The sequence below is a fragment of the Photobacterium sp. DNB22_13_2 genome, assembly GCF_052873915.1.
In genome coordinates this window covers 1-57,671 of record NZ_JBNNXU010000023.1, presented here as the reverse complement: position 1 = coordinate 57,671, position 57,671 = coordinate 1, and the positions used below count along the sequence as shown (strand labels likewise).

51 protein-coding genes and 1 tRNA gene (1 of these 52 running past the window's edge) are annotated in these 57,671 nt (G+C 51.6%); 22 read left to right on the top strand and 30 right to left on the bottom strand.

All coding sequences use genetic code 11. The features are described from left to right. Positions 1-1,827, bottom strand: partial view of a translational GTPase TypA gene (typA, locus tag ACVA58_RS23745; RefSeq protein ID WP_446512765.1) — the 5' portion only. It extends 3 nt beyond the left edge of the window; 1,827 of the gene's 1,830 nt are visible here — the first part of the coding sequence; it begins with the start codon at positions 1,825-1,827; its stop codon lies beyond the left edge, outside the window. 484 nt (positions 1,828-2,311) lie between these two features. On the opposite strand from typA, the gene glnA reads away from it, so the two are divergent. The 5 genes from glnA (at position 2,312) to ACVA58_RS23720 (ending at position 7,400) form a co-directional block, all read left to right on the top strand. Next, positions 2,312-3,721 carry a glutamate--ammonia ligase gene (gene glnA / locus ACVA58_RS23740; protein ID WP_446512764.1) on the top strand — a complete coding sequence of 470 codons (1,410 nt, stop codon included), beginning with the start codon at positions 2,312-2,314 and terminating at the stop codon, positions 3,719-3,721. 122 nt (positions 3,722-3,843) lie between these two features. Further along, the gene (locus ACVA58_RS23735) at positions 3,844-4,392 is read left to right on the top strand and encodes a DUF4124 domain-containing protein (protein ID WP_446512763.1); all 549 of its coding nucleotides are present in this window, start codon (positions 3,844-3,846) and stop codon (positions 4,390-4,392) included. 120 nt (positions 4,393-4,512) lie between these two features. Beyond that, positions 4,513-5,562 carry a nitrogen regulation protein NR(II) gene (gene glnL / locus ACVA58_RS23730; RefSeq protein WP_446512762.1) on the top strand — a complete coding sequence of 350 codons (1,050 nt, stop codon included), beginning with the start codon at positions 4,513-4,515 and terminating at the stop codon, positions 5,560-5,562. Between the two features lie 10 nt (positions 5,563-5,572). Then, entirely contained in the window at positions 5,573-6,988 is a 1,416-nt protein-coding gene (gene glnG / locus ACVA58_RS23725; protein ID WP_446512761.1) for a nitrogen regulation protein NR(I), read from the top strand. A 283-nt stretch (positions 6,989-7,271) separates the two neighbouring features. Further along, positions 7,272-7,400 (top strand): hypothetical protein, encoded by a 129-nt coding sequence (locus ACVA58_RS23720; protein WP_255041626.1) that lies wholly within the window; start codon positions 7,272-7,274, stop codon positions 7,398-7,400. A gap of 90 nt (positions 7,401-7,490) precedes the next feature. On the opposite strand, the gene hemN is transcribed toward ACVA58_RS23720, so the two are convergent. The 5 genes from hemN to ACVA58_RS23695 all read right to left on the bottom strand — a co-directional run bounded on the left by hemN (position 7,491) and on the right by ACVA58_RS23695 (position 12,176). Then, positions 7,491-8,864 carry an oxygen-independent coproporphyrinogen III oxidase gene (gene hemN / locus ACVA58_RS23715; RefSeq protein WP_446512760.1) on the bottom strand — a complete coding sequence of 458 codons (1,374 nt, stop codon included), beginning with the start codon at positions 8,862-8,864 and terminating at the stop codon, positions 7,491-7,493. A 151-nt stretch (positions 8,865-9,015) separates the two neighbouring features. Beyond that, entirely contained in the window at positions 9,016-9,492 is a 477-nt protein-coding gene (locus ACVA58_RS23710; RefSeq protein ID WP_446512794.1) for a DUF2489 domain-containing protein, read from the bottom strand. A 12-nt stretch (positions 9,493-9,504) separates the two neighbouring features. Continuing rightward, positions 9,505-10,044, bottom strand: coding sequence for a Der GTPase-activating protein YihI (yihI, locus tag ACVA58_RS23705; RefSeq protein ID WP_446512759.1), 540 nt, complete (start codon positions 10,042-10,044; stop codon positions 9,505-9,507). Further along, positions 10,044-10,685 (bottom strand): class I SAM-dependent methyltransferase, encoded by a 642-nt coding sequence (locus ACVA58_RS23700; protein WP_446512758.1) that lies wholly within the window; start codon positions 10,683-10,685, stop codon positions 10,044-10,046. Before ACVA58_RS23700 ends, yihI begins: the two co-directional genes overlap by 1 nt. An 873-nt stretch (positions 10,686-11,558) precedes the next feature. Beyond that, positions 11,559-12,176, bottom strand: coding sequence for a c-type cytochrome (locus ACVA58_RS23695; protein WP_446512757.1), 618 nt, complete (start codon positions 12,174-12,176; stop codon positions 11,559-11,561). Between the two features lie 158 nt (positions 12,177-12,334). On the opposite strand from ACVA58_RS23695, the gene yihA reads away from it, so the two are divergent. Further along, positions 12,335-12,991: a ribosome biogenesis GTP-binding protein YihA/YsxC gene (gene yihA / locus ACVA58_RS23690; RefSeq protein WP_446512756.1), complete on the top strand. Its 657-nt coding sequence runs from the start codon at positions 12,335-12,337 to the stop codon at positions 12,989-12,991. A gap of 732 nt (positions 12,992-13,723) precedes the next feature. Here yihA and ACVA58_RS23685 read toward each other — a convergent pair. Continuing rightward, a complete protein-coding gene (locus ACVA58_RS23685; protein ID WP_438616993.1) occupies positions 13,724-13,771 on the bottom strand; it encodes a hypothetical protein in 48 nt (15 codons plus the stop codon). A gap of 188 nt (positions 13,772-13,959) precedes the next feature. Further along, positions 13,960-16,731: a DNA polymerase I gene (gene polA, locus ACVA58_RS23680; protein ID WP_446512755.1), complete on the bottom strand. Its 2,772-nt coding sequence runs from the start codon at positions 16,729-16,731 to the stop codon at positions 13,960-13,962. A gap of 324 nt (positions 16,732-17,055) precedes the next feature. On the opposite strand from polA, the gene elbB reads away from it, so the two are divergent. Further along, positions 17,056-17,706, top strand: coding sequence for an isoprenoid biosynthesis glyoxalase ElbB (gene elbB / locus ACVA58_RS23675; protein WP_446512754.1), 651 nt, complete (start codon positions 17,056-17,058; stop codon positions 17,704-17,706). 245 nt (positions 17,707-17,951) lie between these two features. On the opposite strand, the gene ACVA58_RS23670 is transcribed toward elbB, so the two are convergent. The 4 genes from ACVA58_RS23670 to recQ form a co-directional block, all read right to left on the bottom strand. Next, positions 17,952-18,398: an N-acetyltransferase family protein gene (locus ACVA58_RS23670; protein ID WP_446512753.1), complete on the bottom strand. Its 447-nt coding sequence runs from the start codon at positions 18,396-18,398 to the stop codon at positions 17,952-17,954. An 88-nt stretch (positions 18,399-18,486) separates the two neighbouring features. After that, complete coding sequence (locus tag ACVA58_RS23665; RefSeq protein ID WP_446512752.1) at positions 18,487-19,182, bottom strand: 7-cyano-7-deazaguanine/7-aminomethyl-7-deazaguanine transporter; 696 nt, start codon at positions 19,180-19,182, stop codon at positions 18,487-18,489. 138 nt (positions 19,183-19,320) lie between these two features. Continuing rightward, a complete protein-coding gene (locus tag ACVA58_RS23660; RefSeq protein ID WP_446512751.1) occupies positions 19,321-19,626 on the bottom strand; it encodes a DUF3630 family protein in 306 nt (101 codons plus the stop codon). 322 nt (positions 19,627-19,948) lie between these two features. Then, positions 19,949-21,793, bottom strand: a complete 1,845-nt coding sequence (gene recQ, locus ACVA58_RS23655) for an ATP-dependent DNA helicase RecQ (RefSeq protein WP_446512750.1) — start codon at positions 21,791-21,793, stop codon at positions 19,949-19,951. Positions 21,794-22,040: 247 nt separating this feature from the next. On the opposite strand from recQ, the gene rarD reads away from it, so the two are divergent. The 4 genes from rarD to ggt all read left to right on the top strand — a co-directional run bounded on the left by rarD (position 22,041) and on the right by ggt (position 26,536). Then, positions 22,041-22,952, top strand: coding sequence for an EamA family transporter RarD (gene rarD / locus ACVA58_RS23650; protein ID WP_446512749.1), 912 nt, complete (start codon positions 22,041-22,043; stop codon positions 22,950-22,952). Positions 22,953-23,078: 126 nt separating this feature from the next. Continuing rightward, positions 23,079-23,873: an AraC family ligand binding domain-containing protein gene (locus tag ACVA58_RS23645; RefSeq protein WP_446512748.1), complete on the top strand. Its 795-nt coding sequence runs from the start codon at positions 23,079-23,081 to the stop codon at positions 23,871-23,873. 113 nt (positions 23,874-23,986) lie between these two features. Further along, on the top strand, positions 23,987-24,646 hold the full coding sequence (locus ACVA58_RS23640) for a LysE family translocator (RefSeq protein WP_446512793.1): 660 nt from the start codon (positions 23,987-23,989) through the stop codon (positions 24,644-24,646). Positions 24,647-24,766: 120 nt separating this feature from the next. Continuing rightward, positions 24,767-26,536 carry a gamma-glutamyltransferase gene (gene ggt / locus ACVA58_RS23635; protein ID WP_446512747.1) on the top strand — a complete coding sequence of 590 codons (1,770 nt, stop codon included), beginning with the start codon at positions 24,767-24,769 and terminating at the stop codon, positions 26,534-26,536. Between the two features lie 120 nt (positions 26,537-26,656). On the opposite strand, the gene uvrD is transcribed toward ggt, so the two are convergent. Further along, positions 26,657-28,828, bottom strand: a complete 2,172-nt coding sequence (uvrD, locus tag ACVA58_RS23630) for a DNA helicase II (RefSeq protein WP_446512746.1) — start codon at positions 28,826-28,828, stop codon at positions 26,657-26,659. A 339-nt stretch (positions 28,829-29,167) separates the two neighbouring features. Between uvrD and ACVA58_RS23625 the strand changes: the two genes are divergently transcribed. From ACVA58_RS23625 to ACVA58_RS23605, 5 genes are read left to right on the top strand one after another with little or no spacing between them, the layout of a single operon-like run. Further along, positions 29,168-29,434 (top strand): BufA1 family periplasmic bufferin-type metallophore, encoded by a 267-nt coding sequence (locus ACVA58_RS23625; protein ID WP_446512745.1) that lies wholly within the window; start codon positions 29,168-29,170, stop codon positions 29,432-29,434. A gap of 48 nt (positions 29,435-29,482) precedes the next feature. Further along, a complete protein-coding gene (locus ACVA58_RS23620) occupies positions 29,483-29,749 on the top strand; it encodes a BufA1 family periplasmic bufferin-type metallophore (protein ID WP_446512744.1) in 267 nt (88 codons plus the stop codon). Continuing rightward, a complete protein-coding gene (gene bufB / locus ACVA58_RS23615) occupies positions 29,750-30,619 on the top strand; it encodes an MNIO family bufferin maturase (RefSeq protein ID WP_446512743.1) in 870 nt (289 codons plus the stop codon). It abuts the gene before it with no gap. After that, the gene (locus tag ACVA58_RS23610) at positions 30,600-31,385 is read left to right on the top strand and encodes an HvfC/BufC family peptide modification chaperone (protein ID WP_446512742.1); all 786 of its coding nucleotides are present in this window, start codon (positions 30,600-30,602) and stop codon (positions 31,383-31,385) included. The genes bufB and ACVA58_RS23610 overlap by 20 nt, the downstream gene beginning before the upstream one ends. Beyond that, positions 31,379-31,834, top strand: coding sequence for a DoxX family protein (locus ACVA58_RS23605; RefSeq protein ID WP_446512741.1), 456 nt, complete (start codon positions 31,379-31,381; stop codon positions 31,832-31,834). Before ACVA58_RS23610 ends, ACVA58_RS23605 begins: the two co-directional genes overlap by 7 nt. A gap of 84 nt (positions 31,835-31,918) precedes the next feature. Here ACVA58_RS23605 and yigB read toward each other — a convergent pair whose 3' ends face one another. From yigB to lptM, 6 genes are read right to left on the bottom strand one after another with little or no spacing between them, the layout of a single operon-like run. Beyond that, positions 31,919-32,641 carry a 5-amino-6-(5-phospho-D-ribitylamino)uracil phosphatase YigB gene (gene yigB, locus ACVA58_RS23600; protein WP_446512740.1) on the bottom strand — a complete coding sequence of 241 codons (723 nt, stop codon included), beginning with the start codon at positions 32,639-32,641 and terminating at the stop codon, positions 31,919-31,921. Between the two features lie 28 nt (positions 32,642-32,669). Continuing rightward, on the bottom strand, positions 32,670-33,581 hold the full coding sequence (gene xerC / locus ACVA58_RS23595; RefSeq protein ID WP_446512739.1) for a tyrosine recombinase XerC: 912 nt from the start codon (positions 33,579-33,581) through the stop codon (positions 32,670-32,672). Next, positions 33,578-34,282, bottom strand: coding sequence for a DUF484 family protein (locus ACVA58_RS23590; protein ID WP_446512738.1), 705 nt, complete (start codon positions 34,280-34,282; stop codon positions 33,578-33,580). Before ACVA58_RS23590 ends, xerC begins: the two co-directional genes overlap by 4 nt. Continuing rightward, complete coding sequence (gene dapF / locus ACVA58_RS23585) at positions 34,279-35,109, bottom strand: diaminopimelate epimerase (protein ID WP_446512737.1); 831 nt, start codon at positions 35,107-35,109, stop codon at positions 34,279-34,281. The genes ACVA58_RS23590 and dapF overlap by 4 nt, the downstream gene beginning before the upstream one ends. A 14-nt stretch (positions 35,110-35,123) precedes the next feature. Further along, a complete protein-coding gene (gene lysA / locus ACVA58_RS23580) occupies positions 35,124-36,377 on the bottom strand; it encodes a diaminopimelate decarboxylase (RefSeq protein WP_446512736.1) in 1,254 nt (417 codons plus the stop codon). A gap of 26 nt (positions 36,378-36,403) precedes the next feature. Then, entirely contained in the window at positions 36,404-36,523 is a 120-nt protein-coding gene (gene lptM / locus ACVA58_RS23575) for an LPS translocon maturation chaperone LptM (RefSeq protein WP_255041592.1), read from the bottom strand. Between the two features lie 78 nt (positions 36,524-36,601). Here lptM and cyaY point away from each other — a divergent pair, with 78 nt between their 5' ends. Further along, entirely contained in the window at positions 36,602-36,913 is a 312-nt protein-coding gene (cyaY, locus tag ACVA58_RS23570; protein WP_446512735.1) for an iron donor protein CyaY, read from the top strand. Positions 36,914-36,974: 61 nt separating this feature from the next. Here cyaY and ACVA58_RS23565 read toward each other — a convergent pair whose 3' ends face one another. Beyond that, entirely contained in the window at positions 36,975-39,533 is a 2,559-nt protein-coding gene (locus tag ACVA58_RS23565; RefSeq protein WP_446512734.1) for a class I adenylate cyclase, read from the bottom strand. Positions 39,534-39,944: 411 nt separating this feature from the next. On the opposite strand from ACVA58_RS23565, the gene hemC reads away from it, so the two are divergent. From hemC to ACVA58_RS23545, 4 genes are read left to right on the top strand one after another with little or no spacing between them, the layout of a single operon-like run. Further along, positions 39,945-40,877: a hydroxymethylbilane synthase gene (hemC, locus tag ACVA58_RS23560; protein ID WP_446512733.1), complete on the top strand. Its 933-nt coding sequence runs from the start codon at positions 39,945-39,947 to the stop codon at positions 40,875-40,877. Beyond that, the gene (locus tag ACVA58_RS23555) at positions 40,877-41,644 is read left to right on the top strand and encodes a uroporphyrinogen-III synthase (protein ID WP_446512732.1); all 768 of its coding nucleotides are present in this window, start codon (positions 40,877-40,879) and stop codon (positions 41,642-41,644) included. Before hemC ends, ACVA58_RS23555 begins: the two co-directional genes overlap by 1 nt. Then, positions 41,637-42,872: a uroporphyrinogen-III C-methyltransferase gene (gene hemX / locus ACVA58_RS23550; protein WP_446512731.1), complete on the top strand. Its 1,236-nt coding sequence runs from the start codon at positions 41,637-41,639 to the stop codon at positions 42,870-42,872. Before ACVA58_RS23555 ends, hemX begins: the two co-directional genes overlap by 8 nt. Further along, positions 42,869-44,056 carry a heme biosynthesis HemY N-terminal domain-containing protein gene (locus tag ACVA58_RS23545; protein ID WP_446512730.1) on the top strand — a complete coding sequence of 396 codons (1,188 nt, stop codon included), beginning with the start codon at positions 42,869-42,871 and terminating at the stop codon, positions 44,054-44,056. The genes hemX and ACVA58_RS23545 overlap by 4 nt, the downstream gene beginning before the upstream one ends. Before the next feature lie 364 nt (positions 44,057-44,420). On the opposite strand, the gene ACVA58_RS23540 is transcribed toward ACVA58_RS23545, so the two are convergent. The 3 genes from ACVA58_RS23540 to ACVA58_RS23530 all read right to left on the bottom strand — a co-directional run bounded on the left by ACVA58_RS23540 (position 44,421) and on the right by ACVA58_RS23530 (position 48,947). Continuing rightward, positions 44,421-44,903 carry a hypothetical protein gene (locus ACVA58_RS23540; protein ID WP_446512729.1) on the bottom strand — a complete coding sequence of 161 codons (483 nt, stop codon included), beginning with the start codon at positions 44,901-44,903 and terminating at the stop codon, positions 44,421-44,423. Positions 44,904-44,984: 81 nt separating this feature from the next. Then, complete coding sequence (locus ACVA58_RS23535; protein WP_446512728.1) at positions 44,985-45,755, bottom strand: class I SAM-dependent methyltransferase; 771 nt, start codon at positions 45,753-45,755, stop codon at positions 44,985-44,987. A gap of 60 nt (positions 45,756-45,815) precedes the next feature. Beyond that, positions 45,816-48,947: an ABC transporter substrate binding protein gene (locus ACVA58_RS23530; RefSeq protein WP_446512727.1), complete on the bottom strand. Its 3,132-nt coding sequence runs from the start codon at positions 48,945-48,947 to the stop codon at positions 45,816-45,818. A gap of 137 nt (positions 48,948-49,084) precedes the next feature. On the opposite strand from ACVA58_RS23530, the gene asnC reads away from it, so the two are divergent. Then, on the top strand, positions 49,085-49,546 hold the full coding sequence (asnC, locus tag ACVA58_RS23525) for a transcriptional regulator AsnC (RefSeq protein ID WP_446512726.1): 462 nt from the start codon (positions 49,085-49,087) through the stop codon (positions 49,544-49,546). Positions 49,547-49,647: 101 nt separating this feature from the next. Here the strand turns inward: asnC and hemB are convergent, their stop codons facing one another. The 7 genes from hemB to ACVA58_RS23490 all read right to left on the bottom strand — a co-directional run bounded on the left by hemB (position 49,648) and on the right by ACVA58_RS23490 (position 57,587). Then, positions 49,648-50,697, bottom strand: coding sequence for a porphobilinogen synthase (gene hemB, locus ACVA58_RS23520; protein ID WP_446512725.1), 1,050 nt, complete (start codon positions 50,695-50,697; stop codon positions 49,648-49,650). A gap of 48 nt (positions 50,698-50,745) precedes the next feature. Beyond that, complete coding sequence (gene tatD, locus ACVA58_RS23515; protein WP_446512724.1) at positions 50,746-51,543, bottom strand: 3'-5' ssDNA/RNA exonuclease TatD; 798 nt, start codon at positions 51,541-51,543, stop codon at positions 50,746-50,748. Between the two features lie 64 nt (positions 51,544-51,607). Further along, a complete protein-coding gene (locus ACVA58_RS23510; RefSeq protein WP_446512723.1) occupies positions 51,608-52,549 on the bottom strand; it encodes an ABC transporter permease in 942 nt (313 codons plus the stop codon). Positions 52,550-52,552: 3 nt separating this feature from the next. Next, positions 52,553-53,530 (bottom strand): ABC transporter permease, encoded by a 978-nt coding sequence (locus ACVA58_RS23505; protein ID WP_446512722.1) that lies wholly within the window; start codon positions 53,528-53,530, stop codon positions 52,553-52,555. Between the two features lie 89 nt (positions 53,531-53,619). After that, positions 53,620-55,176, bottom strand: a complete 1,557-nt coding sequence (locus tag ACVA58_RS23500) for an ABC transporter substrate-binding protein (RefSeq protein WP_446512721.1) — start codon at positions 55,174-55,176, stop codon at positions 53,620-53,622. A gap of 89 nt (positions 55,177-55,265) precedes the next feature. Then, positions 55,266-56,984 carry an ABC transporter ATP-binding protein gene (locus ACVA58_RS23495; RefSeq protein WP_446512720.1) on the bottom strand — a complete coding sequence of 573 codons (1,719 nt, stop codon included), beginning with the start codon at positions 56,982-56,984 and terminating at the stop codon, positions 55,266-55,268. Between the two features lie 527 nt (positions 56,985-57,511). After that, positions 57,512-57,587 (bottom strand) — tRNA-His (locus ACVA58_RS23490). Positions 57,588-57,671 lie beyond the last annotated feature (84 nt).

Genomic DNA, 57,671 nt, shown 5'->3' with positions numbered 1-57,671 from the left:
TTTTGCTGTACGGCTTGCACGCTTACGTTCGTTTTCAGTAAGTAGTTTCTTACGGATACGAATGCTTTCTGGTGTTACTTCTACTAGCTCATCTTCATCAATGAACTCTAGCGCTTGCTCAAGTGTGTGCTTGATTGGTGGCGAAAGCACCTGCGCTTCATCAGTACCAGACGCACGTACGTTTGTCAGCTGCTTACCTTTCAGACAGTTTACAGTCAGATCGTTAGAACGGTTATGAATACCGATAACCTGGCCTTCGTAAACTTCGTCGGCGTGCTCAGCAAACAGACGACCACGCTCTTGCAGGTTAAACAACGCATAAGTTAGCGCTTTACCTGTTGCGTTCGAAATAAGAACACCGTTGTTACGCTGACCAATAATGCCACCTTTATGTGGACCATAGTGATCAAACGTGTGGTACATAAGACCAGAACCTGAAGTCAATGTCAGGAATTCCGTTTGGAAACCGATGAGGCCACGAGAAGGCATCATGAAGTCCATACGTACACGGCCTTTACCATCTGGAGACATATCAGTCAGCTCACCTTTACGCAGGCCGATGTTCTCCATGATTCCACCTTGGTGCTCTTCTAGCACGTCGATAGTCACAGTTTCGTATGGTTCCATCAGCTGACCATCTTCTTCTTTGATGATAACTTCTGGACGTGATACTGCTAGCTCAAAACCTTCACGGCGCATGTTTTCGATCAGGATAGACAGGTGAAGTTCACCACGGCCTGAAACACGGAAACGATCTGGGTTATCAGTTTCTTCAACGCGAAGTGCAACGTTGTGTACCAATTCTTTCTGTAGGCGCTCAAGGATGTTACGCGAAGTAACGAACTTACCTTCTTTACCCGCGAACGGAGAGGTGTTGACCTGGAAAGTCATGGTTACAGTTGGCTCATCAACAGACAGAGCAGGCAGAGCCTCAACCGCGTTCACATCACAGATAGTGTCAGAGATTTTCAGTTCACCAAGACCTGTGATTGCAATGATGTCGCCCGCCGTTGCTTTTTCAACTTCGTGACGCTCAAGGCCTAGGTAACCAAGTACTGTACCTACTTTACCGTTACGAGTCTTACCGTCAGCACCCACAATAGTAACCTGCTGGTTAGGTACTACTGAGCCACGCGTTACACGAGCAACACCGATAACACCCACGTAAGAGCTGTAGTCAAGCTGAGAGATTTGCATCTGTAGGCTGCCATCAACGTCAACACTTGGGGCGTCAACCGTATCAACAACCGCTTGGAACAATGGCTCCATGTTCTCGCCAACTTCGCCTTCATCCATTGTTGCCCAGCCATTAAGAGCTGAAGCATAAACAGTCGTGAAGTCTAGCTGCTCATCTGTTGCACCAAGGTTGTCGAACAGGTCGAATACTTGATCCATAACCCACTCAGGACGTGCGCCCGGACGGTCGATTTTGTTGATAACAACGATAGGCTTAAGGCCGTGGGCAAACGCTTTCTGAGTTACGAAACGCGTCTGAGGCATAGGGCCGTCAACAGCATCAACAATCAGTAGTACAGAGTCAACCATCGACATGATACGCTCAACTTCACCACCGAAGTCGGCGTGTCCTGGGGTATCTACGATGTTGATACGGTAATCATTCCAGTTAATCGCTGTGTTCTTAGCAAGAATGGTAATACCACGCTCTTTTTCGATGTCGTTGGAATCCATTACGCGTTCTTCAACTTCACCGCGAGACTCTAACGTGCCAGACTGCTGAAGCAGTTTGTCAACCAGGGTGGTTTTACCGTGGTCAACGTGCGCAATAATTGCGATATTTCTTAATTTATCGATCTGTGGATTAGACATGGATTCACATTCACTCAGAACATGCAGCGACCGGATGGCGCTACTTGGTTAAAAAAACGGCTCATAATCTAACAGATTTTACTCCAAAACCCACGTAATATGTGATTTATATCACCGCCTTTTTCATTCTGCCTGCTTTATTCATGCTTTTTGCTACATCGCTGGCCGCCAAAGCCCCCTTACAAATGCCTTTTCGATCCATTTTTCCCTGGCAAGCCAATTGACAATATGTCGCGCTGGGCTAATGTAGATACGCGCACCATTAAAGGGATAACAGGCTCAAATGCACCATAACGGTGCAACCACTCCCTATAATGGTGCAAACAAAGGACGAATTCAGCCCGGAATACTTGCCAAGTGCGCTATTTTGGGGCTTTTAAAAGTTGGCACAGTTATCGCATTGTATTTTAGCAATAGAGCGAAATACGCTCGTTTCTAATTTATTGCGGCCTGATGCCCAATCTAACACCGGAGGTTATTCAAGATGTCAGTAGAAAACGTACTTGCGCTGATCCAGGAAAACGAAGTTAAGTTTGTTGACCTACGCTTTACCGATACCAAAGGTAAAGAGCAGCACATCTCTATCCCATCCCACCAGATCGATGCTGACTTCTTTGAAGAAGGCAAAATGTTCGATGGCTCTTCTGTTGCAGGTTGGAAAGGTATCAATGAATCAGACATGGTGATGATGCCGGATGCAGCTAGCGCGGTACTTGACCCATTCACAGAGGATGCAACACTGAACATCCGCTGTGACATCCTTGAGCCAGCAACAATGCAAGGTTACGATCGTGACCCTCGCTCTATCGCTAAGCGTGCAGAAGACTTTATGCGCGCAACAGGCCTTGCTGATAACGTACTTGTTGGTCCTGAGCCAGAGTTCTTCCTATTTGATGACGTGAAGTTCAACACTGACATGTCAGGCTCTTTCTTCAAGATCGATGACGTAGAAGCGGCATGGAATACAGGCTCAGATTTCGATGGCGGTAACAAAGGCCACCGTCCTGGCGTGAAAGGTGGTTATTTCCCAGTAGCACCGGTTGATTCATCGCAAGACATTCGTTCTGCAATGTGTTTAATCATGGAAGAAATGGGCCTAGTTGTTGAAGCTCACCACCATGAAGTAGCGACTGCGGGTCAGAATGAGATCGCAACACGCTTCAACACCCTAACGACGAAAGCTGATGAAATCCAAGTGTACAAGTACGTTGTTCACAACGTAGCACACGCATTTGGTAAGACAGCAACCTTCATGCCTAAGCCACTAGTTGGTGATAACGGCAGCGGTATGCACGTTCACATGTCTCTAGCAAAAGATGGTCAAAACCTGTTTGCGGGTGACAAATACGGCGGCCTTTCTGAGATGGCGCTTTACTACATCGGCGGTATCATCAAGCACGCACGTGCAATCAACGCCTTTGCTAACCCAGCAACAAACTCGTACAAGCGTCTAGTTCCTGGCTTTGAAGCACCAGTAATGCTGGCTTACTCTGCACGTAACCGTTCAGCGTCAATCCGTATCCCAGTGGTACCAAGCCCGAAAGCACGTCGTATCGAAGTACGTTTTGGTGACCCAGCAGCGAACCCATACCTAGCATTCGCAGCAATGCTGATGGCAGGCCTAGATGGTATCCAGAACAAGATTCACCCAGGTGAAGCAATGGATAAAGACTTGTACGACCTACCAGCAGAAGAAGCAGCTGAAATCCCAACAGTTGCTGAATCGCTACAGGGCGCACTACAAGCTCTTAACGAAGATCGTGAGTTCCTAACTTCTGGCGGTGTATTCTCTGACGACTTCATCGATTCTTACATCGAGCTAAAGTCTCAAGATGTTGCGAAAGTAAACATGACAACGCACCCACTAGAGTTCGAACTGTACTACTCAGTTTAAGTAACTGATAAAGCAATCGACATAATAGACTTAGGCCAGCTTCACAAGCTGGCCTTTTTGATCTTGCTCGCTATCAGCCCCAATGCCAACAATGAGGGATCACCCACCGTCTGATAACAAACATGTACAGAGCATCCCGCTTGCTAACAGCACTACTGTTAATCTCCACTACCGCAGTCGCCAGCGGCATCTATACCTGGCAAGATGAAAACGGTATCACCCACTTTTCCGACCAGCCCCACCCCGGCGCATCAATGATAAGTATCCAGTCCCCCCAAGAATCAACGGCTCCCCAACCTCTCGTCGCTGAAACAGCCCCCGACACTGAGCAACCAAACGAGTCGGCCCTGCCGGCCGCAAGCATCCAGCTGACCAGTCCGTCCGATCAACAAACCGTACGCGACAACCAGGGCAACCTGATCGTCATGGCCTCAGTGAACCGCAAACTCAACCAAGGCCACAGCACGCGGTTGCGCCTCGATGGTGAAATCTACGGCCGCCCGCAGGCCCAACTAATTTGGCCTCTCACCAATATTGACCGCGGCAGTCATACCCTGCAGGTAGAATTACTAAAACACGGCAAGGTTATTGCATCATCTGAAGAAATAACTGTCTTCTTGCACCGTGCCCGTATCAATCAGCGTCCGGCACCGCTCCCAGTGCCCAAATAACAGGCGCTCGCCATTTTTTCGTTCACGATACCAGACAGACAGGCTACACTTGATTGCACCAATATGGTGCATTGGCAGTTCGATGCACCATGATGAATTGCACCAACAAGGATGGTAACTGTGACGGCTGACTTTTCTTCCCTGATCCTAGACAACCAAGTCACGGCAATCGTATTACTCGATGAGTCGCTGACCATACGCTACGTCAATCCGGCAGCCGAACAACTGCTGTCGTTCAGCAAGCGCCGACTCAACAATACTTGCTTCCCAGATCTGCTCCAGCACACGTCGCTAGATCTGGGCCTTATTTCCGACACCCTACAAAGTGGGCAAGGATTGGCAGATAGCGATGTCACTTTTGTCATCGACGGTCGCCACCATACCCTTGAGCTCAATGCCAGCCCGCTATCATGGCAGCGCGAGTTATTGATATTGCTCGAACTCAAACCGATTGACCAGCAACGCCGGATCAGCCAAGAGCTCAGCCAACATGCCCAACAGCAAGCAGCTAAGGAATTAGTACGCGGGTTAGCCCATGAAATCAAAAACCCGCTGGGTGGCTTACGCGGTGCTGCCCAGTTGCTGGAAAAAACCTTGCCTGATCCGAGTTACACCGAATACACCCAGATGATCATCGAACAGGCCGACCGACTACGAAATCTGGTCGATCGCCTACTGGGACCGCAGCGTCCCGGCAACCGCCAGCAAGACAATATTCACGTGGTACTGGAAAAAGTCCGCCAGCTGATCAGCATTGATTGCGGCGAGAATATCCACCTGCACCGCGATTATGATCCCAGCCTGCCAGATTTCACCATGGATGCCGACCAACTCGAACAAGCCATTCTCAATATTGTCAGCAATGCCTCATTAGCGCTCAAGCAACACGGCGGCGGCAATATAACCCTCAAGACCCGTACCGCCCACCAGACACTGATCCACGGCAAGCGCTACCGGGTTGCCGCCAAAATCGACATCACCGACGATGGCCCCGGGATCCCGAGTGATATCCAGGACACCCTGTTCTACCCCATGATCACCGGGCGCGAGGGGGGAACAGGGCTAGGGCTGTCAATCGCACAGAACCTAGTCGACCAGCACCAAGGTAAGATTGAAGTCGTAAGTTGGCCAGGCCATACCAAATTCACCCTGTATTTACCGATTATGTAGAGGATTCACCATGAGCAAAGGACTAATTTGGGTCGTTGATGACGACAGCTCGATCCGCTGGGTGCTGGAGCGAACCCTCAATGCAGCCGGATTGAAGTGTGAAACCTTCGCCAATGCCGACAGCGTGGTTGAAGCACTGGAGCGTAGCGTACCCGATGTGCTGGTGTCTGATATCCGCATGCCTGGCATGGATGGGTTTGGTTTACTTAAAGTGCTACAGGCAGACTACCCAACCCTGCCAGTCATCATCATGACCGCCCATTCCGATCTCGATGCCGCTGTGAATGCCTATCAGGAAGGGGCCTTCGAGTATCTGCCCAAGCCGTTTGATATCGATGAGGCCGTGACCCTTGTCGAACGTGCCGTGACCCATAGCCAGGAACAGAAGCGCCAACAGCAACCAGAAACAGTTGAAAAAAACGCCCCAGAAATTATCGGTGAAGCCCCGGCCATGCAGGAGGTATTTCGCGCCATAGGCCGCTTGTCTCGCTCATCAATATCGGTGCTGATCAATGGTGAGTCCGGTACCGGTAAAGAACTGGTTGCCCATGCGTTGCACCGCCACAGCCCACGCAGCCACAAGGAATTCATAGCCCTCAACATGGCTGCCATTCCTAAAGATTTGATTGAATCGGAATTGTTCGGCCACGAAAAAGGTGCCTTTACCGGTGCCAACAGTGTCCGCCAAGGTCGATTCGAACAGGCCAACGGCGGCACTTTGTTTCTTGATGAGATCGGGGACATGCCGCTGGATATCCAAACCCGATTGCTACGAGTACTGGCAGACGGCCAGTTCTACCGGGTCGGTGGCCATTCACCGGTGAATGTCGACGTTCGGATCATTGCCGCGACCCACCAGAACCTCGAAAGGCTGGTTACCGCAGGAGAGTTCCGCGAAGATTTGTTTCACCGCCTCAATGTCATCCGGGTCCACCTCCCCGCGCTCAAAGACCGCCGTCAGGATATTCCACAGCTGACCCGCCACTTCCTGATACGTGCCTCTGACGAACTCGGAGTCGAGGTCAAAACCCTACACCCGGATACCGAAGAGGCGTTAACGATGCTGGACTGGCCGGGCAATGTCCGTCAACTGGAAAATACCTGTCGTTGGCTCACAGTGATGGCCAGTGGCAAAGAAATCCTACCTGCCGATCTGCCACCGGAGCTAATAGCCCCGAGCGAGCCGGAAGCCAGCGAAGGCGGCCTCTTGCACTGGCATAATGCTTTGGAGAAATGGGCCTTCGACAACCTTCGCCAAGGGCACCAAAACCTGCTCGGTGAAGCACTGCCAGAGTTTGAAAAAATACTGCTCGAAGCCGCTCTGGAGCACACCCATGGCCATAAACAGGAAGCTGCGCGATTACTGGGCTGGGGCCGTAACACCCTGACTCGCAAACTCAAAGAGCTCAATGTCGTGACTGACTGATCCTTCACAACTTTCTTGCGGAAAGAAATTCAACAACACCAGAGTTTCTTTCCGCATCAACAATTTGCCCCTGCGACTACCTACACCCGCATGTGAAAGCCGTCGAAACTAAAGCTAGACCGCAGCATGGCGAGAACGATAAGGTGCAAATAATTTGTCGTTACTGGTTGTTTTTTGACCTAACCCCATTCCATCTTCGTTCATTTTGCGTACAATACCCCCGGTTTCAGCCATCACTGAAACCACACCACACAACACTAAAAAACACAGTTGGATCCCCACCATGCTGGAAAGTCTATTTTCATTCAGCGTGGCAATGCCTGCTGTCAGTGAAATCGCAGCCAATGGCCCTGGTCATTTTGCTGCCGGTATCCTGGCACTGATTGCCGCGGTGAACATGTTTCACGGCTAATCCTTGAGTTAGCCAATACCAAAAAGCCCCCGAGCCATAACGGCTCGAGGGCTTTTTGTTTATCTGTACCATGCAGCAGCAGACAGAGGGTTAAATCACCCGCGAAAACTGTTGCTGACGAGCACGGTGGCGCAAATACTTATCAAAGCACATGCAAATATTTCGGATCAACAAGCGACCTTTCAGCGCGACATCAATCGCGGTATCACTCACCTCAACCAGACCATCATTGATAAAGGTCTGTAGCAATTCGATATCTTCAGCAAAGTAGCTATCAAAGTCGATCTCAAACTGTTGCTCGATCGCTGTTTTATCAAGGTGGAAGTTACAAATCAGCGACTTGATCACTTCACGGCGCAATAAGTCATCGGCATCCAGCGAAACCCCTTTCCAGAGCGCCTCACTTTTTTCATCAACACTGGCGTAATACTGCTTGAGCTCTTTCTGATTCTGGGCGTAGCAATTACCAATCATCGAAATCGCCGATACCCCAAGACCAAGCAGATCAGTATCTCCCTGGGTGGTATACCCTTGGAAATTACGGTGCAAGATACCTTCACGCTGGGCCAACGCCAACTCATCTTCCGGCAGGGCAAAGTGATCCATACCAATAAATTGGTAACCGGCACCAGTCAGAGTCGCAATGGTCTGCTGCAAAATCGTCAGCTTCTCATTGGCCTGCGGCAAGTCCGCATCTTTGATCTTACGCTGGGCGGCAAACAGTGTCGGCATGTGGGCGTAGTTGAAAATCGACAAACGGCCTGGGCGCATAGTCAGCACCTGATCGAGTGTTTGGGCAAACAGATCCGGGGTCTGCTTTGGTAGGCCATAGATCAAATCCAGGTTGGTCGAACGGAAACCCAATTCGCGGGCACGCTCTACCATGGCAAAAATAAACGCTTCATCCTGCTCACGATTAACCAGTTTCTGTACTTCTTTATTGAAGTCCTGCACCCCGATGCTAAGTCGGTTGAAGCCTTCGCTACGCAGGTGGTCAAGCATATCAAGCTCGATTTCACGCGGGTCGACCTCAATGCTGATCTCAGCATCGGGGGTAAACGTGAATTGTTCGCGCAACAAGCCCATTAGGCGGCTCACCTGCGGCTTGGTCAGGAACGTCGGTGTACCACCGCCCCAGTGAAGCTGACTAACGGTTCGCTCGCCCAATAACGTCGAGCGCTGGCGAATTTCCTGCTCCAATGCATCAAGGTACTGATCGGCCTTGTGCTGGTGACGGGTGATGATCTTGTTACAGCCACAGTAATAGCACAGCTTGTGGCAGAACGGGATGTGAACATACAGCGACAGTTTACGCTCAGGATACTGGGCGCACGCCATGTCAAATTCCGCTGGCGTAAACGCTTCGTGAAATTCAAGCGCTGTTGGGTATGAGGTATAACGCGGCCCCGAATAGTTATATTTTTCGATTAAGGCCTGATCCCAAATAATTTGCTCATTTGACATGACTTACTTCCACTAAATTAGAGGGGGAGAGAATATTGATCACCGAGTGTGACACAACTTTATAAAGATGTAGATAGAAGATAACTAAACTGCTATCCCGATCAGTATTCCCCTGTCTCTGAGTATAGACAGGGGAAAACAGGAACCAAAATCAGACAGTTGGCTTGGCAGCCAAAATCAGATCTAGCTCAGACTTGATAGTTTCAACCAAGCGAGCTTCGGCCTTCATTCGGATCAAATCCAGCTGCATGCGCTCTTGCTTGGCCAGGGTCTTGCGCGCATCACCGCGCGGCATGTCCTTCACCACTTGGTAAAGCTCATGCATGGCCGGATACTGGTTGGAAAAATCCACCCGATGATCACCTTGCAGTACTTCCATCAGCTTGTATAAGCGGATGGAAATTTCCGACATATCACATTCGTCCTGCTTGCCGGCAGCGGCAATGATCAACACGCTTTCCATGATATTGGCATTGCGTTGCTTGATCCCTTCCTCCTGCTGACGCTGAGCGCGAGCGAGAAATGCCTTATGGCGCAGGGTCTGCTGGTAGAGCTTAAACAACAAATAGCCGGCATAGCTTGCCAATACCGTCACAATCAAGCCGGCCAGTCCTAGCCACAATGTCATATCCTGCAAGGGTTACTCCTTGTCTAAACCGTCAAAATCCATGTTTTCAAACTGATCAAGCAGGTCATCATCTGAACGAGGGCCTCGAGGGGTCTCGACTTCGTCCATTTCCGGCTCGTCTTCTTCCAATAGGCCGAGCTGGTTCATCAGCTGTTCGATACGATCAAGCTTCTGGTCAACTTGCTTCTGCAAGCCTGCACCCAGTTTTTCACCGGCTTCAATACGGTCAAGCAATACCATCAGCTGGGCATCATTTTCCAGCATTTGTAGCTCTTGCTCAGCGCTCATGCGGCGTTGTTGCTTGGTCATCGGCTTTTTCGGTTCAACAACCAAAGGGATCGCCTTCTTGCTGCCGTGGCGCGGATCTTTACGCTGCGCGGCCTTGCGTGCATCATCAGGCGACACCATCGAGTGGCGGCTGCCTGACTTCAGGCCCTTGCGCTTACGATCTTTCTTGCGTTGTAGGCCATCGACATCATTCTGGGTACGGGTCTTAATGGTGACTACCTGATCGGATGATCCGGTAGCACGGCTTCTTTTTTTACGGGTCATTACTGGGTTTTCCTCAGCAAAATTACATCATTCCCAACAAACTCAACGTCCAAGCCATCTCTTTGGGCTAAATATTGGAACGTCTCGCGGCTAAAAAAGCTCACATGCGTTGGGTCGTTCTTGTAATGCCATTGCGCAAAGGCATCTGCATCTTTTGCTAGTTTGGTCATCAAGCCCAGCCAACCACCGGGTTTTACCATACCAACCAGCTGCCCCCACTCCTTCGCAGGCGTATAAAAGTGTTCTATTGCCTCGGTACAGGTCACAAAGTCATATTGCGTGTCCAGCACCTCTGGCTTATGGGCAAAATACGGGTCATAAATTGCCATCTTGTGGCCCGCTTCTGCCAACATCAGCGATAAGGTCGGGCCGGGGCCACAACCAAAATCCAGGCCATCAAGCGATTTGCCGCCAAGTCGCTCCCTCAGTGGATCGGCAAGCCGGGCCAGAAAGCGCCGGTAACCCAAGTCTTCCGGGTTATTCTCATGCAAATCATAGTGCGCTTTTTCTTCCTCTGGCGACAATCTCGACTCGGGATCAGCAAAAATTAATGCGCACTCACCACAGCGGACATACTGCCGACGCCGATCTTCAAAAAACAGCGCAGTGCTTTGGCTATGGCACAGCGGACAAGGGCTCATCTTCGCTCTCCGATTAAATCTCTCGCACAGGGCATTGCCACGGTGCTCAATGAAGCCGGGTATCATAGCAGATTTGATGGAGAAATGTGCACTACTAAGGAGGGGGAGGCCTGTGCCTAAAAAAGAAAAAAGCGACAGGTTATTCAACCTGTCGCCATGTGGGGTCGCCATTGCTGGCTATATCCTGTCTAGTCTGTCCGTAACCAGTTATGTAACATCCCGGTCTGACAATATCCTTTTGTTATTGTTGCTTCCGTGCCAACTTGTTGTTCTTCATCATCCTGATGTGTTTTTTCCGTCCCTGAACAGTTATCCCTGTTTATGCGGCTATCCTTAACCGGCTGTGTCCATCAGCATGCTGCCATCTGGCAACCAGTTCACCATCCGTGTGTGCATCCCGTCCCTAGAATACTGCTTCCTATGTTGTGTTTTCTTTTCCGTAAGCGTCTTTCCTGACAGTCCTTACCACATCTTGCGGCCTACCCGGCTCCTTGCCGGACATCCTGTATTCCTTCGGGCGCCCTGCCCATGCCGTCACTGGCGCTTTCCATTCCTGTGCCAACTCCCTGTCGACAAGGAATACTTTACGCCAAACCTGTCTTGAAACAATGTCCCCAACACCGGCTACTTGGTTGTAACTTTATTTCAGCGCTCACAAGACCCTGTTTTACCTTAGCTTTAAGGTAATGACTATTAACAACTTCATCAACATCGACCAAAACGAATAGTCGATCTCTCACAAGCCACCCAGTCATTTACGTTTTACCTTTATAAAGCTGTTATTTTCTTGCAGATGCCACCTTTTCCAGCAATAAAAAAGGCAGCCGAAGCTGCCTTTTATCACCACCACTGGAAGTCTGGCTGAATGAAAATTTAGTGCAAACCGCCGACGTACTGCGACAAGGCGGTAATTTCGTCATCTGTCAGCTTCGCGGCCACCGCGCGCATCATGGCATTCATATCATTGCCACGCTGACCGTCGCGAAATTTCTCCAGCTGTAGCTTGACGTATTCGCCATTCTGCCCGGAGATTTTAGGGAAACCAGACAGGCTGGTACCATTACCCCGAGGACCGTGACAAGCCGTACATGCGGTCACGCCACGCTCGGCATCGCCAAAGCGGTATAGGGTCTGGCCAAGTTCAATCGATGACTCGGTTGTGGTGTTATCAGAGATAGGCAGCGAAGCGTAGTAAGAGGCGAGATCCGCCATATCCTGCTCGGTCAATGGCATTGCCATACCGCCCATCACAGGATCGTTACGTCCTTGGGCACCACCGGTACTCATGGCAAGCTTAAAATCTTTAAGCTGTTTTTCGAGATAACCCGAATGCTGCCCGGCAATCTTCGGGTATTGCGCCATAATCCCATTACCGTCTGCACCATGGCAGGCGGCACATGTTGCGGCTTTTGCTTTTCCGGCTTCTGCATCTCCCTGGGCCCAGGCTGAGCAACTGGCCAGCAGAGTCAATATCAGTGCTAATTTCTTCATGACATTCCGTTTATAATTATAGAGCTTCCAGTACCACAAGTAATGCTCAGTAACATGGTATACAATGCGACCACTAACCGAGCTCGGTTCTCATACATTTTACACAATTTCACATAAAAGTAATCAGTCGACTACATCAAGACTTGACGGAGTTAACAGTGAATCAACCTCTCAACTATAGAAACACAGGATTTATCACAAGTGCGCCTACAATCCGACACTTGCCGAACGACACAGGCGTTGAGATCGCATTTGCTGGCCGCTCCAATGCAGGTAAGTCAAGTGCCCTAAACCGCATCACCGACCAAAAAAGCCTAGCCCGTACCTCTAAAACGCCCGGACGTACCCAATTGATCAATATGTTCGAGGTGATCCCCGGCTGTAACCTGATTGACCTTCCGGGATATGGCTACGCCCAGGTTCCGCTGGAAATGAAGTTAAAGTGGCAGGAGTCACTGGGAGAATACCTGCAAAAGCGCGAGTGCCTGCAGGGCCTAGTCGTGCTGATGGACATCCGCCACCCGCTCAAGGATCTTGATCAACAGATGATCATGTGGGCGATCGAAAGCCGCCTTCCTGTGCTGGTTCTACTCACCAAAGCTGACAAGCTCAAGAGCGGTGCCCGCAAACAACAGCTAATGAAGGTACGCGACAGCGTCAAGACATTCGGTGGCGACGTACAGGTCGAAGCCTTCTCGTCACTCAAGGGGATAGGTGTTGACCAGGTCCGCCGTAAACTCGATGAATGGTTTGCCCCTGAGCTAGAGCGCCAAATGGCGATGCTCGAAGAAGACGAAGCGCAAGACGAAGAGTAACGGCTTGCCAGACAACACGAAAGCTCCCGCCTGGGAGCTTTTTTTTTGCCAGTGCTCGCAGTACAAATCTCGCGGGGCCCAGACATAAAAATACCCCACCAGCAAGGCGGGGCAATGGGAGAGAAATAGGAGGTTTTTATATTTGTCCAGAAAGCATCAGTGATTTCCCCCACCAACGCAAGTTTTTTCTCCCATAATTGTGTATCCGGCAACACTCAACCACAGGTTACATCTTGGTTTCCAGAGGATAACTATCAGTTTTAAGCGGTTGATGAGTAATAGTAGGAAAAGATGTTTTTTAGCAAGAAAAAAGAGTGCTAAAGCTCAATAGCAACATCCCAAAATGGAATAAAATTACAGTTTCAAGGTATGACGGATAAAAAAAAGCCACCCCAAATCCAGGATGGCGATTTCATGTATTTGTTGGCTAGCCGACTTGGAGCCCACTACCGAAAACAAATATGAACAAGAAGCAAACAAGATTATAGCGATCTGCAAAACCAAATTAAAGTAATTACTCTAAAAATTAATAAAGAAAAATTCTTCATACGGAGTAAACACTGGAAACAAAACCTTCCAGTACAGTTATTCGGTATCTAAATAGATGAGATGACAACCAATCAGCGCCAATACGATCAAAATGTAAACGGAAGTATTCGAAGGAATTTGGAGGAATGGATTTTTCGGCGCCACAATAAAAAACGCCCTGGCCAAATGACCAGGGCGGCTGAATCAGCCAAATCCAATAACGTGAAACAAAAGGTCTGAAAGATAGAACATCTTACCTCTGTACCCTACGCCTCTAACTGTATATCAATTGCTCAGTATTGAAAAGTGTTTTTGTAGTTTTTTTTCAAGAATCTCGTAAGTAATTTCTAATATTCGTAATTCATTGAGCGAATAATTTAAGCAAAAAAATAGCCAGCTATGCTGGCTATTTTCATACGATTATAGGCTCTCTGACTAATTTAGTGCGCCTGATCCCAGTTATCACCAATACCGGCGTCTGCAATCAGTGGGACTGCCAATTCAGCTGCCATTTCCATCAAGCGGCGAACTTCAGCAGAGACGTTATCGACCTCCGACTCTTGTACTTCAAATACAAGTTCGTCATGTACTTGCATTAGCAAACGTACTTGGCCTTCAGGCTGCTGGCCAACCCACTCATCCACTAACACCATCGCACGTTTGATAATATCAGCGGCAGTTCCCTGCATCGGGGCGTTGATCGCTGCACGCTCAGCTGCCTTGCGGCGCATACCGTTGCGCGACTTGATATCAGGCAGATGCAAACGACGCCCGAACAAGGTTTCCACAAACCCCTGCTCACTGGCTTGGTTACGGGTGCTTTCCATATATTCGAGCACACCAGGGTATCGCTCGAAATACACATTCATATATTCCTGAGCTTCGTTACGCCCCATATCCAGCTGCTTAGCCAGCCCAAATGCACTCATGCCATAGATCAAGCCGAAGTTAATCGCCTTCGCGCGGCGGCGTTGCTCGGTAGATACCGACTCCAGCGGGATCCCCAAGATCTCAGCAGCCGTCGCGGCATGGATATCCTTGCCATGGCGGAAGGCATCCAACAAGGCCTGATCACCCGACAGGTGGGCCATAATACGCAATTCGATTTGCGAGTAGTCGACAGCCAGTACCTTGTAGCCGGTTGGTGCAATGAAGGCCTGGCGAATACGGCGCCCTTCCTCATTACGTACCGGGATGTTCTGCAAGTTTGGATCGCTCGATGACAGACGACCCGTCGCAGTCACGGCCTGATGGTAGGAAGTATGGACGCGGCCTGTAGCCGGGTTCACCATCTTCGGCAGCTTGTCGGTATAGGTCGACTTCAGCTTCGCCAGGCTACGGTATTCCAAGATCAGCTTAGGCAGCGGATAATCCAATGCCAGCTCTTGCAGCACTTCTTCATTGGTCGAAGGCGTACCAGAAGGCGTTTTCTTCAGCACCGGTAGACCCATTTTTTCAAACAGAATGGCTTGCAACTGCTTTGGCGAGCTCAAGTTGAACTCATCACCCGCGATCTCGTAAGCCTGCTTCTCCAGCTCATCAAGGCGGACGGCGATCTCGGTAGACTGTGCGCCAAGCTGCATGCTATCAATCAGCACACCGGTACGCTCTATACGCGATAATACCGGCACCAATGGCATTTCAATCTCTTCAAACACCGACTTGAGCTTTTCATCGGCATTCACTTTTTCAACCAGCAGATTATGCAGACGCAGCGTAATATCTGCATCCTCTGCCGCGTAAGGACCGGCTTGCTCTAAATCAATCTGATTGAAAGTCAGCTGCTTCTTGCCCTTCCCGGCAATGTCTTCAAAGCTAATGGCTTTGTGCTCAAGGTAGCGCAGCGACAGGCTATCCATGTCATGGCGGCCAACCACACTGTTGAACACGTAAGACTCCAGCATGGTGTCAAAGCGGATCCCCTGCATGTCAATACCATAGCGAGCGAGGATACTGGCATCAAACTTGAGGTTCTGGCCCACCTTGGCACGCTCTGGATCTTCCAGTAACGGCTTAAGCTGAGCTAGCACCCAATCACGGTCAAGCTGAGTTGGTGCATCAAGGTAATCATGGGCAACTGGCACATAAGCCGCTTTGCCTTCTTCGACTGCGAACGACACACCAATCAAGTTAGCCGTCATATAATCGAGGCCATCGGTTTCAGTATCAAACGCAACGACTTCAGCCGAATTCAGTTTTTCCAGCCACTGAATAAACGCTGCTTCATCCAATACGGTTTCATAACCACTGCGGTCAATCACCGGTGCCACCGGTTTATTGTCAACTGCAGACGCCGACGCTTTTTCATCAGCAACAATACGGCCGTCACTGCCGTCGAGCATTTCCGACAACCAGCGACGGAACTGCAACTGACCAAACAATTTGGTGAGTTCATCGGTATCCGGCGTGCTTTTCACCAGTTGCTCTGGGGTCACATCAAGCTCAACATCTAGCTTGATAGTCGCCAATTCGTAGGACAGATACGCTGCTTCTTTATTATCCTGCAATTTTTTCGGCATGGTTTTCGAACCACGAAAGCCCAGCGGCGGGATATCATCTAGATTGGCGTACAGGGCATCCAAACCACCGATCCCCGTCAACAGAGCCTTGGCCGTCTTCTCACCAACGCCCGGGACACCCGGAATGTTATCGACCTTGTCTCCCATCAGGGCCAGGTAGTCGATGATCAACTCAGGACCAATACCAAACTTATCAACAACCCCGGCCGGATCCATCACCACATCCGTCATGGTGTTGATCAGGGTAACGTTCTGATCAACCAGTTGAGCCATATCTTTATCACCGGTACTGATCAAGACCGGCATACCGGCTTTTGATGCCTGGCTGGCCAAGGTACCAATCACGTCGTCGGCCTCAACCCCGGAGATCGAAATCAGCGGTAAGCCCATGGCTTTGATTACCGCGTTGAGGGGCTCGATCTGGCTACGCAGATCATCCGGCATCGGCGGACGGTTGGCCTTATATTCCGGATACATGTCATCACGGAATGTTTTTCCTTTCGCATCAAAGATAACGGCAATGTGCTCAGTGGAAAACTGGCGCATCATACTGCGCAGCATATTTACCACACCATAGACAGCACCGGTTGGTTCACCGTCTGAATTAGTGAAGTTAGGCGCAGCATGGTAGGCACGATAAAGATAAGATGATCCATCAATCAGAATAAGTGGATTTTCTGGGATAGTTGCCATAAAGATAGTCTTATATCCGGGGGATGAAAGAGTGAGGACCCTAGGATGCCATGACTACCTTCAACTGTTAACTGCTGTTTTCCAATACCAGCCCTGCATCTGTGGATAAGTTTGTTGGTAGTTCATTTTTAATCGTTGATCAATTTTTTGACAGCCTAAAAAACCAAGATTAAAACCAAACAAATACAACAACTTATATCAGTATCGTTCATTTGATCCACGATCCAGTAATGATCGTTAATTGTGGAAAAAGTTAACAGTGCGTTCTTAAATAAGATGAACTGAGAGTAAAAATAGACAAATCTGACGATAAAGGGAGCCATTATGAAGAAAATCGCAGTTATTTTGAGCGGCTCGGGGGTGTTTGACGGTGCCGAAATCCATGAAGCCGTCCTCTCCCTGCTGGCTATCGAACAAGAAGGGGCGAGTTGGCATTGCTTTGCCCCGAATATGGATCAGCACCATGTGATTAACCACCTGACCGGTGAAGAAATGGCTGAAACACGCAATGTACTGATCGAGGCAGCTCGGATCGCCCGTGGTCAAATCAATGATCTGGCCACTTTAGATCCCAGTCAGTATGACGCACTTCTGCTTCCCGGAGGCTTCGGAGCAGCCAAGAACCTGTCAAACTTTGCGTTCAAGGGGAGCGAGTGCTCCATCCACCCCGAGGTCAAAAGGGTCTGCCAGCAGTTTGCCGAGGAAGAGAAGCCTGCCGGTTACCTATGCATAGCCCCAGCGATGATCCCGCTGATTTACGGCCCGGGAGCCAAAGGTACCATAGGGACGGATCCCGGTACGTCAAAAGCATTCAACCAAATGGGCGGGGAACATATCAAATGCCCGGTCAATGATTTCGTGTTGGATCAAAAGCGCAGGCTGCTGACCACTCCCGCTTATATGCTGGCTGGTAGCGTGTCTGAAGCCGCAGAAGGGATCAATAAACTGGTCAAGGAATTGGTGAAAATAGCCTGAATCCGTGCATCAAAAGTAAAGCGGCAGATAAAGAAAAAGCGGCACTACTTTCCATCATAAAAACCGGAAGTAGTTGCCGCTCAGCAGAAGGGATAGCCGTTTTTAGCCCTACACTAAAAACCCACCCTAGCTAAAGTACACTGGAAGCAATGTGAGCAATGTCGTGCCTTCAACCAGAACCGTTTTGAATTGTTCTCGCCGAGTGCAAGTTAATAATAACCATTCTCACTTGAGGTGCAAGCATTTTATTGAGAATTATTGTTATTTAGTTGTTTAACAAAGTGCAACCTGAAGTCTTCAATACCGTCTTTCTTTTCTAAGTGCTCTATTTTATAGCCATTTTTCAGTAATAAACACAACATACCAGGAAACCGATTTCGGGATTTCACTCTCAATGCTTGATAGCCTTGGGCAAGTACCCAAGCCTCCTGGGCCTCGAGCAGTCCCTGTGCCACACCGTTACGACGTCCAGCCGGTGCAACCCCACCCAGCCAGCTGTAAAAACAGTCCTCCGACAACTGATAACCGATCTTGACCCCAACCAATTCACCCTCAATCTCAGCCACTAAAATCAGAGCCCGGTGGACACGAAGCCTCTGCTTTAGCTCATCTTCGGTAGCGGGGCGAGCAAACTCGGTGATCGTGGCCAACACCGTTACCGCTTCTTCAATACTGGCCTCACGAATATGCATATTTCCTCCTATATACCAAACTGAATAAGGCCAGCAATGCTGGCCTTAAACTGTGCTTATTATGGTGCGAAACCCTGATAAGGGAAAGCTAGACACCCAAGGTGTTGCGCGGTTGCTTGTCACTGCCCTGTTGGGCCGACGGCAAGGTCGTCAGCTTGTTAATCAGATAGTTGAGCAACACCCCGTACATAGGCACAAACAAACCAAGGCTAATCAGCAATTTAAAGCCATAATCCACCAAGGCGATCTCGACCCAGTTCTCTGCCATGAATGCATCAGGGCTGTTGTAGAACGCTATCGCGAAGAAAGCCAAGGTATCAAGGGCATTACCGAACAAGGTCGAACAGCTCGGGGCGACCCACCATTGCTTGGTCTGGCGCAGCCGGTTGAATACCGACACATCCATGATTTGCCCTAGCAGGTAAGCCATAAAGCTAGCAATCGCAATTCGGGCAACAAACAAGTTGAACTCAGCGAGATGGCCTAGGCCCTGATATTCCCCTTGGTAAAAAAGTACCGATAGCACATAGGAAATCATCAGCGCTGGCATCATTACCCTAAGGATGATCTGCCTTGCCATTGCCGCGCCGAAAATACGTACCGTCAAGTCGGTCGCCAAAAAGATAAACGGAAAGGTAAAGGCGCCCCATGTGGTATGCAATCCCATTACAGTAAAGGGAAGCTGAACCAAATAGTTGCTTGATGCGATGATTAACAGGTGGAAAACCACCAACAAAGAAAGGGCCTTGCGCTGCTGCACAGGCGAAAATTGAGAAGTCGTCATTGTCTGACCTTTTTGTCATTGGGGGAGAGGGAACCCAAAACACTACTGCCAGCTCTCACACCGCCAGTAGCAACCGAAGGCGGGGATTATATACCCAAGTAACTTCTTGTTGCCAGTTCAGCGAAGAATAACAGTGTTTCACCGCTCTCCCAGCAATCCAGCGATGAATAACAGTGTTTCTTGTGCTTCACTGTCGAGCCCTTCTAGCCACATCTGGCCACTGTAGTGCTCACCTTTCAGCAGCAAACGACAGCCTTCAAAGTCCACCAGCCATACATGCAAGTCCGCATTGAGCTCTTTTTCCAAGACTGTAATGCCAAGGCCCAGAAGCAACGTGTCAGCCACTGCGGCAAAGTTATCATAATCAAACTCGGGGGCGCCGATCTCAAGCAGTCTTGCCGCGATATCCAACCGATGACACCAATAGTGCGAGCTTGCTGCCATAGCGTTTATTCCTTTTGGCAATGATTGGCCACAGTGAGTTTCCTGTAACCAATTGTTTCTGTGAGTATCAAGCAATAACCAGCCTCTAGCCAAGGGGAGAGGTTCATGGTTTTATGGAGATGTTGCTGATTGGGGGGACCCGATTAGCAATCGGTGAATTTAACATTCTCACCAAATACGCAAGCTGTTTTGTAGCGAACAGAGCATGCATGGGCCAAGCCCCTGTCTGTATCTAATACGCATTTTATACCGGACGCGGATTGTCCGGTATTTTTTTGTCTGTTTCACACCCACCAACTTAGAAAGCGACTCAAGAAACGGCTCAGAAACCGATCTCTTCACCTGCAGTCAGATGATCTTCAATCAGCCCCAAAAAGGCATTACCGTATTTTTCCAACTTACGATGGCCAACACCGTTGACCGACAGAAGCTCACCCGCCGAGGTCGGCAAGCGCTCGGCCATCTCCATTAAACTGGCATCATTGAATACCACATACGGCGGCAAGTCTTCTTCATCAGCAATGGCCTTACGCAGCTTTCGCAGCTTGGCGAACAGCTTCTTGTCGTACTGCCGATTGGCCATTTTGTCACTCTTGGCACTGCGGGCGGTAATATCGAGCCTCGGTACCGCCAACTCAAGGGGAACCTCCCCTCGCAGTACTTCGCGTGCTTTGACTGTCAGCTGCAAAATCGAACTGCGGACAATATTCTGGGTCAGGAAACCACGGTGGATCAACTGACGTATAATACTGACCCAAAACTCATGGCTGTGCTCGCGGCCAATACCATAGGTACTCAATTGATCGTGGCCATATTCACGAATACGCTGGTTCTGCATACCACGCAGCACTTCCACCACATGAGTAATACCGAAACCTTGGTTAACCCGGTAGACACAAGAAAGTGCCTTTTGCGACACTTCCAATGCATCGAAATGCTTGGGCGGGTCAAGGCACACATCACAGTTACCACAAGGCTCTTCCCGCGCTTCACCAAAGTAATTGAGCAACACCTGGCGACGGCAGGTCTGGGCCTCGGCAAACGCCCCCATCGCATTGAGCTTGTGGCTTTCCACCAGCTTCTGGGGACCGTCATCTTTCTCGTCCAGGCAACGGCGTAGCCAGGCCAAGTCTGACGGATCATAAAACAGGACAGCTTCTGCCGGTAAGCCATCGCGGCCAGCTCGTCCGGTTTCCTGATAATAGGATTCAATATTACGCGGGATATCATAATGGACCACAAAGCGAACATTGGGTTTGTTAATCCCCATGCCGAATGCCACGGTCGCCACCACGATTTGGACATCATCGCGTTGGAATGCTTCCTGTACCCAGGCCCGCTCGTCATGCTCCATACCGGCATGATAGGCGGCAGCTCGGATCCCGCTCTGATTTAGCTTTTCACTGATTTGCTCAACCCGCTTGCGGCTATTGCAGTAAACAATACCGCACTGGCCGCGCACCCCAGCCAAATAGCGAGTCAGCTGGGCCATCGGCTTGTATTTTTCTTGCAGGGTGTAACGAATATTCGGCCGATCGAAGCTACCGAGATAGGTATGCAGGGACTGTAGGGCCAAACGGGCAATGATATCATGCCGGGTGGTGTCATCCGCCGTTGCCGTTAGGGCGATCACCGGTACATCGGGAAATGCCTGACGCATACTGCCAAGAGCGGCGTATTCCGGCCTGAAGTCATGCCCCCATTGCGAGATACAGTGCGCTTCATCCACGGCGACCATGCTCAATGGCAAACTGGCCAGCCGTTCTGAAAACTCGCGACCGAGCAAACGCTCTGGCGAGACATAAACCAACTTGATCTTGCCTTGCTCCATCGCCTGAAAGGTTCCCTGCACATCTTCCCACGTCATGGTGGAGTTAATGCAGGCGGCAGCTACCCCATTGGCCTTGAGCTGGTCCACCTGATCTTTCATCAGGGATATCAAGGGGGACACCACCAATGTCAGCCCGTCACGCAACAAGGCCGGAATTTGGTAGCACAGCGACTTGCCGCCACCAGTCGGCATGATCACCAAGCAATCCTGCCCGGACACCGCCGCCTCGATTACAGGCTGCTGGCCCTCGCGGAACTGCTGGTAGCCGAACACATCCTGCAGCACCTGTTCACAGGTCATGGGGCTTTCGGTCTGGCACGGCTGGCTTGCTGGCATAACGTTCTCATTGGCGCAAGTGACCCGATACAGGACACCTGAAGATGGACAAGGCTGGCTATTCTATACCATTCAGATCGCTGATGGGAGTCACCTCCCCGTCCAAATCATTGCCTCTGCCCGGAGCCATCGCTGGTGAGCAAAAAGACGATAGTATTGAGATCGAACACGACTTATACTGCGCCTGCATACACAATTGAATATTTATTTCTCTCCAGCCAGCTCGGCACCAACTTTTCAGGTAATCATGGAAGCGCAAAATACCCAGACCCAGCGCGGCGTCATCCTCGCCCTCGCGGCTTATACCATGTGGGGTATTGCCCCGATCTATTTCAAGTCTCTCCAACATGTTAGTGCGCCGGAGATCCTAAGCCATAGGGTGATCTGGTCGTTTGTGTTTCTCGCGCTGCTACTGTTGGTTAGCAAGGGATGGGGGCAGGTCCGAGCCGTACTTGGCCGACCAAAAGTGGTCATGCTACTGCTGGCAACGTCGTTGCTGGTCGGGGGAAACTGGCTGATTTTCATCTGGGCGGTCAACAACAATTTCATGCTTGATGCCAGCCTCGGATATTTCATCAACCCACTGTTCAATGTCCTGCTCGGGATGTTTTTTCTCGGTGAGCGCCTGCGTCCGTTGCAATGGGTCGCAGTGGTGCTGGCGGCAACCGGTGTGGCAGTCCAACTGATCCAGTTCGGTTCATTGCCGTGGATCGCATTGGCACTCGCGACTAGCTTTGGCCTTTACGGCCTGCTACGCAAAAAGGTCAACCTTGATGCGGCAACAGGACTATTTATGGAAACCAGCCTGCTGCTGCCTCTGGCGCTCGGCTACGTCTTTCTCTTTGCCGACAGCCCCACATCAGACTGGTCTGCTAACCCAATGACCACCAATCTACTGCTGATGGCAGCCGGCATCGTCACCACCTTGCCATTGCTGTGTTTTACCGGGGCAGCCACCAAGCTCAAGCTCTCGACTCTGGGCTTTTTCCAGTACATAGGCCCAAGCCTGATGTTTTTGCTGGCCATCACTGTCTATGGCGAAAGCTTTACCGCCGATAAAGGGTATACATTCGCCTTCATCTGGGCGGCGCTGCTAATTTTCAGCGTTGAAGGGCTACGCAACCACCGCATCAACAAAAAGCAATCCGCCACCAGCTAGAGCTACAACTGGCGAGGCGGTACTGTTAATTTTTTACAAGCAGCACCGTCATCGCTATGGTGTACTCATACGTAGCAGTTTTGAGCCGCTAAGCATCTATATCGATATTTCAATGGGGAGCGTACTATGAATAAAATCAGTCACCGCAAAAGCCCCATTGACGATATCGGCCTGATCGATGCTCATTACCAGAACTTTGCCTTTAAACGACATTATCACCTAGATTACCATTTGGGCCTGATCACTCAAGGCCAGCAGCAGTATTACTACAACGGCAGCAAGCACATAGCAGGAGCCGGGCAATTAGTGATCATGCCTCCCGATGAAATCCACGACGGCCAAGCCAAAGAGCAATCAGGTTACCAAGTCAAAGTCTTTAGCATTACCCCCGATTGGCTCAACCAGCAAGCTGAGGAAGCATCCGGTAACAGCCATTACTGCTTCCCGCAACACAATATTGCCAATAAAGCCCTGTTCCAGCAGTTGACCCTACTACACCAACAGCTGGACAACCCGAAAGTATCGCAACTAGCTAAAGACAGCCTACCAATAGAATCCATTTCTTATTTGTTGACGCATTACGGTCAGGTGCGTGAAGCCAATGTAACAGCACTGGGGTCTAAAGACTTACATCAGCTACGCGACTATGTCATGGCGCATCTGGATCAGAAAATCAATCTGGAGCAGCTGGCAGGCTTGTGCGATCTCAGTTCATCGCAACTGTTACGCCAGTTCAAAAAAGCCACGGGCATGACACCGTACGCTTGGTTAGCTCGCCTACGATTGGAACATGCGATGGCACTATTGAAGGCTGGGTTCAGTAGCACCGAAGTGGCCTATTACGTCGGATTTTACGATCAAGCCCACTTTACCCATGCCTTTAAGCAAACCTTCGGCGTCTCCCCTTCGCATATCAAGTAAGACTTTATCCGGTAGTTTGTCATTTTTTTACAAGCATCCAATGAATGACTGCGGCATGCTTCGACTTACTGGGCATACAGCCCTATTGCTTGAAGGATGACATACCCGTAATGATCAATGAAATGACCACCCTCGCCACTCTGGTAACTGTTCATATCTTCGCCCTAATGAGTCCTGGCCCCGACTTCGCCTTGGTGGTACAAAACGCTGGCCGCTACGGTCGCCAGACCGGGATAATGATCGCCCTCGGTTTGTCACTAGGGATCCTGCTCCACTCTATCCTCAGCCTAACCGGTGCCAGTTTGCTCATCCACCAACACCCAATGTTATTTGCCTTGCTGCAAGCCATGGGTGGCAGCTACCTGCTATGGCTTGGGATCGGCGCGCTCAAAGGCACGTGGCAACACTACCAGCAACGCCACCAACCAGCAGACAAACAAACAGCTAAGCAAACTCAGCGAGTACTCACCAACCGTAAGCAGGCACTGGCCAAGGGCTTTACAACCAATATCCTCAACCCCAAAGCCCTAGTTTTCTTTATCAGCTTATTATCAACCTTGGTGCCCGCCAGTATGTCTTTGGGTGGCAAGGCAACCGCAATAGGCTTGCTGTGGGGAACATCGTTCCTGTGGTTTGCCCTGCTGGCTTGGCTGCTGACCGGTGCTCGCCTGCAACAAAAACTGCAGCGCTGGACACCGTGGATTGATGCCACCTGCGGCGCTTTGTTCACGCTAATCGGCAGCTTGATCCTGCTCAACATCATCGCGCAGTAAACTTTGCCAACGTAATGCTACTCACAGGTTGACCCGCTGCACAAAAAACAGCCAACCGTTAGACATTTCCCCCCCTCCTTACTTAGGCTAGCTACAGCTTAAGTAAGGAGTTAAATACCCATGGAATGGAATCACCGACACCGGGTCGCCTTGTTGTCAGCCTGCCTGCTGACCCTACCTGCAACCGCCTTTGCCAAAGACAGCCAACAAAGTGTGGATCTGCTCGCCCCTGAAGCAGCAACCGGCCTGACCGAGCAGCGAGCGGTAACCGGCAAAGACTGGATGGTGGCATCTGCCAATCCATACGCCAGTGAAGCTGGCGCTGACATTTTACGTCAGGGCGGCAACGCTATCGATGCCATGGTCGCTACCCAGTTGGTGCTGGGTTTGACCGAGCCCCAGTCCTCTGGTATCGGCGGCGGGGCATTTATGGTGTATTGGGATCAGAAGAAAAAAGCCCTGACCACCTTCGATGGCCGCGAAACCGCGCCGTTTGCCGTCACTCCCCTGCTGTTCCAAGATAACAAGGGCCAACCGCTGCAATTCTTCGATGCCGTGGTCGGCGGCCGCTCGGTCGGCACCCCCGGTACCGTCAGACTGATGTGGTATACCCACCAACGCCACGGCAAATTGGACTGGAAGAAGCTGTTCGAGCCAGCGATCCAGCTTGCCAAGGACGGCTTCACCGTCAGCCCAAGGTTGGCGGCACTGGTCGAAAAAGACCAAACCCACCTGCAACGCTTCGAGGCAACCAAAGCCTATTTCTTCAATAGCGATGGCTCGCCGATTCAGGCTGGCCAAACGCTGAAGAACCCGGAATATGCCAATACCTTACGCCAAATCGCCGAGCGCGGGGCCAGCGCCTTCTACACTGGCGATATAGCCAAAGATATCGTCAAGGCGGTCCGTACCACTCCCGGCAATCCGGGCGTACTCAGCACCATGGATCTCGCCACCTATCAGGTCAAGGAGCGGCCTGCCGTCTGTGCCCCTTACCGCCAGTTTGAAATCTGCGGCATGGGTCCACCAAGTTCCGGCGCCCTGACGCTAGGCCAGATCATGGGGATGCTCAGCCACTATCCACTTGCTGAGCTGGGGCCAGACAACCTGACCAGCTGGCGCCTGCTCGGCGATGCCTCCCGCCTAGCCTTTGCCGACCGTGGTCACTATATGGCCGATAGCGACTATGTGCCGATGCCAACCAAGGGGCTACTGGCAGATGACTACCTCCAGAAGCGGGCAGCCTTACTCAATCGTGAACAAGCCTTGGCCAAAGCCGAGGCCGGCAATCCTCCGTGGGATCATGCCCTGCGCTACGCCATGGATGAATCAATCGAGCTGCCCTCGACCAGCCACTTTTCGATTGTCGACAAGAGCCGCAATGTGATATCCATGACCACCACCATCGAAAATGGATTTGGCTCGCGGGTAATGGTGCGAGGCTTTTTACTCAACAACGAGCTGACCGACTTTTCCTTTCGCAGCCATGACAACGGTAAACCGATAGCCAACCGGGTCGAGCCGGGCAAGCGGCCCCGATCCTCTATGGCCCCCACTATCGTGATGCAGAAAGGAAAACCTTACCTTGCCATCGGCTCGCCGGGTGGCAGCCAGATCATAGGCTATGTCGCCAAGACACTGGTCGCCCACCTCGACTGGGGATTGGAGCTGCAACAAGCCATCAACCTGCCGAATATGAACAACCGATTCGGCCCATTTGAGCTTGAAGCCGGTACCGATGCAGAAAGCTGGGCACCCAAACTGGAAACCCTTGGCTTCGAGGTAAAGGTCAAGGAGCTCAACTCTGGTGTTCAGGCCATCAAGCTCAACAGCAAAAGCCTGACCGGTGCCGCCGATCCGCGCCGTGAAGGCAAGGTCATCACGGAATAAGATCACCGCCGGATACGAAGAACCACTGGGTAAATCGGCATAAAAAACCCGTGGCATCTGCCACGGGTTCTGTTTTCGTCATTTGACTAGCATCGAATCAGCCATTGTTCTTTTCAGCGTTTACATCGGCTCAAGCTTGGCATATTGGGTCACCAACCATTTGATACCCTCACCATTGAAGGCTACCTGTACCCGGCTCTGGGCACCACTTCCCTCAAAGTTGATGATGGTCCCCTCACCAAATTTCGGATGCTGGACCCGCTGGCCGAGGGTATAACCCGTTTGATTGAAGTTATCGTTGACCTGGGCCTGGCTGAAACGACCGCTGCTGGCAGGACGGGAGACCTTGGCCTTCATCCGCACTTCTTCAATAAACTCTTCTGGGATCTCGCGGATAAAACGTGACGGTTTATGGAAGTTATCCTTTCCGTAAAGTCGACGCATTTCTGCATGGGAGATATAGAGCTTCTGCATTGCACGGGTCATACCCACATAGCACAAGCGGCGCTCCTCTTCCAAACGGCCCACTTCCTCGGTGGTGCGCGAGCTCGGGAACATCCCTTCTTCGACACCGACCATAAATACCACTGGGAATTCCAACCCCTTGGCACTGTGCATGGTCATCAGCTGGACGGCATCGTCGAACTCATCCGCCTGACCTTCACCCGCTTCCAGCGCAGCATGGGACAAGAACGCCGACAGCGGGCTCATCTCCTCGGCTTCTTCCGGGATCTCGAACTGGCGGGTTGCGGTGACCAGTTCCTCAAGGTTTTCGATTCGTGCCTGGGCTTTCTCGCCCTTTTCCTGCTCGTACATCGCACGCAGGCCAGAATTACGGATCACCTCATCGGTTTGCTGATACAGCGGCAGATCGCGGGTATCATCTTCCAGAGCGTTGACCAGTTCGATAAAGCGGCGCAGCGAATTGGCAGCACGGCCAGCCAGCACTTGCTCTTCCAGCAAGGCAACACTGGCTTGCCACATGGTCGCTCCGCGGTCACGAGCTGTCATGCGGATTGTTTCCAGTGTACGATCACCCAAGCCACGGGTCGGGGTATTCACTACCCGCTCAAACGAGGCATCATCATTACGGTTGGCCATCAATCGTAAATACGACAGGGAATCTTTGATTTCCTGACGCTCGAAGAAACGCATACCGCCATAAATCCGATACGGCATTCCCGACTGGATCAACGCTTCTTCCAATACCCGCGACTGGGCATTGCTACGATAAAGCATGGCTGCATCGCTCAAGGCTCCGCCCTGATCGCGCAGCTCTTTAATTTTACCAACCACAAAGCGGGCTTCATCGAGCTCGTTGAAGGCCGAATAAATCGAGATCAGCTCACCTTCGGCGCCATCGGTCCACAGATTCTTGCCCATTCGCTCGTTGTTGTTGGCGATCAAGCCATTGGCCGCTTTCAGGATGTTAGCGGTCGAACGGTAGTTTTGCTCAAGGAAGATCGAACTTGCCCCCTTGAAATCATTGAGGAAGCGCTGGATGTTCTCCACCTTGGCACCACGCCAGCCATAAATTGATTGGTCATCATCACCCACAATCATCACATTACAGTCCGGACCGGCCATCAGGCGCAACCAGGCAAACTGGATGTTGTTGGTATCCTGGAATTCATCCACCAGAATGTGCTTAAAGCGAGCCTGGTAGTGTTCACGGATATGCTTGCTGCGCTGCAGCAACTCAAAGGCACGCAATAGCAACTCGGCGAAATCGACTAAACCAGCGCGATCACATGCTTCCTGATAGGCAGTATAAAGACGCAGCCAGGTTTGCTCGACCGGGTCATTGAACGAATCAATATGCTGCGGACGCAGGCCCTCGTCTTTCTTGCCGTTGACGTACCACACCGCCTGACGGGCTGGCCACTGCTTCTCGTCTAGGTTTTGGGCCTTAATCAAACGGCGCATCAAACGCATCTGATCATCAGAATCGAGGATATTGAAATCTTCCGGCAAACTGGCATCCAAATAGTGGGCGCGCAGCATGCGGTGACACAGGCCATGGAAGGTGCCGTTCCACATACCTGCCGACGAGCCGTGCATCAGCTCATTGATCCGGCCGCGCATCTCGGCAGCCGCCTTATTGGTAAAGGTCACCGACATGATCGAGTAAGGCGAAGCCTGCTCTATCGTCATCAACCAGGCAATGCGATGGACCAAGACCCGGGTTTTACCACTCCCGGCGCCGGCCAAAACCAGGTGGTTACCCAACGGTGCCGCCACCGCCTCGCGTTGCTTGTCATTCAGGCCATCTAACAGAAGTGAAACGTCCATCGCTCTCTACTGGTTATTTATACAATGGTGATGATTATAACCACAAAGCCCACCGTGATGCGAGAAACCTCCCCTCAGCCGCACCGCCCCAGCCAACAGATGACAACCCCATCAATAAAGCGTGACAAAAATTTCACCTTATCAATCTCTTGCCATATTTTTTTGTTCTATGCTTGGAAATACGCAAAGTTAACGAAAAGTTAAAAAACTCAAGAAAGCGTGAAAGTTATTCCCAACTCACCCTTTCTTATGTACCGAGAGCACCAATAAGGTGTCAGTTAACCCAAAAGGAAACGTTGCATTTCCCTGCAACAGTCAGCGTATTTAAGAGGAATCAACATGAAAAAGACCACCAACATTGCACTAGCAACTGCAGTAACAGGCCTAATTGCTCTAGCTGGTACCGCTATGACCACCACTACCGCGGTAGCTGCCGAGGAAAAAGAAAAGTGCTACGGCGTGGTGAAGGCAGGCAAGAATGACTGTGCCACAAAAACCAGCTCTTGTGCCGGCACCTCGAAAACCGATGGCCAGAAAGATGCATTTGTCATGGTTCCTAAAGGCTTATGCGATCGCCTTAACGGCGGCTCAACCAGCTCATCATAACCCTTAACCACCTACCAACTTGATAACATCCCAAATGAAGGAATCATTATGAAAAAGTCTAATCTTGCTGTTGCTACCGCGGTTTCTGGTTTACTTGCCCTTGCCGGTACGGCACTAACACCTTCTGTCGCTCTCGCGGCCTCAGCCGACAAGGAAAAATGCTACGGGGTGGTCAAAGCAGGTAAAAACGACTGTGCGACCAAAACCAGCTCTTGTGCCGGTACCTCGAAAACCGATGGTCAGAAAGATGCTTTCGTCATGGTGCCTAAGGGCCTTTGTGATCGCTTGGCCGGTAGCTCTAAAGAGGCTAAGTAATTGAGCAGGCTGTCTCCTGACAAGATGGTAGGGGTGGGGCTTCGCTCCCCCCATATCCATCACTTTCTCTCTGAGCGGCCGGATATCGGCTGGCTGGAAATCCACAGCGAGAATTTTTTTACGCCTCACTCGCCAGCCCGCCAGCAACTCAGAGACATTGCCAACCATTACCCCATCAGCTGCCATGGGATCGGGATGTCACTCGGCTCTGCCGATACGCTGGATAAACAGCACCTATCCCAACTCAAGCAACTTGTGGATGAAATAGATCCGATTGCGGTATCCGACCACCTCAGCTGGAGTTCGGTTAACGGTCAGTACTTCAATGATCTGTTGCCCCTGCCCTATACCGAGGAAGCTCTGGCCCACTTCTGCCACAAGGTTGAGCAGGTACAAGACATGCTCGGCCGCCAACTCTTGGTCGAGAACCCGTCCAGCTACCTGAGCTTCAACCATTCCACGATTCCGGAATGGGAATTTCTGAGGTCCGTTCAACAGCGCACCGGATGCGGCTTGCTGCTCGATCTCAACAACATTTACGTCAGCAGTTTCAACCACGGTTTCAATTGCCAAACCTACCTGGATGCTGTCGACCCGAAAACGGTTAAAGAAATCCACTTAGCAGGGTTTACCGTCAAGACGTTCGATCAAGGTGAGATCTGGATAGATACCCATAGCCGCCCGGTCAGTGAGCCGGTCTGGCAACTCTATCACCAGTGGGTACGCCAGCACTTTTCCTCTCTCGGCGGAGTACCAACGCTCATTGAGTGGGATCTCGATATCCCTGATATCGACGTACTGCTCGGTGAAGCTGGCAAGGCACAACAAATCATTGCCGAGGAGGCCAGTAATGGGATCTCCGCAGCCTAAAAAACCGCACCAACTACATCAACTACAACAGGATTTCGCCGAGGCGCTGCACTACCGGCCAAGCCCTGCTAATGAAGCCGTTGCTACCGGTCAGTTTGCCCCGGAACAACTGATACAGATCTACCGTAACAACTTTATTATCAGTTTGTCGGAAGTACTGGAAGCCACCTACCCATGCTGCAAGGCCGTGGTCGGTGACGAGTGTTTCGCTCTACTCGCCCGCCTGCATGTACTGGCCTATCCACTCGGGGAAGGCAATGTGACCGATTACGGCGACGGCTTTGCCGATACGATTTCCGGCCAGCCGTCAGTGATTGAGGCGGTTCCTTATCTAGCCGAACTGGCCCAATTGGAGTGGCTGGTCGACCGGGCTAGTCAGCATGCAGCTATCACTCCGGACTTTCCGTTTGAGCAATTGTCCCAAATCACAGAGGACAACCTCAGCCAGTTGATACTGGAGGTGGCTGAACCCACCTATAACTTTGATGCACAATATCCTGTCGCCAGCCTGTGGCAGATGATCACTGATGATCAGATTGAGCCAATTGACATGACCCAACCGGAGTCCGTCATTATCCAGCACCGCTCACAAGGCATGCTAGTGATCGCGACAACCACGGCTGCCACAGCGTTGTTGCGACTGAGCCAACAAGAGCAGCCACTTGGCGAAGCAAGCGAGGATATGCTGGCCATACTGGGCGAGCTTATCCAACAACAACTATTCACCCGTATCCACGGCCTGCCTGAGGGAGAGTGCGCATGCTGAATTTTCTCAAACAAATCGATATCACGGCCCAGCGGATCACCGAGCCCCTGATCCCTCTGTTCCTGCTGTTCACCCGACTGTGGGTGGCATGGGTATTCTTCAAGTCAGGGATGGTGAAATACAGCAGTTGGGACAGCACCCTTTACCTGTTCGAGTATGAGTACCAAGTGCCCCTGATCCCCTGGCAATTCGCCGCCTATTCGGGCACGGCAGCCGAGCTGATCCTGCCCGTTTTCTTGGCACTCGGCTTGTTCACCCGACCAATGGCACTGGCACTGTTCGTGTTCAATATCATTGCGGTAGTGTCCTACCCGCTGCTGTGGGAGAAGGGCTTCTTCGACCACCAGCTATGGGGCATGATGATGCTGATCAACGTGTTCTGGGGCGCCGGGATGATTTCTGTCGACCATCTCATCAGCAGCAAGCCGAAGCAGTCTTTATTGCAGTAAACCTATTTCAGGGCGAAACAGAAAAGGGACAGCATGCTGTCCCTTTTTTTATCACTCAGATAACCGGCTATATGTGGCTTCGTCTCACTCAGACACCAATGCCAACAGCTGTGACAGCTGGCTGATCTCGACATCCGGTAGCCACTTGGCGCGTGGCTCACGACTCAACACGCGGTGCTGATCATTGAACCAGCAGGCCTTGAAACCGTTTTGCTTAGCGCCACCTACATCGGTCACCACGTGATCGCCAATATGGAGAATATCACTCGGGGAAATGCCTAGATCTACCGCCGCGCTGACAAATAAATCGGGCTCAGGCTTGGCTAATCCATCACGGCCCGCCATCAGAACCCCATCAAAATACTGCGCCAGCCCGATTTTTTCCGCATCCACATTGCCATTGGTAATAGCCACCAGCGGCAGTTGTTGCTTGAGTAATGCCAATACCCGATGCGTTTCTGCGGGGACATCAACTTGGTTTCTGACCTCAAGAACCACCGCGACCCCTTCGCCTGCCGCCTGCTCGGCAGCCGATAAGGAATAGCCCAGCTGCATAAAGCCAATCTTGAGTAATTCAAACCGCCATTGGGTCACATTATGGCGCAGCATAGGATCAGCCTTGGCAAGACGCATCTTCAATTGCTGCCAACCCGCTACCCCCATCCCTTTCAGCCGCGGGTGGTTAACCGTCAACCAATCATGCATTGACTGCTCAGCCCGGCGTATCACCGGTCGGTTATCATAGAGGGTATCGTCAAGATCAAAGGTCAGCGCCCGTGGCGCGGAAAAAGGTCGGTAAAACTGCATCAGCGGCTACTCTTGAAAACGCCCCAGCTCAACGCTTATTGCGCTTGGCACGGGGGTGGGCTTCATCATACACCTGCGCAAGGTGCTGGAAGTCCAAGTGGGTATAGATTTGGGTGGTCGACAGGTTGGCATGGCCCAGCAATTCCTGAACCGCCCGCAGATCTCCCGAGGACTCAAGCATATGGGTGGCAAAGCTATGTCGCAGTTTATGCGGGTTGATATGGCTAGATACCGCCTGTTTCTGCCCCCATTCCGCCATCCGCTTCTGAACATTACGGTTGGAAATTCGCTGGCCCAACTTGGACACAAACAACCCCGGCTCGCCGGCAGCGGCCAATTGCCCCCGAACCTTAAGCCAGTGTCCAACCCATTCGCGAGCCAGCCCGGCAAACGGCACAACACGCTCTTTGTCGCCTTTACCGATCACCCGCAAATCGCCCTTGCGCAGGCTGACATCTTTGACATTGAGGCTGACCAGCTCAGACAAACGCAAACCAGCTCCGTACATCAACTCCATCATCGCCCGATCGCGGATAGACAAAGGGTCATCATCATCGACGCTGAGCAGCTGATCCATCTCGTCAACATCCAGGTTTTTCGGCAGCGGCCTGGCCTTACGCGGTGCAGACACCCCCTTGGCCGGGTTGGCCTTGAGGACACCTTGGCGAACCAAGTAATCGAGAAAACTACGCAGTGCTGACAATCGCATCGACAGGCTGCTGGCCTTGAGGCCATCTCGCATCCCCTTGGAAGCAAGCTGGCGAACCCAGCCAGCATCGACGGTCTGCCAGTTATCGACACCCAATGCCACCAGCTGCTCGGCCAATGTCGTCAGCTGGCGCTTGTAGTTTTGTTGGGTGTGCAGACTAAGCTCTCGCTCACTGCGCAGGTATTCGTAGAATCGCTGCAGTGGCTTTTCCAGGCCAGCGGGCAAGCTCACTCAATCACCTCACGGGTATATTCCCAGTGGTGAATAAGCTTGGCGAGGACCATCGCCAGCTGCTCGACAAACAAGGTGTCCATCTCCGGCTGGAAGTGACCGCCATCGACACTGGCGAAACTCAGCACCCCGAACGGCCTGTCGTTGCCAAGCGGCAAGACCAAAAACGACCCCAGCTGCGGCGGTTGATCAAACAGAAGATCCGCTTCCAGCTTACGCAACCGGCCCAGGTATACCGGACGGGACGACAGCCTAGAACGGCTGAAGCTCTCGAAACTGCGGCGCTCAAGGAACAGGTTATCATCCAGACTATCAAACAGGCGCAGGCTGATATCAAGATTCAGCTCGTCGGCCAGTGTTTCCAGTACACACAATGCCTGGTAGATATTATGAGTCTGGAACAGCTGCTGCTGCGCCTTGGCAAACGTATGGAAAAGTTGGCTGTTGTGGGTCGCGGCCCCGACCAGGCCGGAAATTTTCTCTTCCAGCTCGCCGACATTACTGCGCAGGCGCTCAAGCTGGATATCAACCAGAGACACCACGCCACGGTCGGCATGGTGGACCTGGATCCGGCTCAACAACTCTGGATGGCGAACAAAGAAGTCAGGGTTGGCCAACAAAAAGTCAGCCACCACCTGCTCGTTCAACGAGACGGCATCCTCATCGGGGGCACATACGTCAAGCTGAGATATATCGGTCATAATACAATTTGTCCATCAAACACGTGCGTTGCCGCACCTGTCATATACAGCGGCTTACCCTCTCCCGGCCAGCGGATTTGTAAATCCCCCCCCGGTAGCGACACCTTCACATTGTCGTCCAGCAGTCCCTGCATTCGGCCAATCGCCACCGCAGCACAAGCCCCACTGCCACATGCCTGGGTTTCACCGGCACCACGCTCATAAACCCGCAGCTTCACTTCATTGCGGTTTATCACCTGCATAAAACCGGCATTCACCCGCTCGGGAAAGCGCTCGTGGGATTCAAGGATCGGTCCCAAGGTCTCGACTTCTGCAGTCTCGACATCGTCCACCACGGTGACACAGTGCGGGTTGCCCATGCTGACGGCCCCGCAGAATACGGTTTTCTCACCCGCCCGCAGGATATAAGTTTTCTCGCTTTGCTTGGCACGGAAAGGAATTTTGGCCGGATCGAACTCAGGAACCCCCATATTCACAGAGACCTGGTTGTCGTTCTCCAGCTTGAGTACCATTTTACCGCCTTTGGTACTGACTGAGATATGGTATTTATTGGTCAGCCCCTTCATCCAGACAAAACGAGCAAAACATCGGGCACCGTTGCCGCACTGCTCCACCTCACTGCCATCGGCATTGAAGATCCGGTAATGGAAATCCGTCTCGGGATCATAAGGTGGCTCGACCACCAACAGCTGATCAAACCCTACCCCACGGTTGCGGTCAGCCAAACGCCGGATAGCATCCGGCGAGAAGAACACGTTCTGGGTCACACAGTCGACGACCATAAAATCGTTACCCAACCCATGCATTTTCGAAAAATTAACCTGCATGTTGTTCCTTCTCGTTATTCTGGCAACAGCTGCTCTGATTGCCACAGTTGTGCGAGTTCTTCGCGTTCACGCACCACGTGGGCCTGGCTGCCATCAACCATGATCTCCGCTGCACGCACACGGGTGTTATAGTTCGACGACATCACAAAACCATAAGCTCCAGCCGAACGTACCGCCAGCAAGTCATCAGTCTCTAGGCACAACTCGCGATCTTTACCGATAAAATCACCGGTTTCACAGATAGGGCCAACCAAATCATAGGAAAGCTTCTCACCATTGCGAGGCACTACCGGCACGATATCTTGCCACGCTTGGTAAAGCGTAGGACGGATCATGTCATTCATCGCCGCATCAACGATGGCAAAGTTTTTGTACTCGGTAAGCTTGAGGTATTCCACCCGCATCAACATTACCCCAGCATTGGCAGCAATAGCTCGGCCCGGCTCAAAGATCAACTCCAAGTCACGGTGCTCGGTCAGACGCGCCATCAAGGCTTTGGCATATTCCGAAGGCTGAGGCGGACGTTCATCGCTGTAGGTAACACCCAAGCCGCCACCCACATCAAGATGATGGATAACAATGCCTTCGGCTTTTAGGGTATCAACCAGCGCCAGCAGGCGGTCGGTGGCATCAATGAACGGGTCAATGGCAGTCAACTGCGAGCCAATATGGCAATCCATACCCGTTACAGCAAGGTGTGGCAGGCGATGGGCCAAACGGTATACTTCTGGCGCTCGCTCAAAGGCAATGCCGAATTTATTGTCGCGCAGGCCAGTTGAAATATACGGGTGGGTCTGGGCATCGACATCCGGATTAATGCGCAATGATACTGGTGCCACCTTACCCAGATCACCGGCAACTTGATTAAGCCGCTCCAGCTCAGGTTCGGATTCTACATTGAAGCATTTGATGCCTAGCTCAAGGGCCCGCTTCATTTCCGCGGCGGTTTTACCGACCCCCGAGAACACCACCTTGGCCGGATCGCCACCTGCGGCAACGACCCGCTCCAGCTCGCCACCCGAGACGATATCAAAACCGGATCCCAGTCGTGCCAGTACATTCAGTACGCCGATATTGGAATTTGCCTTTACGGCATAACAGATCAGGTGGGGATGATCGGCCACCGCTTGGTCAAAAGCATGCCAATGACGTTCGAGCGTCGCACGCGAATAGACATAGAGTGGTGTGCCAAAACGGTCAGCCAAATCGGCCAGTGGAATCTCTTCGGCCCATAGCTGGCCATCTTGCTGATAATTAAAGTAATCCAATGTAGTCTCTTCCCTGTCTGAACCGTTTATTGATCGTTCTGTTGCTGCTGCTCGCTGTCGTCAGGCATGTACAGTGCCCCACTCTGACCACAACCGGTGAGGGCCAATACGCCCAACACCAAAATTGCTAATAAACCTTTACGCATTTTTGAAAGCCAGTGATTATCATTTCATTGCCCTCTATAATCGCACCCACACTAGGAAAAGCAATAGGACGATCGGGGATGAATGATACAGAATTTCATAAGTTAGCAGATGACGTGCTGATGAGCATCGAAGAAGGCATCGACGAATCCGGTGCCGACATCGAATACGAGACCACTGGCAACGTATTGACGCTGGAATTTGAAAACCGCAGCCAAATTGTGATTAACCGCCAAGAGCCGTTGCATGAAATCTGGCTGGCGTCAAAATCAGGCGGCTATCACTTCAAATACAAGGATGGCGAGTGGCACTGTACCCGTAGTGGTAACGAGCTGATCGCCCTGGTCAAACAGGAATGCTCACTGCACGCAGGTGAAGCTGTCGATTGGTAAGCCTCATCATAGACCAGCCCAAACAAAAAAGCGGAAGCCTAGGCTTCCGCTTTGTTTTTCTCTAGCGTGTCAGATTAGCATTCATCAGCGGCTGAGGTGTTACCACCGGTCGTCGCGACGGCTGCTGACCACTCTTGTACGGCAGTACCTGCGGCGCGCCATTCTCGCTATGGACAATGTCGTAAAACTGCGGCAGATTGAAATTGATAAAATTAGCGCTGTAGCTAAAGCGATCATGAGCCGAGGTGTAAAAACGGTTCACCCCATGCACCATTTCATCCTTGTCACCGCTACACTGACGATAAACCTCAATGCGGTTGGACTCATCCAGAATATAGATATTGAAGCCTGAATCACAATCTTCGAAGAAGAACTGGATCAAACCTTCGCTGGCATAGGCATCAACAATTTCCGGCGGATGTGGCTCGTCGGTCTTGCCCATCACCAAGTTAGCCGAGCCAAGCAACTTGTTGGTCGAGATACAGCTGTAGAAGTCGACAGAGTTCTCCAACTTCTGTACCGACACGCCGCGACGCTCGAAGAACAGACCGTGGGTCTGGCGGGCAATACGGATCGCTTTGAAACGACGACGTTTTTCCTGTTCAACCGGTTTAAGGCGCATCTCGATACACTCGGCCACCAGCTGGTACACCAAATTGCGGATCAAGCCACGCATGTGCTTGCTGTAACAAAATACGTCCACTGATTCCGGCGGCAACGCATCTTGGTGCATCTTGCCCAGCACAGTCTTCAATGCATCCAGCATGGCACTGTCACCGGTGAAGTTCAGGGTACGCACTTCGTTCCACGAGTTGCGGTACACCAAATCAACACTGCCCACCAAGCACATTTGATCCGGGCCATAGCTGAAGATATCGGTATTCTTGAAATCAAATTTGACCGAACGATTGCGCAGCCTGGTCGTAGGATCGTTCTCCAGATTGACAAACAAGCCAAGCTGGCGAATTTCACACGGGCTCGACAGCGCCTGCAAACTCGGCTGCGGACGACGGATCGGAAAGGTATTACGAATATCGCTGACCAACTGGTAAAGCTTGTCGATATCAACCGCTGAGTCACGTACTACATTGTGCAGGCAGGTCGATTCAGTCAACAGTCCATTAAAATAGGCCCACGCCACCAGCTTGCTGAGGTAGCGGTTATGCTCCAACGCCGGGCGGCCCATGATAGCCACCGGGTCGAGCGACTGCTTGTAGAGATACCATCCAGCGGTATTGGTTCGGCCGGCCGGGACCTGGATCAGGCTCAAATCCTGCTCGTGCAGATCCGGGGACAACTGCGGATTGAGCAAGGTCACCTTGCCCGGCAGCACCTCGAATGCCGCATACAGCTTACGGGCCAGAATACTAATATCTTCTGGGCTGATCGCCGAGGTAATGTTATTACGGCGGGCAAAACGGATCAGGTTACGGTAGCTGAGCATCAAGGCATCGAGCAGCTCGTTGTGCGCGCTCTTAACCTGCTCGACCTTCCAGTCGCGGCGACGATCGAGCTCTACAAGTACCTCTTGTGGCCACTGCCATTCGTCGGTCAGCTCCTGCAACACCTTACGGCGCCAAGGTACCGAACCAGACGCTGGCTCACGAGTCAGCTTTTCATGGGTCTTGAGATAAAAACAACGACGAACCAGATCCAGACGACGGTGATCATTGATACGCTCAAGGTAGCGAGTCACCTTCTCCAGCATCAAGTAATAGGCATCCATGCAGAACTCGGTACGGTCAATGGCGAAGAAACGCCGTTTACCGTCAACACTAAGCAGTTGGGTATATGGATATTCCCAAGAATAGGCTTCAAGCAGGATAGCTTTCAGTACTGATTTGTACGGCGAGTCGATACTTTTGTAGAGTTGCCACAAGCTGGAGCCAAAATATTCCTCGGCTGGAATGCGTGATACGCCACCAAAATCAATCCATTCATCACGATGGATATACCCGCCATTTTCGAGATAGCAGATGTAGTCATCGTAACACTCCTCCATTTCCGGCGGCACCATGAACCATAGCAGACGCTGGCCAGCCAGGTTGACAGCTGAACGGTAAAACTCATCAAGCAGCAATAAATGCTGGCTTGAACCACAGTTTTCACCGGTCATCTGCTCAGAGAAGTTTTCACGGAAGCGATTTTCGTCGATCAGGAAGAAGTTTGCCTCAACCCCTTGAGCCATGGCCCATTCGGAGATCACCGCACACTTGGCATCGAGAGCCTGACGGTTTTCAGCGGGCATGTCGGTCCGGATACAGACCCAAATATCGAGATCGCTGGTTAGGCTCTGCCCCAAAGAGGCCGTACTGCCCATAGCATAGAGCCCCTGGATAGGGTGGATATCATTTGCAGGAGGAAAAATCGGAGTAGCACATGCCAAGCCACAGTCATCGATCAACTGTTGCTGCTGCTTGGTGGCAGTAAATGACGCAATCCCCACCGGTACTTCCTGATCAAGATAGCCAGGTACCGCCGGGTGATTATAGTGAAGTAGGACAGGCAACAGGTTGAAAACCTGTACAGACTGCGGAGTCATGGCAGCACGCGCCCGCTCGAGTCTTAGCTCATTGAGCTGATCCAATCTACCTTTAAGCGTTTCAATATAGTTCTGCAAATTACTCTTCCAAGAGCTACCAGCTTAAGAGCGGCCCAAATCTTGTCATTAAAGCGGTTGAGATGGCTCGAACCAGGAGTAAAAACGTGATCAATCTAACAGTTTTTGTATTAACCGTAAAGATAGTGCCGTTTTATGACAGGTTATGAATGGACTGAAATGTTGCCAGCGGACCTTTCCATAGTCGCCTTCCCTCAAACTAGTACAAGTTCACCAAACCGCCACTTTGCGATCGGTTATCTGTATACCGCCGAGAACATATGTGACCAATATCACATTAATTGCAGTTTATAGCAAGACAATATTGCCCCAACGCACTCGCAGCCACACATCAATTACCATCCCCGCCCAGTAGTGGTAGGATTAGAAGCAATAATGATAGTGCCCAATTACATATATGGACCCGATCCTATGACCGATACCCCAATCCGTATTGCCACGCGCAAGAGTCCACTCGCAATGTGGCAAGCCGAATTTGTCAAAGCTGCTTTGGAGCAAGCCCACCCCGGCCTGCAAGTCGAACTGGTTCCTATGGTCACCAAAGGCGATATTATTCTCGATACACCGCTGGCAAAAGTGGGTGGCAAAGGGCTATTTGTCAAAGAACTCGAAGTTGCGATGCTAGAGGGCCGTGCCGATATTGCCGTGCACTCGATGAAAGACGTCCCGGTAGAGTTCCCTGAAGGATTGGGCCTCGTCACCATCTGTGAGCGTGAAGATCCACGTGATGCGTTTGTCTCCAACCACTATGATAATCTAGCGCAACTGCCTGCCGGTGCCGTAGTAGGGACATCAAGTCTGCGTCGCCAATGCCAGTTGCGTGCCCAGCGTCCTGATCTGGTAGTTAAAGATCTGCGCGGCAACGTCAACACCCGCCTGCGCAAAATGGATGACGGCGAATATGATGCCATCATCCTTGCCTGTGCCGGCCTCATGCGCCTTAAAATGGAAGACCGTATCCGTGACGCTATCGCCCCGGAAACCAGCCTACCGGCAGTAGGCCAAGGCGCTGTTGGTATTGAATGTCGCCTTGACGACGAGCGTGTACGCAAACTACTGGGCGCATTGAACCACCAAGATACGGAAACCCGTGTATTGTGCGAACGCGCCATGAACAACCGTCTACAAGGCGGATGCCAAGTGCCAATCGGTAGCTATTCGGTACTGGAAGGCGATCAGATCTGGCTCCGCGCCTTGGTCGGCGAGCCTGATGGTAGCCAGATTGTCCGCGGCGAAGTCCGTGGCCATCGCGATGACGCTGAAAAGTTGGGTCTAGAGCTGGCCGACCAGCTGCTGGCTGATGGCGCTAAGACTATCCTCGACGAGCTTTACGGCAACGCCTAATGACCATACTGATCACCCGCCCGGCACCGGAATGCCACCAGCTAACACAGCAGCTGACCGCCGCGGGGATCAGCGCTATTGCCCAGCCCCTGCTGGAAATTCAGCCGGGGCAGCACCTTCAAGACCTACCTAACACTCTCTCACACCTAAAAAGTGGCGATTTCCTGATTGCCGTCAGTGTTCACGCAGCCAACCTAGCGCACAATTACATGATGTCGGTAGGTGCCAGTTGGCCAAAAAACGTGCATTATATAGCGGTCGGCCAGAAAACCGCCGCAGCGCTGCAAGACTATACAGGACAAGCCGTCCTGACCCCGTCTGAGCGTTGTGACAGTGAGGGACTGTTGGCCTTGCCAGTATTGTCTGATGTAGCTGAGCGACAAGTGCTCATTCTGCGCGGCAATGGTGGGCGCGAATTGATTTACCAGCGCCTTTGCCAAGGTGGGGCCGATGTCTCCTATTGCGAGACATACCAGCGCCGCTGGTTACCGCTTGATGGCCCGGCTCTGAGCCGGAATTGGCAGCAGGCCAACGTTGACACCCTGGTAGTCACCAGCGGTGAGCAACTTGACCAACTGGTCAAGCTTATACCAGACAGCGCTATGGCTTGGTTTCTTAACTGCCAGCTATTCGTACCAAGCCAGCGAATCGCCGATCAAGCTCTCGAGCTTGGTTTTCGTTTAATTTCCAATGTGGGAAGTGCGGCCAATGGCCCGCTGTTCACGACCCTAAGCAAAATAGGCACAATGGGAAAATCGGATGACTGATAAAAAAACCAATAATGAAAACCCTGCAGATAAACAACAATCCGCAGCAAATAATACCAATAAGCAAGGACAAGCCAGTGCCAAGGCACAAGCGCCAAAACCAGCAGCTGAGAAAAAGCCGACCCCTGAAAAGCAGGTAAAAGCAGAGCAGTCCGCACAACCGGCCGCCACAGCACCTGCTAGTCAACCGAGCGAAAAACAGGGTGGCAGCAAAACCGGTGCGATTGCTATCGCCTTGGTTATTGCTCTCGGTGCCGGTCTTTACTACCATGGCCACCAGCAGACCCAAACCCAAAACAGCCAAATGGCAGCCCTGCAGCAAGAAATTTCCCAGCTTCAGTCACAGCTCCAGTCATCTCTAAAGACCTCCCAGCAAGAAACCCTGAGCCAGGTCAACTCCAGTCTGCAGCGCACAGAAACATCGATTGAGCAGCAGGAAAAGTCGATTACCGGCTTGCAAATGGCCCTGTCGGAAATGAAAGGCCGCCGTCCAAACGACTGGCTGCTTGCTGAGGCCGACTACTTGGTCAAGATGGCGGGCCGCAAACTGTGGCTGGAACATGACACCGCCAGTGCCACTATTTTGCTTGAATCGGCCGATCACCGTATCGCTGAGCTTAACGATCCAAGCCTAACTCCTATCCGACAGGCGATGCATACCGATATCACAGCATTGAAAGCGGTCGCCCGTGTTGACCGTGATGGCTTGGTATTGCGTCTGACCAGCCTCCAGGAAGAAGTTGGCAAGCTACCATTGGCCAACGCTATCCTTCCAGAAGCCGAAGTTGTCGAGACTGCCGAAGTATCGACCTCCGTCGACGATTGGAAGACAAATATGATGACCTCACTGAAAAATTTCAGTGATCACTTCATCACTTACCGCCAGCGTGACGGCAGTGTTATCCCGCTACTGACACCGAAGCAAGACTTCTACCTGCAAGAAAACATCAAGTCCAAACTGGAAACCGCAATCAAGTCGGTATACCGCGAGCAGGGCGAGCTGTACACCACTTCACTGGCGATGGCCAAAGACTGGGCTGAGCAGTTCTATAATATGGACGATCCTGCGGTTCAGAGCTTCATCACCACATTAGAAGCACTCGGCCAAGAAAATATCGAAGCCGACTACCCGAGCAAGCTACAGTCGCAAGCGCTGATCACCGATACCATCAGCGATCGTCTACGCCAGCAGGTGAAACCGCTTAGCACAGAGGAGAACCCTGCATGATCAAACTGCTATTGCTGGTCGCCGCACTGATTGCAGGCATCGTTGTCGGCCCAATGCTGGCCGGAAACCAAGGTTATGTGCTGATCTCTGCGGCCAACCAAACCGTGGAGATGAGCCTGACGACACTGATTATCCTGGTGGTCGTGCTGTTCGGTGCTTTTTTCCTGCTGGAGAATATCCTCAAGCGCCTGTTCTCTCTGGGTAGCTCGACCCGCGGCTGGTTCTCGGGCCGCAAAACCCGCAAAGCCCGCCTACAGACATCTGAAGGCCTGACCAAGGTGATCGAAGGTGACTGGAAACAGGCTGAGAAACTAGTGGTCAAGTCAGCCAAGCACAGCGATGCACCACTGCTGAACTACTTGGCAGCGGCCGAAGCGGCACAAGGCCAAGGCGATGCCAGCCAGCGTGACGAATACCTGAGACTGGCTGCCGAGGTTGATGGCCAGAGCCTGGCTGTTGCCCTGACCCGGGCCAAGCTTCAATTCCGCCAGCAGCAATTTGAGCAGGCTGTTGCTACTCTGCAAGATATCAAGCACGACCATAACCGTAACCCCGTGCTACTGACCCTATTGAAAGACTGCTACGTCCGTCTGGAAGACTGGAAACCTTTGCTGGCACTGCTTCCTCAACTAGAGAAAGCCGGTGTAGTAGATACTGAAGAGGCAGCCAAGCTCGAAGCGAAAGCCGAGTGCGGCATCATGCACCACATCGCCAAGCAACAAGGCAGTGAAGGCCTGATGGGTCACTGGAATAGTTTGAGCCGCAAGGCCAAGCAACGTCCAGATCTCGTGGCGTGTTTCGTCAAACTAATGAGTCAATACAACGCCGACAGTGAAGCCTATACTGTGTTGCGTGATGCACTGAAAAAGAACAATGACGAGTCGTTGATCAACCTTATCCCGGCTCTAAAACTGGCCGACAGCCACCCAGCAATTGTTCGCCTGCAGGACTTGCTCCGCTATGACAGTAGCAACCCGAGCACCCATAGTGCACTGGGTCAATTGTTCATGCGTGAAGGCAAGCTGGAAGAAGCCAAAGAGCATTTCGAGAAAGCCATCGCTCTGCGCAGCGATGTCGCTGACTACGGCTACTTGGTTGAAGTGATGGAGCAGCTTGATGACAAACAAGGCGCTGCCGAATTGTCACGACAAGCCCTGACTCTGGCGCTACCTGCCAAAAATTAACAAAACCACAACATAACATTTGGTAATTAAAAAGCACCCGGAAGGGTGCTTTTTTATACTTAAAAGCAATGGATTATGTGTCCTACAACGAATAATTGTTTCTATTTGTTAACAGGCGTTTCAACCTATAACCATCCCATTGCTAGCATTTTGTAAACAGGTTTCAATAGGGACTTACGTTGCTCAACAGATGGATACTTAACTATGGATATGCTTCCAGCGTTAATCGTTTCTGGCATCATTGTTTCTGTGATCACCTGCCTGATGACAGCAGTACTGATCAAAGAATCATAATTGCCCAGAACAAAAAAACCTCCGCCAGGAGGTTTTTTTATGTCCGTCGACGACTCTTCAATCGTTAAGCCTAAGCTTGAGCCTTCTCCATAGCCTGGTGGTAGCGGCGGGTCGCCTTGATGGCCTTCTTCAATTGCTTGTTCTGCTTCTTTGCCAGTTTCTTCAGTTTTTTAAGCTGCTTGGCTTTCTTCTTTTCCACTTTACGGCTCGCAGTCACTGCTGGGTGCGAGGCAATAACCGGCGCTGGTGTATCCAGCTCAGAAGCCAAAACAGGAGCCGAGGAAGAAGCCCGCGATAAGGGGGACACATTGGTCAGCTCGGAAACCGCCGCTGTCTCAACCGCCACCGCTTCGACCGCCGCCAAACTCGGCTTGATCACATGAGCCATCTCTGTCGGACGCTTCAGGGCACTAGGCTTACACAGGTAGCCTTTTTCCGAGGCCACACGGGCACAGCTACTGCACATATAATTCGCCGTACTGACCATTCGGCTAATCGTGGAAAACTGGGCCGCAATCTCAACACGGCGATATTTACATAACGACTTTGCCATTCCCTCATCTCCGGCAGCCCGGCCACTATCAGGCCGGAGTAACTATTCTCATTACAATATACCGCCGCAAACCGCCAACGGCTACTTCATTGCTGCTTTCACATACACATCGAAGCGGTTTTTCTTGGTTTCAATGGCTGTCGCAGGCTTTTGCCCTGCCAAAAATTCGGCATAATCCGGCCGCTTGACAACTACCCGCTTGGTGGCCAGAGCCAGTGCCGGGGCCAGTAAACCATCAGCATCAAGGTCGGCTCCTACCAAGGTCTGGAACACCCGCATTTCCTTTTTCACCAACGCCGATTTCTTCTTGTGTGGGTACATCGGATCAAGATACACCACATCCGGGGCCACAAAATCCGGATCTGCAGCCAGAAGCTCCAGCGCGTTATGGCTCGAGGCATGCAGCAATGTCATCCGCTCGCTGATCCAGCCACCGATTTCGCTATCCGCTTTGGCGCGAGCCAAACCGTCGTCCAGCAACGCAGCCACTACCGGGTGGCGCTCGACCATCTGTACCTTGCAGCCGAGCGAGGCCAAGACAAACGCGTCGCGTCCCAGTCCGGCCGTGCCGTCAACCACGGTTGGTGTTACGCCCCCTTTGAGACCCACAGCCTTGGCAATCGCCTGACCCCGGCCACCACCGAATTTACGCCGGTGTGCCACGGCGCCACTAGCCAAGTCGACATATACCGCGCCCAACTTGGCCTCGTCAAGCTTGCGAAGCTCCAACCGCTCGGCTGTCAGTACCAATGCAAACACGCTGTCTGGGTCATGGGATAACCCCCAGCGTTCAGCCAGTAGATCAAGTTCATGTTGACGTTCAGGGGACTCAGAAATTAAGGCTAGTTGCACACACATACTCCGGTAAATACAGCACCTGCCAGCCAAGCACAGCAGGCATTAAGTCGCGGATTATAACACCTCTTCACGCTGGCTCAATTGAGCAACCAGTTTAGGCAGCGGCTGTGGACGGCCAAACAAATAGCCCTGAGCATAATCCACTCCCAATTCTCCAAGCTTGGCAAGGATCGTCTCGTTCTCGACAAATTCAGCCACCGTCTGCTTGCCCATCTTCTTGGCCAGCTCATTAATCGCCTTCACCATGGCAAAATCGACTTCGTCGTCAGCGATATCACGGACAAACATACCGTCGATCTTGATAATATCGACCGGCATTTTTTTCAGATAGCCGAACGACGATAGTCCCGAGCCAAAATCATCTAGCGAGATCCTGCACCCCAGCTCCTTGAGCAAGGTAAACGAACGAATCGCCTCGCTCATATTGCCAATTGCCGCCGTTTCGGTAATTTCCAAGCACAGCTTCTGCGCCGGCAGGGAAGATTGGCGTATCTTGTCCTGCAGGAAATGGACAAAATCACGATCACCGATAGACTGCCCCGAAAGGTTAATCGCACACATATCCAATGCCGCGACCGCGCTCGGGTTTAACTCCAGCCAATCAATTGCCGCATTTACCACATATCGATCAATGCGATGGGCAAGGTTGTAACGCTCGGCGGCCGGCATAAATAATCCCGGGGATATCATCTCACCGTCATCATTACGGATCCTAACAAGGATTTCATAGTGATGCCCCTTACTGTTAGAGCTCAGTGGCGAGATTTGCTGGGCATAGAGATCCAAACGCCGTTCGGACAACGCTCGGCGGATCAGGTTGACACACTCCATTTCCAGCTCACGCCGACGCAACTCCTCGTCATCAGGGTGGTAGACATGCAGCCGGTTACGCCCTTCATCTTTGGCTGCATAACACGCCGTATCGGCCTGGGCATGGACCTGCTGTGTCGAGCCTGCGGTCTCATCTATCATCCGCAGGCCAATCGAGGCGCTGAAGCTAAAACGTGCGGTCTGCCAGTAGAACTCACTCTCTTCGAGCAGCTGCAAAATCTCACGACCAAAGGCTACCGCATCAACCAACTGACAATCGGTCAAGATCACCGCAAACTCATCACCACCAAGGCGAGATAATACCGCCTGCGACGGGGTGATATCCTTGAGCATCATCGCAACCTGCTTGAGGGCCTCATCACCGGCTTCGTGGCCGGCAGTATCATTGATGATTTTAAATTGGTCCAAATCAATATACAGCATAGCATGCTGGGCATGGTGTTCACGGGCCTCTGCCAGTGCCTGCTCCAACGATTGTTCAAAGTGGTTGCGGTTATACAGGTCGGTCAAATAATCATGGCAAGCCTGATAAGCCAGCTGCTCTTCTAGCTCACGGGTTGAGGTAATGTCTTCTCCCACCACCAGCAGTTGGCGGTTCTGCGCCTGGCGTATCGTTTCTCGGATCCATACCGTTCGGCCATCGGCACAGCAATAGCGTAGCTTACGCCGCCACACCCGCTGACCAGCACTATCCAATGCCGAACTAATGTAGCGTTGCGGTTCGGGCTCGCTGCCCTCATAGAAGACGGCGACCTTATGGCCAAGCAAATCTCGCTTGCTATAGCCCAATAGATCGGCGGCAAACTGGTTGACTGACTGGATACGGGACTGCCGGTCCACCGTCAGCAGCATCACCGGTTGCTGTTCATAGAGCAGGCGGTAGCTGGCCTCACGTTCACGCAGCTTTTCCTCCATCTGGTGACGGGCCGTCACATCGCGGGCTTCAAGCAACAGCTGGACTTCACCGCTCTCCCCGGCTGGCATCCGCTTGATCACAACATCCAGCATCCGACTGCCATCTTCATGGCTCTGGATATCGATTTCCAGCCGCACCGGCTGGCTGCATGCCTGGGTCACAGCTCGGCTTAACTTCAAAGCAGCCTCGGGACTCCAGCAAAACCAACGCCACAGCGGCCGGTCATACTTGACCACCGAGCGCCCGACCAGTTCATGCAAAGCCAAATTACCCGATACCAACATTCCCGCCTTATCGTAAATGCCGATAAACTGGAAGCTCTGATCAAAGACCCCTTCGAACAGTGCCCGGCTTTGCTGCAGCCGCTGCTCACCTTTGCGTAACCGGCGGATCACCATCACCAGCAAAGCGATAACCCCCCCCATCACACTAAGAGCAACGGTTAGCACGCGGATTTCGTTCTGGTAGCGGTGGAACCAGCTTTGCGGCTGATTGATAATCAGAGTTTCGTTGTTATCGATTTCCAACCCCCAGCGCGCCACCTCGGGGTAGTTAAAGATCTCCTTACCGGTGCTGCGAATAAACGTAGGGAAACGTGTCACTTTTCCATCCAGCAGCTTCACTAACATTTTGCCTATCTGGCGACCTTTGTCGTATCCGCTCAGCATCACCCCACCGACTACCCCATGGTTAAGCATATATTTATAGGAGGCATACACTGGCGCAGCGGCTCTGGCAGTGAGCTGTTCAAGAAACTCGTCGCTGTTTACATATTGGCCGTGGCTGTTCTGGAAATAGCTCAAAAAAAGAATCGCCGAGCGGGATGGCAGTGTTTCAGTTTCTGCCAGAACCGACTCAATGTTGCCGTCCTGGATCCTAATCACCTCTAGGTTAAGAAAGTTAACCGCCAGAAATTCAGTGACCCCTTTCCACAGCGCCCGACCAGTAACCGTATTGTCAGCAAGAACATACATAGTCCGCAAATCAGGCTGTACCGACAGTGCCAGATTAATATTGGCTGCGGCATCGGTTTGGTCAAGGATCCCGATAACATTCTTCAGTCTCTTGTGTTTATGGGGGTGGTAGTCATTGATGCCGGCCAAAATAACCGGTGTTTCGCCTACCTCATCCGATAACTGGTTGATCAACCACAGCGCATTGTCATCAGTGGCGACAATGGCCCTGTAGTTCTCCCGCTTCAGCTTGGTGCGGTAAATATCCAATAACTCATTGAGGTACGCCGGTGACTGATAGCGCTTACTGTCCATATAGTTAACATGAAGCGAAACCCCCTGCGTACTCGCGACCGACTCTAACCCAGCCTGGATACCATCCGTCCAGCGCATTCCCTTGTGGTAGGAATGGATCACCAAGGTGTCGTAGGCCGACGCCTTGAGCGGTAACCAGCTGAGAAGAAACAAAAGAACAATCAAGCGCATAAGGGTCAGGGGTCCTGTCTATCAATTGCAGGGCCAGAAACAGGCCAAACGATTATTTTTTAATATAATTTAGCGACATAGCGTGGCGACAGTATAAGATATGAACAAGCACGTATAAACCAAGGATTGCTTCCACCATGACCAGCCAGATTCGAATTGATGATCTCGACCGGGAAATTCTCAATACCCTGATGAACGATGCCCGTACTCCCTATGCCGAAATGGCCAAGCGATTCAACGTTAGCCCGGCGACTGTCCATGTCCGGGTCGAGAAAATGCGTGCAGCTGAAATCATCACCGGCACCGAAGTGATCATCAACCCCAAACTGCTCGGCTACGACGTGTGCTGTTTTATTGGTATTAACCTCAATGCAGCACGGGACTACCACTCGGCACTGACCAAGCTCAATGAGCTCGATGAGGTAGTCGAGGCCTATTACACCACCGGGGCGTATAACATATTCGTCAAGTTGATGTGCAAATCGATAGAGGAGTTGCAGTACGTGCTGATTGACAAGCTGCAGGCTATCGACGAAGTCCAGTCAACCGAGACCCTGATCTCGCTGCAAAATCCAATCAACCGCAACGTCCACCCCTAACTATCTGCCATTACTCAGCGCTAACAAAAAGGGCCTGCACAATAGTACAGGCCCTCGCTATCGCAGCAGGTAAGTAAAGACTTACCTGCGCTTCTCTCAGATTATTCGCTTAGGTTATCAAGCTCAGTCTGGCGGGCAGCGGCATCTTCTGCCAGCCACTCGGCAACTGATTTAGCAAAGTAGGTAAGGACACCGTCGGCACCCGCACGCTTGAAACACAGCAAGGATTCCATCACGGTCTCGCGCTCTTTGAGCCAACCGTTCTGGATAGCAGCCATGTGCATCGCGTACTCACCAGAAACCTGATAGGCAAAGGTCGGTACCTGCAGTTCAGTTTTCACCCGACGCACCACATCCAGATATGGCATACCCGGCTTGACCATCACCATGTCAGCGCCTTCGTTGACGTCCATGGCCACTTCATGCAGTGCTTCGTCGCTGTTGGCCGGATCCATTTGATAGGTTTTCTTGTCACCACCTTTCAGGTTACCTGACGAGCCGACCGCATCACGGAACGGGCCGTAGTAGTTAGACGCATACTTGGCAGAATAAGCCATGATTTGAGTATGAACATAACCGGCTTCTTCCAGCGCTTCGCGGATTGCACCGATACGGCCATCCATCATGTCCGACGGGGCGACAACGTCAGCCCCCGCTTCGGCATGAGACAAGGCCTGCTTGATCAGCACTTCGGTGGTGACATCATTGATCACATAGCCGTCTTCATCGATGATGCCGTCCTGACCGTGGATGGTGAACGGGTCGAGGGCAACATCGGTGATCACGCCCATCTGTGGCACATGCTCTTTAAGCAGACGGACTGCTCGCTGGACCAGACCTTCCGGGTTAAAAGCTTCCGCAGCGCAGGTTGACTTAAAGTCCTGAGATACCACCGGGAACAAGGCAATCGCAGGGACACCCAACGTAGCCAGGTACTCCGCCTCCTGAAGCATCAGGTCAATAGACAGACGCTCGATCCCCGGCATGGAATCGACAGTTTCACGACGGTTCTTACCCATCAGGATAAACATCGGGTAAATCAGGTCATTCACAGAAATCTGATTTTCGGCCATTAAACGGCGGCTAAAGTCATGCTTGCGCATGCGACGCATACGGCGTGCCGGAAACGCGCCCTGGATAGATACAGACACTGCATACTCCTTTTTGGGTTAAATCGCTTTACTTGGATCATACCACCCTCACTTGGTGGCTGTTGATCCGATATTGAAAAATGCCTGAGTGGTAACATACGCATTGGCCATCACCTGCTCAGCTTGCTGACCGCGACACTCAGCAATCACTGTCGCGATGTGGGGCAGGAACTTAGGTTCATTGCGGCTCGATTTCGGCTTGGGCCGGTAATCCCGCGGCAGCAGGTAAGGGCAATCAGTCTCCACCATCAAACGGTTATCTGGGATATCACTGACAATCTCACGCAACTCGGTGCCGCGGCGCTCATCACAAACCCAACCGGTGATCCCGATGTGTAAGTCCAGCGCCAAGCAGTCCCGAAGATCCTCTCGGGTACCGGTGAAACAATGCAATACTGCTGCCGGTAACTTATCGCGCCACGGCTTAAGAATCGCCATAAAGCGCTCATGGGCATCACGGCAGTGCATGAAAACCGGCATATTCAGCTCAGCGGCCAATGCCAACTGGGCCTCGAATACGGCTTCCTGCTGCGGTCTTGGAGAGAAATCCCGGTTGAAGTCGAGTCCACATTCACCGATGGCCACCACTTCAGGGTGAGCAGCTAGTTCGCGGATCTCGGTCAGCGCCAAGTCTTGGACACTTTTGGCATCATGGGGATGCACACCGGCAGTGCTATAGGTATAGCCCGGCCACTGGCGGGCCATTGCCACCGCCTGTCGGCTTTCTTCGATACTGGTACCAGTAAGAACAAGGCCGTGGACACCCGCTGTTTGGGCGCGCTCCACGACCTCGTGGCGGTCTTTATCAAACCGGCTGTTAGTCAGGTTGACCCCGATATCAATCATCGTTGTTCCCACTTTATTTTCTAAGCAATGGGAACAACTTAATGAATATCGCTACGTTTTGCTATTACCCTTTGTAAATTTTCGGGTTAAAGACATCACGTAACCAGTCACCCAACAGGTTGATCACCAGTACCAAGGTGATCAAAACCAACCCAGGGAAGGCCGTGATCCACCAGGAGCCTGAGAAGATATAATTGAAGCCAATACTGATCAGCGAGCCCAACGACGGTTGGTCGACCGGTAAGCCAAGGCCGAGGAAGGAAAGAGCGGCCTCTGACATGATGGCATTGGCAACCTGTACGGTTGAGATAACCAAAATCGGTGATAAGCAATTAGGCAGAATATGGCGGAACATGATCCGTGGCGACTTAAAGCCCATCACTTTTGCTGCCTCAACGTATTCTTTCTTCTTCTCGGCCAGTACCGAAGCACGCACTGTCCTTGCATACTGTGGCCATTCGGCAATACCGATAATCACCACCAGCATCACCACCGCATACTGGGCAAATAGCTCAGCCCCCAGCGCTGTGCGGAAGATTGCCGAGACGATAATAGCGACCATCATGGTCGAGAACGACAGCTGGACATCGGCAAATCGCATCAGGAAGCTATCAACCCGGCCACCGAAGTAACCGGCACTCAAACCGATCACCACCCCGAGTACCAGTTGCAGGCCAACAGCCAACAAGCCAATAGTCAGCGACAGGCGGGAACCATAGAGGATGGTAGAGAAAATATCTCGTCCCTGATCGTCGGTGCCTAGCAAGAACCGGCTGTCACCTTCTTCCATCCAGGAAGGAGGCAGCTCTGAGTCCATAATATCAATGGACGATAAATCATAAGGGTTGGTCGGGGCAATGACCGGTGCCATCAATGCCGACACAGCAAAGACCATAAACACCGCAAAGCTGAACATCGCCACTTTGTCCTTGCGGAAATAATAAAGAAAATCTGACTGCTTGAAACGCTCCCATCGGCTTGGGGCAGCGGCGGTTGTACTACTCATAACTTACTCTCCCTTGCCAGTCAGGTTCACAGTCGGGTTTACCAGGCCATACAGCAGGTCAACAATGGTATTGGTGACGACAAAAATAAGGCCAACGAAAATCACATAGGCGGTGATTAACGGGGTATCGACCCGGTTAATCGCTTCAAGGAATAGAAGCCCTGTCCCTGGCCATTGGAAGACTGTTTCCGTCAAGATGGTGTAGGCGACCATGGTCCCGATTTGTACCCCGCCCACGGTCAGCACCGGCAGCATGGTATTTTTCAGCGCATGCTGGTAATAAATTTTGTTCATCGCCAAGCCCTTGGCCTTGGCAAACTTGATGTATTCTGAGCTCAAGACCTCCAGCATTTCAGATCGCACCAAGCGGATAAACAACGGCAGCATAATCGATGCCAGTGCGACACACGGCAACACCAAGTGGCGCAGGCCATCAAGGCTAAAGTATCCCGACTCCCAGCCGAGGGCGTTGACCGTCTCACCCCGCCCATAGGACGGTAACCAGCCGAGCTCTATCGAAAACACATACATCAACATGATTGCGGTCAGAAAGACCGGTATCGAAATCCCGATACTACTGAAAGCCATTACGGCCTTGGTAAAGAAGCTGTTGGGGTGGATTGCCGAATAGACCCCAAGCGGTATCGACACCACTATAATGATCAGGGTTGCCCCAAATACCAGCTCCAGGGTTGCCACCAGCTTATCGAGGATCACCTCTGCCGCTGGTCGCTTGAAGAAATAGGAAGTGCCCAAGTCACCTTGCAGTGCATCGCCGACAAAACGGCTGTACTTAGTAATAAACGGATCGTTGAGACCCAACTCGTCGCGAAGTTGTTGACGTTCAGCTTCTGATACAGACTGTCCCACCAGCTCACGCAGTGGGTCGCCAAGGTTATCCTGAATGGCAAATGCCACCAGACTGATCACAAACATCACTATCAGTGCCTGATACAGGCGCTTGACCAGAAACGTAAACATTCCCTGCCCCTTTTTTCATCCATAAAAATCAACACCGGCTCTAACGCCGGTGTTGGTAAGCCTACTGATCACCCAGCAGGCCGTTGCAGTTACTCTTCAACGACCAGATCACCGAAGTACGGGAAGTTCATCGCGTTGACGATAGGCTTGATATTCAGCTTGCTGCTTGCGCCCCAGGCCAGATTCTGCCAGTGCAGAGGAACAAAGGCTGCATCATCGTAAAGGGTCGCTTCAACTTGCTGTAGCATTTGAGCACGCTTGGCCGGATCAGTTTCGATGTTCGATGCATCTACCAACTTATCGACTTCTGCATTCGAGTAATAACCACAGTTGTACTGACCCTTACCCGTATCCTCATTGCGAGTCATGGTCAAGAACTCAGAGAAGTTCGCCGAATCTTCAGTATCTGAATGCCAGCCAATCATCATCATATCTGCCGCACAGACATCGAACTCAGGCCAGTACTGCGCTTTCGGCAAAGTCTTAAGGTCGACCTTAATACCGATCTTCGACAGCATTGCAGCAGCAGCCTGTGCCACCTTAGCATCGTTCACATAGCGGTTATTCGGCGCCATCATGGTCAGACGGAAGCCATCTTCATAGCCCGCTTCTTTCATCAATTCCTTGGCTTTCTTCACATCGAAACGCGGTACTAGCTTTTCATCGTAGCCAGCATAACCTTCAGGGCCCTGCTGACCAGCCGTCGTTGCGAAGCCTCGCATGATTCGCTTAACAATGCCGTCATTGTTAATTGCATGAACAATCGCCTGACGCACACGTACATCTTTCAGGGCTTCATTCGAGTTCTGATTCATCTGAAAAGTAATCAGTCGAGTACCTGAAAGGGTCACCAAATCCACATCTTTCGCACCTTCGACGCGTTTGTGGTCGTTCGGTGCAACCGGTGCAATCATATCCACGCCACCTGAAAGCAACGCAGCAACACGGGTTGCGTCTTCTTTAATCGGTACCAGCGTTAGCTTATCGACGTTACCTTTTGATTCCTTGTCCCAGTAATCAGCAAAACGAACGAAATCAACCTTCACACCCTGCTCACGCGCTGACACGATGAAAGGGCCGGTTCCCGACACATTGGTCGACGCAAAAGAGCTACCGTGCTTAACCAACTCAGCTTTATCTTTACCGCCTTCGGTTTGGCCAGTGTAAAACTTGCTGTCCATTGGGAAAATGTAGGTTGCTGTCTGCAGTACCAACGGGTATGAACCTTTAGAAATCAGCTCAACCGTATAGTCATCGACTTTCTTCAACTCGGTGTACGGTTCGAAGATAGCCTTGAAATCGGGTGAGGACTTCAAACGATTGAAAGTCCATACCACATCATCAGCCGTCATCTCGTTGCCAGAGTGGAACTTTACGCCTTTACGCAAGCTAAATTGGAACGTCTTGTCATCAACACGCTTCCAGCTCTCGGCCAAGCGAGGTTCAAAGTCAAAGTCTTGGGTATAACGTACCAATGGGTCAAAGACCATATGAGACATCTGCAGCGTACCGCCAGATAACTGCTCATGTGGATCAAGCGATACCGGGTCAGCATCATAGGCGACTTTGATATCGGCAGCGGCGGCACTAAAGCTCAGGCCGGCAGCCATTAGGGCAACGGCCAACTTGGTCTTGATGGTTTTCATTGCATAGCTCCTTTATGCGGGGAGGTAACTCCCTTGTTGTGTTTGCTTTTGTTGTGTCCAGTGCCGCTGCAAGCAGCGGCATCAAATGGTTACGCTAACTTCAGCCCTTCATGGCTCATGCCCTTGAACTCGGGCATCAACGAGATAAGCTGACGACTGTACTCATGCTGCGGCGCAGTGAACAACTGCTCAGTCGGGGCGACTTCAAGCAAGGTGCCCTTCTGCATCACACCGATGCGATCACACATCTGGCGGATCACCGGGAGATCATGGCTGATAAACAGCATGGTCAAGTTCAGTTCGTCCTGGAGGTCTTTGAGTAGGTTAAGGATCTGCGCCTGAACCGAGACATCTAATGCCGACGTCGGTTCGTCACAAATCAATAGGCGGGGACGGGTAGCCAATGCCCTAGCAATCGAAATCCTCTGGCGCTGACCACCAGAAAACTCGTGCGGGTACTTCATACCAGACGCACTACCCAACCCTACGTGGTCGAGCAGATCATTGACGATTTGACGCGTCTGGCTTTCACTCTCGGTCAGTTTGTGGAAACGAATAGGTTCGGCGATGATATCGGCAACCTTCATCCTCGGATTCATCGAGGTATAGGGATTCTGGAACACCATCTGCATCTGGCGACGCAGCGGACGGCGTTCAGCCTCACTTTTCAGAGCGGTCAAATCAACCCCTTCAAAGGTAATTTTACCGGAGTTAGGCGGATACAACCCCGTGATTGCTCGGGCTATCGTCGACTTACCGGATCCCGATTCACCCACCAAGCCGAACGTCTCACCCTCAAAGATTTCAAAACTGACATCGTTATTCGCCTGTACGTATTCACGACGACTTTCGAAGAATGAATCCTTGGTAACAAAGCGCAGGTTAACATTCTCAACCTGCAGCAAGGCGCCGGTATAACTACGTTGATCTTCACTCTGTCCCAGCCAATGGTTTTTCACATCAAGCTGGCTCATATCCTGAGCTTCTTCGATATAGCTCACCTGCGGGAAACGCTTGAGCTTGATATCCGAACGCGGTACAGCCGAAATCAGGCTTTGGGTATACGGATGATTCGGGCGGCACAACACCTGCTCCGTTTTACCGATTTCCACCAAGTCACCGCGATACATCACTGCGACCCTATCGGTTACATTGGAAACAACGCCCATATCATGGGTTACCAACATACAGCCGACGTTTTTCTTTCTACATAATTCACGAATCAGGTTGAGGATCTGGTCCTGAATCGACACATCCAACGCCGTCGTTGGCTCATCGGCGATGATTAAGTCGGGCTCGCCAGCCAAAGCAATCGCAATCACTACTCGCTGACGCATACCGCCCGAGAACTGATGCGGATACTGCTTGATACGTAACTCTGGCTGTGGGATCCCAACTTGCTCCATCAAGTTGATGGCCCGCTTGACGGCTTCGCTCTGGCTCACCTTCAAATTGGTCACAATCGTCTCGGTCAGCTGCTGCTCAACCGTAAACAGTGGATTAAGCGAGGTCATCGGGTCCTGAAAGATAAAACCGATCTTCGAGCCACGCACCGAGCGCATCTGCTCCGGTTTCAACCCCGAGATAATCTCACCATCGAGGTAAACATCTCCACTCGCAACTCGTCCTGGCGGGCTAAGCAAATCGATGACTGCATTGCCCACGGTCGACTTACCGGCGCCGGACTCACCGACCACACCCACAATCTCCCCTCGTTCAATTGAAAACGAGAGCGACTTCACTGCCGCATGAACCCCATGTCGTGATGGGTATTCGATACGCAGGTTTTTCACTTCCAATAAAGCCATTACCAGACCCCAACTGCTTGGCAGTGTTCTGCCCTGTCTGAAAAATTGAATCCCTTCTTTCAGCATAATTTGCTGAATTTATGTTCAGGACATAATCTGTCAAATATTTCACAAAAAATCAACAACGCACAAGTAAAAACCAGCAAAACGAATAAAAAAAGAATAAATAATCACATAAAATGAAAGAAGAATAAGAAAACAGGAGCAAAAACAGATATAACCCCTGCGCATAACACTGACATCTAGCAGTGAAAGCCACTGCAATTACAGTTATATGATATAGCTAACACTTTTTAGTTTTGCATAAATATACAAACACCCCAACAGGGCAGTTAACAAAACCGAAACATATGCCGGCTTATTACTGAATTTATGAATCTATATATGGAATAAACCTTACAAGGCAGGAGGGTAAGCTGTAACAAAACATTATTAGCAGAAGATCACACTATTGCAGAAGACGGAAAGGTCGAAGGTAAGCCGTAAACGAAAAAAGCCCCGTCATTTCTGACGAGGCTTTCTAAAAATGGGGTGGCTAACGGGATTTGAACCCGCGACAACCGGAATCACAATCCGGGACTCTACCAACTGAGCTATAGCCACCACTGTAAGTGGTCGGTGAAGAGGGATTCGAACCCCCGACCCTCTGGTCCCAAACCAGATGCGCTACCAAGCTGCGCTATTCAC

Bases quoted from the DNA above. Each gene is read 5' to 3' on its own strand.
- glnA (WP_446512764.1), top strand. From the start codon at position 2,312: ATGTCAGTAGAAAACGTACTTGCGCTGATCCAGGAAAACGAAGTTAAG.
- ACVA58_RS23735 (WP_446512763.1), top strand. From the start codon at position 3,844: ATGTACAGAGCATCCCGCTTGCTAACAGCACTACTGTTAATCTCCACT.
- glnG (WP_446512761.1), top strand. From the start codon at position 5,573: ATGAGCAAAGGACTAATTTGGGTCGTTGATGACGACAGCTCGATCCGC.
- ACVA58_RS23720 (WP_255041626.1), top strand. From the start codon at position 7,272: ATGCTGGAAAGTCTATTTTCATTCAGCGTGGCAATGCCTGCTGTCAGT.
- hemN (WP_446512760.1), bottom strand. From the start codon at position 8,864: ATGTCAAATGAGCAAATTATTTGGGATCAGGCCTTAATCGAAAAATAT.
- ACVA58_RS23710 (WP_446512794.1), bottom strand. From the start codon at position 9,492: ATGACATTGTGGCTAGGACTGGCCGGCTTGATTGTGACGGTATTGGCA.
- yihI (WP_446512759.1), bottom strand. From the start codon at position 10,044: ATGACCCGTAAAAAAAGAAGCCGTGCTACCGGATCATCCGATCAGGTA.
- ACVA58_RS23700 (WP_446512758.1), bottom strand. From the start codon at position 10,685: ATGAGCCCTTGTCCGCTGTGCCATAGCCAAAGCACTGCGCTGTTTTTT.
- ACVA58_RS23695 (WP_446512757.1), bottom strand. From the start codon at position 12,176: ATGAAGAAATTAGCACTGATATTGACTCTGCTGGCCAGTTGCTCAGCC.
- polA (WP_446512755.1), bottom strand. From the start codon at position 16,731: ATGGCAACTATCCCAGAAAATCCACTTATTCTGATTGATGGATCATCT.
- elbB (WP_446512754.1), top strand. From the start codon at position 17,056: ATGAAGAAAATCGCAGTTATTTTGAGCGGCTCGGGGGTGTTTGACGGT.
- ACVA58_RS23670 (WP_446512753.1), bottom strand. From the start codon at position 18,398: ATGCATATTCGTGAGGCCAGTATTGAAGAAGCGGTAACGGTGTTGGCC.
- ACVA58_RS23665 (WP_446512752.1), bottom strand. From the start codon at position 19,182: ATGACGACTTCTCAATTTTCGCCTGTGCAGCAGCGCAAGGCCCTTTCT.
- ACVA58_RS23660 (WP_446512751.1), bottom strand. From the start codon at position 19,626: ATGGCAGCAAGCTCGCACTATTGGTGTCATCGGTTGGATATCGCGGCA.
- recQ (WP_446512750.1), bottom strand. From the start codon at position 21,793: ATGCCAGCAAGCCAGCCGTGCCAGACCGAAAGCCCCATGACCTGTGAA.
- rarD (WP_446512749.1), top strand. From the start codon at position 22,041: ATGGAAGCGCAAAATACCCAGACCCAGCGCGGCGTCATCCTCGCCCTC.
- ACVA58_RS23645 (WP_446512748.1), top strand. From the start codon at position 23,079: ATGAATAAAATCAGTCACCGCAAAAGCCCCATTGACGATATCGGCCTG.
- ggt (WP_446512747.1), top strand. From the start codon at position 24,767: ATGGAATGGAATCACCGACACCGGGTCGCCTTGTTGTCAGCCTGCCTG.
- uvrD (WP_446512746.1), bottom strand. From the start codon at position 28,828: ATGGACGTTTCACTTCTGTTAGATGGCCTGAATGACAAGCAACGCGAG.
- ACVA58_RS23625 (WP_446512745.1), top strand. From the start codon at position 29,168: ATGAAAAAGACCACCAACATTGCACTAGCAACTGCAGTAACAGGCCTA.
- ACVA58_RS23620 (WP_446512744.1), top strand. From the start codon at position 29,483: ATGAAAAAGTCTAATCTTGCTGTTGCTACCGCGGTTTCTGGTTTACTT.
- ACVA58_RS23610 (WP_446512742.1), top strand. From the start codon at position 30,600: ATGGGATCTCCGCAGCCTAAAAAACCGCACCAACTACATCAACTACAA.
- ACVA58_RS23605 (WP_446512741.1), top strand. From the start codon at position 31,379: ATGCTGAATTTTCTCAAACAAATCGATATCACGGCCCAGCGGATCACC.
- yigB (WP_446512740.1), bottom strand. From the start codon at position 32,641: ATGCAGTTTTACCGACCTTTTTCCGCGCCACGGGCGCTGACCTTTGAT.
- ACVA58_RS23590 (WP_446512738.1), bottom strand. From the start codon at position 34,282: ATGACCGATATATCTCAGCTTGACGTATGTGCCCCCGATGAGGATGCC.
- dapF (WP_446512737.1), bottom strand. From the start codon at position 35,109: ATGCAGGTTAATTTTTCGAAAATGCATGGGTTGGGTAACGATTTTATG.
- lptM (WP_255041592.1), bottom strand. From the start codon at position 36,523: ATGCGTAAAGGTTTATTAGCAATTTTGGTGTTGGGCGTATTGGCCCTC.
- cyaY (WP_446512735.1), top strand. From the start codon at position 36,602: ATGAATGATACAGAATTTCATAAGTTAGCAGATGACGTGCTGATGAGC.
- hemC (WP_446512733.1), top strand. From the start codon at position 39,945: ATGACCGATACCCCAATCCGTATTGCCACGCGCAAGAGTCCACTCGCA.
- ACVA58_RS23555 (WP_446512732.1), top strand. From the start codon at position 40,877: ATGACCATACTGATCACCCGCCCGGCACCGGAATGCCACCAGCTAACA.
- hemX (WP_446512731.1), top strand. From the start codon at position 41,637: ATGACTGATAAAAAAACCAATAATGAAAACCCTGCAGATAAACAACAA.
- ACVA58_RS23545 (WP_446512730.1), top strand. From the start codon at position 42,869: ATGATCAAACTGCTATTGCTGGTCGCCGCACTGATTGCAGGCATCGTT.
- ACVA58_RS23540 (WP_446512729.1), bottom strand. From the start codon at position 44,903: ATGGCAAAGTCGTTATGTAAATATCGCCGTGTTGAGATTGCGGCCCAG.
- ACVA58_RS23530 (WP_446512727.1), bottom strand. From the start codon at position 48,947: ATGCGCTTGATTGTTCTTTTGTTTCTTCTCAGCTGGTTACCGCTCAAG.
- asnC (WP_446512726.1), top strand. From the start codon at position 49,085: ATGACCAGCCAGATTCGAATTGATGATCTCGACCGGGAAATTCTCAAT.
- tatD (WP_446512724.1), bottom strand. From the start codon at position 51,543: ATGATTGATATCGGGGTCAACCTGACTAACAGCCGGTTTGATAAAGAC.
- ACVA58_RS23510 (WP_446512723.1), bottom strand. From the start codon at position 52,549: ATGAGTAGTACAACCGCCGCTGCCCCAAGCCGATGGGAGCGTTTCAAG.
- ACVA58_RS23505 (WP_446512722.1), bottom strand. From the start codon at position 53,530: ATGTTTACGTTTCTGGTCAAGCGCCTGTATCAGGCACTGATAGTGATG.
- ACVA58_RS23500 (WP_446512721.1), bottom strand. From the start codon at position 55,176: ATGAAAACCATCAAGACCAAGTTGGCCGTTGCCCTAATGGCTGCCGGC.
- ACVA58_RS23495 (WP_446512720.1), bottom strand. From the start codon at position 56,984: ATGGCTTTATTGGAAGTGAAAAACCTGCGTATCGAATACCCATCACGA.